The 55407-nt window shown below is 72.3% G+C and carries 52 protein-coding genes (1 of these 52 only partly in view); 40 read left to right on the forward strand and 12 right to left on the reverse strand.

What is annotated here, in order from left to right; genetic code table 11:
* On the reverse strand, positions 1–294 hold a 294-nt coding region (locus WDZ95_RS12840), incomplete at its 3' end, for a hypothetical protein (protein ID WP_425778979.1).
* Positions 295–427: 133 nt separating this feature from the next.
* Positions 428–1924, reverse strand: a complete 1497-nt coding sequence (gene dacB, locus WDZ95_RS12845) for a D-alanyl-D-alanine carboxypeptidase/D-alanyl-D-alanine endopeptidase (RefSeq protein ID WP_425779404.1) — start codon at positions 1922–1924, stop codon at positions 428–430.
* A gap of 35 nt (positions 1925–1959) precedes the next feature.
* Here dacB and tsaB point away from each other — a divergent pair, with 35 nt between their 5' ends.
* From tsaB to WDZ95_RS12860, 3 genes are read left to right on the forward strand one after another with little or no spacing between them, the layout of a single operon-like run.
* Positions 1960–2742, forward strand: a complete 783-nt coding sequence (tsaB, locus tag WDZ95_RS12850; protein ID WP_425778981.1) for a tRNA (adenosine(37)-N6)-threonylcarbamoyltransferase complex dimerization subunit type 1 TsaB — start codon at positions 1960–1962, stop codon at positions 2740–2742.
* Positions 2739–3302, forward strand: coding sequence for a ribosomal protein S18-alanine N-acetyltransferase (rimI, locus tag WDZ95_RS12855; protein ID WP_425778983.1), 564 nt, complete (start codon positions 2739–2741; stop codon positions 3300–3302). The genes tsaB and rimI overlap by 4 nt, the downstream gene beginning before the upstream one ends.
* Entirely contained in the window at positions 3299–4129 is an 831-nt protein-coding gene (locus WDZ95_RS12860) for a uracil-DNA glycosylase (protein WP_425778985.1), read from the forward strand. Before rimI ends, WDZ95_RS12860 begins: the two co-directional genes overlap by 4 nt.
* A gap of 3 nt (positions 4130–4132) precedes the next feature.
* Here the strand turns inward: WDZ95_RS12860 and WDZ95_RS12865 are convergent, their stop codons facing one another.
* Positions 4133–5026 (reverse strand): DMT family transporter, encoded by an 894-nt coding sequence (locus tag WDZ95_RS12865; RefSeq protein WP_166228196.1) that lies wholly within the window; start codon positions 5024–5026, stop codon positions 4133–4135.
* Between the two features lie 73 nt (positions 5027–5099).
* On the opposite strand from WDZ95_RS12865, the gene pyrF reads away from it, so the two are divergent.
* The 23 genes from pyrF to WDZ95_RS12980 all read left to right on the forward strand — a co-directional run bounded on the left by pyrF (position 5100) and on the right by WDZ95_RS12980 (position 29023).
* Positions 5100–5942: an orotidine-5'-phosphate decarboxylase gene (pyrF, locus tag WDZ95_RS12870; protein WP_166228198.1), complete on the forward strand. Its 843-nt coding sequence runs from the start codon at positions 5100–5102 to the stop codon at positions 5940–5942.
* Between the two features lie 149 nt (positions 5943–6091).
* The gene (locus tag WDZ95_RS12875) at positions 6092–7954 is read left to right on the forward strand and encodes a DUF1800 domain-containing protein (RefSeq protein WP_425778987.1); all 1863 of its coding nucleotides are present in this window, start codon (positions 6092–6094) and stop codon (positions 7952–7954) included.
* A 10-nt stretch (positions 7955–7964) separates the two neighbouring features.
* Complete coding sequence (locus WDZ95_RS12880; RefSeq protein WP_425778989.1) at positions 7965–9401, forward strand: DUF1501 domain-containing protein; 1437 nt, start codon at positions 7965–7967, stop codon at positions 9399–9401.
* 51 nt (positions 9402–9452) lie between these two features.
* A complete protein-coding gene (locus WDZ95_RS12885) occupies positions 9453–10169 on the forward strand; it encodes a glutathione S-transferase family protein (protein ID WP_166228204.1) in 717 nt (238 codons plus the stop codon).
* Positions 10166–10780 carry a glutathione S-transferase family protein gene (locus tag WDZ95_RS12890; RefSeq protein WP_166228206.1) on the forward strand — a complete coding sequence of 205 codons (615 nt, stop codon included), beginning with the start codon at positions 10166–10168 and terminating at the stop codon, positions 10778–10780. Before WDZ95_RS12885 ends, WDZ95_RS12890 begins: the two co-directional genes overlap by 4 nt.
* 132 nt (positions 10781–10912) lie before the next feature.
* Positions 10913–12628 carry an allophanate hydrolase gene (gene atzF / locus WDZ95_RS12895; protein WP_425778991.1) on the forward strand — a complete coding sequence of 572 codons (1716 nt, stop codon included), beginning with the start codon at positions 10913–10915 and terminating at the stop codon, positions 12626–12628.
* Between the two features lie 49 nt (positions 12629–12677).
* Positions 12678–13688: an ABC transporter substrate-binding protein gene (locus tag WDZ95_RS12900; RefSeq protein ID WP_425778993.1), complete on the forward strand. Its 1011-nt coding sequence runs from the start codon at positions 12678–12680 to the stop codon at positions 13686–13688.
* A 4-nt stretch (positions 13689–13692) separates the two neighbouring features.
* Positions 13693–14508: an ABC transporter permease gene (locus tag WDZ95_RS12905; RefSeq protein WP_425778995.1), complete on the forward strand. Its 816-nt coding sequence runs from the start codon at positions 13693–13695 to the stop codon at positions 14506–14508.
* Positions 14505–15326, forward strand: a complete 822-nt coding sequence (locus WDZ95_RS12910; RefSeq protein WP_425778997.1) for an ABC transporter ATP-binding protein — start codon at positions 14505–14507, stop codon at positions 15324–15326. Before WDZ95_RS12905 ends, WDZ95_RS12910 begins: the two co-directional genes overlap by 4 nt.
* Positions 15323–15538, forward strand: a complete 216-nt coding sequence (locus WDZ95_RS12915; RefSeq protein ID WP_425778999.1) for an AtzG-like protein — start codon at positions 15323–15325, stop codon at positions 15536–15538. The genes WDZ95_RS12910 and WDZ95_RS12915 overlap by 4 nt, the downstream gene beginning before the upstream one ends.
* A gap of 7 nt (positions 15539–15545) precedes the next feature.
* The gene (locus tag WDZ95_RS12920; protein ID WP_425779001.1) at positions 15546–16931 is read left to right on the forward strand and encodes an AtzE family amidohydrolase; all 1386 of its coding nucleotides are present in this window, start codon (positions 15546–15548) and stop codon (positions 16929–16931) included.
* Positions 16931–17305, forward strand: a complete 375-nt coding sequence (gene hpxZ / locus WDZ95_RS12925) for an oxalurate catabolism protein HpxZ (protein WP_425779406.1) — start codon at positions 16931–16933, stop codon at positions 17303–17305. The genes WDZ95_RS12920 and hpxZ overlap by 1 nt, the downstream gene beginning before the upstream one ends.
* 37 nt (positions 17306–17342) lie before the next feature.
* Positions 17343–18449, forward strand: a complete 1107-nt coding sequence (locus tag WDZ95_RS12930; RefSeq protein ID WP_166228222.1) for a BMP family ABC transporter substrate-binding protein — start codon at positions 17343–17345, stop codon at positions 18447–18449.
* 13 nt (positions 18450–18462) lie between these two features.
* The gene (locus WDZ95_RS12935) at positions 18463–19572 is read left to right on the forward strand and encodes an ABC transporter permease (RefSeq protein WP_425779004.1); all 1110 of its coding nucleotides are present in this window, start codon (positions 18463–18465) and stop codon (positions 19570–19572) included.
* The gene (locus WDZ95_RS12940; protein ID WP_425779006.1) at positions 19569–20489 is read left to right on the forward strand and encodes an ABC transporter permease; all 921 of its coding nucleotides are present in this window, start codon (positions 19569–19571) and stop codon (positions 20487–20489) included. Before WDZ95_RS12935 ends, WDZ95_RS12940 begins: the two co-directional genes overlap by 4 nt.
* Before the next feature lie 14 nt (positions 20490–20503).
* Positions 20504–21193 carry a cysteine hydrolase family protein gene (locus WDZ95_RS12945; RefSeq protein ID WP_425779008.1) on the forward strand — a complete coding sequence of 230 codons (690 nt, stop codon included), beginning with the start codon at positions 20504–20506 and terminating at the stop codon, positions 21191–21193.
* Positions 21190–22782 (forward strand): ABC transporter ATP-binding protein, encoded by a 1593-nt coding sequence (locus WDZ95_RS12950; RefSeq protein ID WP_425779010.1) that lies wholly within the window; start codon positions 21190–21192, stop codon positions 22780–22782. The genes WDZ95_RS12945 and WDZ95_RS12950 overlap by 4 nt, the downstream gene beginning before the upstream one ends.
* Positions 22782–23459 (forward strand): cysteine hydrolase family protein, encoded by a 678-nt coding sequence (locus WDZ95_RS12955; RefSeq protein ID WP_425779012.1) that lies wholly within the window; start codon positions 22782–22784, stop codon positions 23457–23459. Before WDZ95_RS12950 ends, WDZ95_RS12955 begins: the two co-directional genes overlap by 1 nt.
* Before the next feature lie 46 nt (positions 23460–23505).
* On the forward strand, positions 23506–24210 hold the full coding sequence (locus tag WDZ95_RS12960; protein WP_425779014.1) for a GntR family transcriptional regulator: 705 nt from the start codon (positions 23506–23508) through the stop codon (positions 24208–24210).
* Positions 24211–24326: 116 nt separating this feature from the next.
* Complete coding sequence (locus tag WDZ95_RS12965) at positions 24327–25481, forward strand: imelysin family protein (protein WP_425779016.1); 1155 nt, start codon at positions 24327–24329, stop codon at positions 25479–25481.
* 29 nt (positions 25482–25510) lie between these two features.
* Positions 25511–26908 carry a di-heme oxidoredictase family protein gene (locus WDZ95_RS12970; protein ID WP_425779408.1) on the forward strand — a complete coding sequence of 466 codons (1398 nt, stop codon included), beginning with the start codon at positions 25511–25513 and terminating at the stop codon, positions 26906–26908.
* Entirely contained in the window at positions 26908–27945 is a 1038-nt protein-coding gene (locus WDZ95_RS12975) for an imelysin family protein (protein WP_425779018.1), read from the forward strand. Before WDZ95_RS12970 ends, WDZ95_RS12975 begins: the two co-directional genes overlap by 1 nt.
* Position 27946: 1 nt before the next feature.
* Positions 27947–29023, forward strand: coding sequence for a DUF1513 domain-containing protein (locus tag WDZ95_RS12980; RefSeq protein WP_425779020.1), 1077 nt, complete (start codon positions 27947–27949; stop codon positions 29021–29023).
* Between the two features lie 34 nt (positions 29024–29057).
* On the opposite strand, the gene WDZ95_RS12985 is transcribed toward WDZ95_RS12980, so the two are convergent.
* On the reverse strand, positions 29058–30629 hold the full coding sequence (locus WDZ95_RS12985) for a CHAD domain-containing protein (protein ID WP_425779022.1): 1572 nt from the start codon (positions 30627–30629) through the stop codon (positions 29058–29060).
* A 91-nt stretch (positions 30630–30720) separates the two neighbouring features.
* Between WDZ95_RS12985 and WDZ95_RS12990 the strand changes: the two genes are divergently transcribed.
* Together WDZ95_RS12990 and WDZ95_RS12995 are read left to right on the forward strand one after the other, a co-directional pair.
* Entirely contained in the window at positions 30721–31917 is a 1197-nt protein-coding gene (locus tag WDZ95_RS12990) for a DUF4382 domain-containing protein (RefSeq protein ID WP_425779024.1), read from the forward strand.
* A 17-nt stretch (positions 31918–31934) separates the two neighbouring features.
* Complete coding sequence (locus WDZ95_RS12995) at positions 31935–32495, forward strand: hypothetical protein (protein WP_425779026.1); 561 nt, start codon at positions 31935–31937, stop codon at positions 32493–32495.
* Between the two features lie 25 nt (positions 32496–32520).
* On the opposite strand, the gene uvrA is transcribed toward WDZ95_RS12995, so the two are convergent.
* The gene (uvrA, locus tag WDZ95_RS13000; protein ID WP_425779028.1) at positions 32521–35616 is read right to left on the reverse strand and encodes an excinuclease ABC subunit UvrA; all 3096 of its coding nucleotides are present in this window, start codon (positions 35614–35616) and stop codon (positions 32521–32523) included.
* Positions 35617–35771: 155 nt separating this feature from the next.
* Here uvrA and WDZ95_RS13005 point away from each other — a divergent pair, with 155 nt between their 5' ends.
* Positions 35772–36950: an MFS transporter gene (locus WDZ95_RS13005; RefSeq protein WP_425779410.1), complete on the forward strand. Its 1179-nt coding sequence runs from the start codon at positions 35772–35774 to the stop codon at positions 36948–36950.
* Here the strand turns inward: WDZ95_RS13005 and WDZ95_RS13010 are convergent.
* The gene (locus WDZ95_RS13010) at positions 36936–38294 is read right to left on the reverse strand and encodes a chloride channel protein (protein ID WP_425779030.1); all 1359 of its coding nucleotides are present in this window, start codon (positions 38292–38294) and stop codon (positions 36936–36938) included. The two genes, WDZ95_RS13005 and WDZ95_RS13010, sit on opposite strands and share 15 nt — an antisense overlap.
* Positions 38295–38411: 117 nt before the next feature.
* Between WDZ95_RS13010 and ssb the strand changes: the two genes are divergently transcribed.
* The 5 genes from ssb to WDZ95_RS13035 all read left to right on the forward strand — a co-directional run bounded on the left by ssb (position 38412) and on the right by WDZ95_RS13035 (position 45204).
* Positions 38412–38930 (forward strand): single-stranded DNA-binding protein, encoded by a 519-nt coding sequence (gene ssb, locus WDZ95_RS13015; RefSeq protein WP_287467788.1) that lies wholly within the window; start codon positions 38412–38414, stop codon positions 38928–38930.
* Between the two features lie 194 nt (positions 38931–39124).
* Positions 39125–39784, forward strand: coding sequence for a response regulator (locus WDZ95_RS13020; RefSeq protein ID WP_166228251.1), 660 nt, complete (start codon positions 39125–39127; stop codon positions 39782–39784).
* Positions 39785–40023: 239 nt separating this feature from the next.
* Positions 40024–42258, forward strand: coding sequence for a PAS domain-containing hybrid sensor histidine kinase/response regulator (locus tag WDZ95_RS13025; protein WP_425779033.1), 2235 nt, complete (start codon positions 40024–40026; stop codon positions 42256–42258).
* A complete protein-coding gene (locus tag WDZ95_RS13030; RefSeq protein WP_425779035.1) occupies positions 42255–44498 on the forward strand; it encodes a PAS domain-containing hybrid sensor histidine kinase/response regulator in 2244 nt (747 codons plus the stop codon). Before WDZ95_RS13025 ends, WDZ95_RS13030 begins: the two co-directional genes overlap by 4 nt.
* A gap of 61 nt (positions 44499–44559) precedes the next feature.
* Positions 44560–45204, forward strand: a complete 645-nt coding sequence (locus WDZ95_RS13035) for a ProQ/FinO family protein (protein ID WP_425779037.1) — start codon at positions 44560–44562, stop codon at positions 45202–45204.
* A 19-nt stretch (positions 45205–45223) separates the two neighbouring features.
* On the opposite strand, the gene WDZ95_RS13040 is transcribed toward WDZ95_RS13035, so the two are convergent.
* From WDZ95_RS13040 to WDZ95_RS13050, 3 genes are read right to left on the reverse strand one after another with little or no spacing between them, the layout of a single operon-like run.
* The gene (locus WDZ95_RS13040; RefSeq protein ID WP_425779039.1) at positions 45224–46516 is read right to left on the reverse strand and encodes an FIST signal transduction protein; all 1293 of its coding nucleotides are present in this window, start codon (positions 46514–46516) and stop codon (positions 45224–45226) included.
* A gap of 4 nt (positions 46517–46520) precedes the next feature.
* The gene (locus WDZ95_RS13045) at positions 46521–47288 is read right to left on the reverse strand and encodes a PhaM family polyhydroxyalkanoate granule multifunctional regulatory protein (protein WP_425779041.1); all 768 of its coding nucleotides are present in this window, start codon (positions 47286–47288) and stop codon (positions 46521–46523) included.
* A 27-nt stretch (positions 47289–47315) separates the two neighbouring features.
* Positions 47316–48158 carry an enoyl-CoA hydratase/isomerase family protein gene (locus WDZ95_RS13050; RefSeq protein ID WP_205710655.1) on the reverse strand — a complete coding sequence of 281 codons (843 nt, stop codon included), beginning with the start codon at positions 48156–48158 and terminating at the stop codon, positions 47316–47318.
* Positions 48159–48263: 105 nt separating this feature from the next.
* Here WDZ95_RS13050 and WDZ95_RS13055 point away from each other — a divergent pair, with 105 nt between their 5' ends.
* The gene (locus tag WDZ95_RS13055) at positions 48264–48617 is read left to right on the forward strand and encodes a TraR/DksA family transcriptional regulator (protein ID WP_425779044.1); all 354 of its coding nucleotides are present in this window, start codon (positions 48264–48266) and stop codon (positions 48615–48617) included.
* A 13-nt stretch (positions 48618–48630) separates the two neighbouring features.
* Here the strand turns inward: WDZ95_RS13055 and WDZ95_RS13060 are convergent, their stop codons facing one another.
* The gene (locus WDZ95_RS13060) at positions 48631–49644 is read right to left on the reverse strand and encodes a fumarylacetoacetate hydrolase family protein (protein WP_166228263.1); all 1014 of its coding nucleotides are present in this window, start codon (positions 49642–49644) and stop codon (positions 48631–48633) included.
* A gap of 104 nt (positions 49645–49748) precedes the next feature.
* Between WDZ95_RS13060 and WDZ95_RS13065 the strand changes: the two genes are divergently transcribed.
* The 3 genes from WDZ95_RS13065 to WDZ95_RS13075 all read left to right on the forward strand — a co-directional run bounded on the left by WDZ95_RS13065 (position 49749) and on the right by WDZ95_RS13075 (position 51773).
* The gene (locus WDZ95_RS13065; RefSeq protein WP_425779046.1) at positions 49749–50645 is read left to right on the forward strand and encodes an IclR family transcriptional regulator; all 897 of its coding nucleotides are present in this window, start codon (positions 49749–49751) and stop codon (positions 50643–50645) included.
* Positions 50646–50650: 5 nt separating this feature from the next.
* Positions 50651–51367 carry a DUF3108 domain-containing protein gene (locus WDZ95_RS13070; RefSeq protein ID WP_425779048.1) on the forward strand — a complete coding sequence of 239 codons (717 nt, stop codon included), beginning with the start codon at positions 50651–50653 and terminating at the stop codon, positions 51365–51367.
* A 121-nt stretch (positions 51368–51488) separates the two neighbouring features.
* Positions 51489–51773: a BTH_I0359 family protein gene (locus WDZ95_RS13075; RefSeq protein ID WP_166228269.1), complete on the forward strand. Its 285-nt coding sequence runs from the start codon at positions 51489–51491 to the stop codon at positions 51771–51773.
* A 51-nt stretch (positions 51774–51824) separates the two neighbouring features.
* On the opposite strand, the gene WDZ95_RS13080 is transcribed toward WDZ95_RS13075, so the two are convergent.
* Positions 51825–52895, reverse strand: a complete 1071-nt coding sequence (locus tag WDZ95_RS13080; protein WP_425779412.1) for an AbrB family transcriptional regulator — start codon at positions 52893–52895, stop codon at positions 51825–51827.
* 67 nt (positions 52896–52962) lie between these two features.
* Between WDZ95_RS13080 and WDZ95_RS13085 the strand changes: the two genes are divergently transcribed.
* Positions 52963–53781: a ChaN family lipoprotein gene (locus WDZ95_RS13085; protein ID WP_425779050.1), complete on the forward strand. Its 819-nt coding sequence runs from the start codon at positions 52963–52965 to the stop codon at positions 53779–53781.
* Here WDZ95_RS13085 and WDZ95_RS13090 read toward each other — a convergent pair whose 3' ends face one another.
* Positions 53782–55125, reverse strand: coding sequence for an aminotransferase class III-fold pyridoxal phosphate-dependent enzyme (locus WDZ95_RS13090; protein WP_425779052.1), 1344 nt, complete (start codon positions 55123–55125; stop codon positions 53782–53784). It lies immediately after the preceding gene.
* 136 nt (positions 55126–55261) lie between these two features.
* Between WDZ95_RS13090 and purU the strand changes: the two genes are divergently transcribed.
* Positions 55262–55407: the beginning of a formyltetrahydrofolate deformylase gene (purU, locus tag WDZ95_RS13095; RefSeq protein WP_425779054.1), read on the forward strand. 703 nt of this gene lie beyond the right edge of the window; the window shows 146 of its 849 coding nt (coding positions 1–146); its start codon is at positions 55262–55264; the stop codon falls past the right edge of the window.

Below are 55407 nucleotides of genomic sequence, written 5' to 3' on the forward strand. Positions count from 1 at the left end.
GCCGGGCAGCGCGGCCATGTCGACCTCGCGCTGGTGCTTGTTGCCGCCGATGACGTGGATGGGGTTGCCCACGCCCTGGTCGGTGCCCGAGGTGTTGCCCAGCGTGGCCACGCCCGCGCCGCCGCAAGGGCTGCCCAGGCCCGCGCCGTCGCCGCCGGCGCAGCACATCTGGGTGGGGTCGCAGGCGATCGCTGCGGCCCCGGCGGGCGCGGCCACGGCCCACGCCACCGTGAGGGCCAGGAGAAAACCGCCACAACGCGAGCGCAAGCCCGCGCGGCGCAGGCGCTGGTCCATGTCTCACTCCCTGGGTGCCGGCGGGCCGGAAGGCCTCGACACAGCGGCGCGGATGCTAGTCAGGCCGGCCGCGTTCCAGGGCTTGCGGGCGCAAGCATCACGCCATCATCCGAACCACTGAACAGGCGTACGTTCAGTCGGGCAGGCGCGCGGTCCACTCCACCAGCGCGTCGAGCGCGGGCCGCGCCGCGCCCGCATTGGGGTGGTTCACGAAGGCCACGAGCACGTAGCGCGTGCCATTGGCCGCGTTGACATAGCCCGCGATGCCGGTCACGTCGCGCAGTGTGCCGGTCTTGAGCCACGCCCGGCCGTTGGCCGGGTTGCGCGGATCGCTCGCGTAGCGCTTGGCGGTGCCGCTGACACCGGCCACGGGCAGCGAGGCGACGAAGGCCTCGGCGCGCGGATGGCGCGCCGCGTGGCGCAGCAGCAGGGCCAGCGCCTCGGGCGTGATGCGCTCGTCGCGCGACAGGCCCGAGCCGTTCTCGAGCACGGGCGCGGGCACCGCGGGCCCGAAGGTGCGCTGCCACCAGCCGAGCAGCACCTGGCGCGCCTGCGCGAAGCCGCTGCGCGGCTGCGGCAGCGGCAAGGGCCCCGCGCCGGGCAGCGGCGTGGCCTGCGGCGCGAGCTGGCCCAGGGTGAGGAACACCTGCTGCGCCATCACGTTGTTGCTCCACTGGTTCACGTCGAGCAGGATCTCGGACAGCGGCAGCGAGGGCGCGTCGAGCAGCAGCGTGGCCCCGGCCGGCACCAGGCCTTCGCGCACGCGGCCCGTGAGCAGACCGCCCGAGCTGCGCCACAGGCCTTCGAGCGCGCGCGCCGCGTAGCTCGACGGCTCCTGGTAGGCCACGGGCCACTGGCCTTCGCCGCAGCGCGAGGGGTAGCGGCCTTCGAAGTAGATGCGTGCCGGGTCGTCGAAGCGCGCGCGCAGCGCACCGCGCCAGTCGCCACAGGCGGCGTTGGCCAGCGGCACGGTGGCGTCGATCTGCATGCCGGCCATGGGCGGCTCGCTGAGCACGCGCGCCACGCCGGCCGCGGGGTCGGGCACGAACTTGAGGATCACCGACTTGAAGTTGACCAGCAGCGCGTCGGGCGTGGCGTTGTAGGGCCGCAGGGCCTCGCCGTCGAAGGCGCCGGGGTCGCTCGGGGGCAGGTCGAAGGCGCTGTGGTCGAGCACCAGGTCGCCCAGGATCACGCGCGCGCCCTGGGCCTGCAGCGCCTCGAAAGCGGCCTGGATGCGTTCGAGCACGAACTTGGGATCGCCGCCGCCGCGGATGTAGAGGTTGCCGCGCAGCGCACCGCCATCGACCGCGCCGTCGGTGTAGAAGCGCGTGCGCCAGGTGTGCTCGGGGCCCAGCAGGTCGAGCGCGGCGTAGGTGGTGACGAGCTTCATCACCGAGGCCGGATTCACCGGCGCGGCCGACTGGTGCCGCAGCCGCGCCTCGGCCCCGCTCACCGGCGCCACCACGGCCGAGAACGCGCTCGGCGGCACCTGGGCGCGCTGCAGCGCGGCCAGCACCGGCGCGGGCAGTTCCTCGCGCGACGGGCCCTGGGCGTGGGCGGCGGGGCTCAGGACGGACACCAGGGCGGCACAGCACCCCAACGCGGCGGACAGCAGGCGGTGGCGGATCATCACGCCCGGGATTATCGGCCGGGGATAATCGCCCGATGCCCCCCGCCCTGCCCGACCCAGCGCCCGCAAGCCCCCGCTTCCTGGCCATCGAGACCAGCACCGACACCCTGTCGCTGGCGCTGGGCGAGGCACGGCCGGGCGGCGCGCTGCACCGCTTCAGCGGCGCCGGTGGCGCCCAGGCCTCCACCACGCTGCTGCCCCAGGTGCAGGCCCTGCTCGACGCCGCGGGCTGGCGGCTCGGCGAGCTCGATGCCATCGCCTTCGGCCGCGGGCCGGGCTCGTTCACCGGCCTGCGCACGGCCTGCGCCGTGGCCCAGGGCCTGGCCTACGGCACACGCAACGCGCGCCACCCGCAGGGGCTGCCGCTGCTGCCGGTGGACACGCTGCTCGCGCTGGCCGAGCAGGCGCGCGCCGATCACTCGGCCGACGGCCACCCCGCGCCGCGCCACACGGTCGCGCTGCTCGACGCGCGCATGGACGAGCTCTATGTGGCCGCCTACACACACACGCCGCAGGGCCTGGTCGAAGCCGCGCCGGCGCGCCTGTGCGCACCCGCCGCGCTCGCGGGCTGGCTCGCCGACCAGGGCCTGGACGGCCCCGACACCCTGCTCGCGGGCAACGCCTTCGGCGTGTACGGCGACGCGCTGGGCCCGCTGAACGGCCAGCGCCGCAGCGCCCTGCCCACGGCCGAGGCCCTGCTGCGCCTGGCGCCCGGCCTGCTGGCCGCGGGCCGCGCCGTGGCCGCGCGCGACGCGCTGCCGCTGTATGTGCGCGACAAGGTCGCGCGCACCACGGCCGAACGCGAGGGCAGCGCATGACCACCGCCTGTGCCGACCTTCCCCTGCCGGCCCAGGCCGCGGCGGGCGAACGCGCGGTGCGCTTCGCGCCCATGACCGAGGCCGACCTGGAGGCGGTGCACGCCATCGAGACCCGTGCCTACGGCCACCCCTGGACGCGCAAGCATTTCCGCGATTCGCTGCAGGCCGGCCACCGGGCGGTGCTGCTGCTGGGCCAGGTGCTGCCCGGCGAGCAGCCCTTCCCGGTGCGCGACGACGGCCTCTGCCTGCTGGGTTACCTCGTGGCCATGCGCGGCGTGGACGAGGTGCACCTGCTCAACATCACGGTGGCGCCCGCGCACCAGCGCCAGGGCTGGGCCCGCGTGCTGATGGACGCGCTCGCGCTGTGGGCGCGCGGCGAAGGCGCGCACACGCTGTGGCTCGAGGTGCGCCAGAGCAATGCGCCCGCGCGGCGCCTGTACGAGCGCTGCGGCTTCGAGGCCGTGGGCCTGCGCCGCGCCTACTACCCGCTCTCGGGCACGCAGCGCGAGGACGCGATCGTGATGAAGCTGCCACTGCACGGCGCGGAGCCGCAGGCATGACCGCCGACGAGCGCTGGGTGCGCGAACTCGATGCCCGCCAGCGCGCGATGCTGGCCGAGATGGGCGTGAAGCTGTGGCTGCCCAAGCCCCGGCCCGCGGCCGCGGCAGCCACCGCGGCCGAGCCCGAACCGCCGGCCGCCCTGGCGGTGGCCGAGCCGGCGCCGCCCGCTCCAGCGCCGGTCCGGGCGCCCGTCGCAGCGCCCGTCGCAGTGCCGGTCCCAGCCCCCGTGGCCGCCCCCGCTGCGGTCGCCATGCGCGCCGACATCGCCACCCTCGACTGGCCCGCGCTGCGCGAGGCCGTGGCCGGCTGCCGCGCCTGCGGCCTGTGCGAATCGCGCCGCAACACCGTGTTCGGCGTGGGCCACACGCAGGCCGACTGGATGATCGTGGGCGAGGCCCCGGGCGAGAACGAAGACCGCCAGGGCGAGCCCTTCGTGGGCGCGGCCGGCCAGTTGCTCGACGCCATGCTGCGCGCCTGCGGCCGCTCGCGCACCAGCGACGAGGCCGCGCGCAGCGTGTACATCGCCAACGTGCTCAAGTGCCGCCCGCCGGCCAACCGCAACCCCGCGCCCGAAGAGGTGCTGCGCTGCGAGCCCTACCTGGCGCGCCAGGTGGCGCTCGTGAAGCCGCGGCTCATCATCGCCATGGGGCGCTTCGCGGTGCAGTCGCTGCTCAAGACCACCGAGCCCATCGGCCGCCTGCGCGGCCGCGTGCACCACTACGAAGGCGTGCCGGTGATCGTCACCTACCACCCGGCCTACCTGCTGCGCACGCCGATCGACAAGGCCAAGGCCTGGGCCGATCTGTGCATGGCCATGGCGCAGTGAGGCTCAGCGCGCCCCGGCGGCGCGCGCGGGCCACAACACCGATGCGATGGCCACCATGATCAGCACCACGGCGGCCCAGTCCTGCCAGTGCAGCACCTCGCCCAGCCACCACGCGCCGGTGAACACGCCCAGCACCGGGATCATCATCACGCTCAGGGTCGACGCGATCGGCGGCAGGTCGCGCGCCAGGATCAGCCAGGCCACCTGCGCGAACGCGAACACGCCGAGCGCGTTGTAGACGATGGTGGCCCACACCGTGGGCGAGGGCAGCGCCGTCCACAGGTGGCGCTCGAGCAACCAGGCCATGAAGCTCATCCAGACCGTGGCCACCACCGTCATCCAGAAGCACAGCGTGAGCGTGGAATAGGGCAGCGTGGTGCGCCGCATCATCTGCGTGCCCACGGCCCACACGGCCGCGGCCACCAGCATCATGGCCACGCCCTGCGGCGCGCCCGACAGGCGCACGAACTCGTGCCAGAGCAGCAGCGTCACGCCCAGCGCAGCGGCCGCCACGCCGGCCCAGGCGCGCCAGGGCAGGCGCTGGCCGAACCACACCGCGCCCACGATGGCCGAGAACACCGGCATGGTGTAGCCCAGGATGGCCGCACGCCCGCTGGAGAGCGACTGCACCGCGAGCACCGCGAGCGTGTGCCACACCAGCATGTTGAACACGGTGAGCCACACCAGCGGACCCCAGTGCTCGCGCGCCACGCGAAACGGCACCTTGCGCCACACCAGCACCAGGCCCAGCACCGGCAGGCCGATCCACATGCTCAGCACGCGAAAGCTCAGCGGGTGGTAGCCCATGATGCCCACCTTCATGATGGGCCAGTTGACGCCCCAGATGAGCGTGAGCAGGACGAGCAGGACCAGGTGCTGGCGGGAGATCGAATGCATGGGCGCGGATGCTAGCGGCCCACCGGCGCCGGCCCGGTCGCGCCCGCTACAAGGCCCCACCTAAAATCGACCCATGACCTTCATCGACCAGTTGCAGGCCGCCACGCGCGCCAACACCAGTCTGCTGTGCGTGGGCCTCGACCCGGATCCGGCGAAGTTCCCCGGCCGCTTCCGCAACGACGCCTCGCGCATCCACGACTTCTGCGCCGCCATCGTCGACGCCACCGCCGACCTGGCCTGCGCCTTCAAGCCGCAGATCGCCTACTTCGCCGCGCACCGCGCCGAAGACCAGCTCGAACGCCTGATCGCCCACATCCACCGCAGCGCGCCGCAGGTGCCCGTGATCCTCGACGCCAAGCGCGGCGACATCGGCAGCACCGCCGAGCAGTACGCCATCGAGGCCTTCGAGCGCTACGGCGCCGATGCGGTCACGCTCTCGCCCTTCATGGGTTTCGATTCGGTGCAGCCCTACCTCAAGCACCACGGCAAGGGCGCGTTCCTGCTGTGCCGCACCTCCAACCCCGGCGGCGACGACCTGCAGGCCCAGCGCCTGGCCTCCATCGACGGCCAGCCCCTGGTCTACGAACACGTGGCGCGGCTCGCGCAAGGGCCCTGGAACCTCAACGGCCAGCTCGGCCTCGTGGTGGGCGCCACCTACCCCAACGAGATCGAGCGCGTGCGCGCGCTCGCGCCCACGCTGCCCCTGCTGATCCCCGGCGTGGGGGCGCAGGGCGGCGACGCCGCGGCCACGGTGCGCGCCGGCCTGCGCATGCAGGGCGACACCATCACCGGCCCGGTGGTGGTGAATTCCTCGCGCGCCATCCTCTACGCGTCGGCGGGCGACGACTTCGCCGCCGCCGCGCGCGCCGCGGCCGAGCGCACGCGTGCGGAATTGCACGCCGCGCGCAGCCTCTGAACGACAAGCGGCCTTGGCATACCCCCTAGTGGTATGCCGTCCAGCGGCTGGCGCGGCGCCGCGACAACCGTCTGTAACGACTCGCAACCTGCTCTCACGGCGCCATCACGCCTGCCTAGACTCGCGCCCCATCGATCAGGAGGTGGAGCATGGCAGCGAAGGAACAGGACGCCTGGACCGACGGATGCATCGCGGATGACGCGGCGGCGGCGCAGGCCGCGGCCGGGCCCGAGGCCGGCAGCGACCGCGCGCTGAAGGCCGCGGCGGGCGTGGCCGCGGCGGCGGCGCTGGCCGCGTGCGGCGGCGGCGGCTCGGGCGGCGGCTCGGCCGACGAAACGCCCTTCGTGCCGGTGGTGGATTTCTCCACCGCGGGCTACAGCAGCCTGGCCCCGGCCAGCGACGCCGAGGCCGCGCGATTCCTGCAGCAGGCCCAGTTCTCGTCCACGCGCGCCGAGATCGCCGCGCTGCGCGGCGAGGGCTACCCCATGTGGCTCGCGCGCCAGTTCCAGCAGCCGCTGCGCTCCAGCGGCTGGGACTGGCTCGAGGCGCGCGGCTACGGCGCCAACAACAGCAACAACTACTACTTCAACACCTACCCGGCCGATTTCATGATCTGGGCCCAGCTGCTCAGCGGCCCGGACATGATGCGCAAACGCTGCGCGCTCGCGCTCTCCGAGCTCTTCGTCACCTCGATGACCTCGGCCGAGTTCACCTGGCGCAGCCACGCGTACGCGGCCTGGTGGGACATGCTGGTGCGCAACGCCTTCGGCAACTTCCGCCAGCTGCTCGAAGACGTGACCCTGCACCCCGCGATGGGCTGGTTCCTCAACACCAAGGGCAACCAGAAGGAAAACCCCGCCACCGGCCGCGTGCCCGACGAGAACTACGCGCGCGAGGTGATGCAGCTCTTCACCATCGGCCTGCTCGAACTCAACATCGACGGCACGCCGCGCCTGAGCGGCGGCCGGCCCATCGAGACCTACACCCAGGACGACGTGACCAACCTCGCGCGCGTGTTCACGGGCTGGGACTTCGACACCTCCGACGGCGTGCGCATCACACCGCCGGGCCAGAGCTACACAGTGGAATCGAGCGCCTTCGCGCGCAAGCCCATGAGCCTGCGCGAGAACCGCCATTCCACGCTCGAGGCGCGCTTTCTCGGTGCGGTGGTGCCCGCGGGCACGCCGGGCCGCGCGGCGCTGCAGACCGCGCTCGACACGCTGTTCAACCACCCCAACGTGGGCCCGTTCTTCGCGCGCCAGATGATCCAGCGCCTGGTCACGAGCGACCCGAGCCCGGGCTACGTCGAGCGCGTGGCGCGCAAGTTCAACGACAACGGCAAGGGCGTGCGCGGCGATCTCAAGGCCGTGTGGCTGGCCATCCTGCTCGACGACGAGGCGCGCGGCGCGGCCTCGCTCGCCAGCCCCACGCACGGCCGGCTGCGCGAGCCCATGCTGCGCTTCATCCAGTGGGCGCGCACCTTCTCGGTCACCTCGGCCGTGGGCAGCTGGAAGATCTTCGAGCTGAGCAACGCCGGCACGCAACTGGGCCAGAGCCCGCTGCGCGCGCCCTCGGTGTTCAACTTCTTCCGCCCCGGCTACGTGCCGCCCGGCACCGCCATGGCCAACGCCAACGCCACCGCGCCCGAGTTCCAGCTCGTCAACGAAACCAGCGTGGGCGGCTACCTCAACTTCATGCAGGGCGTGATCGAGCGCGGCATCAACTGCCCCAACCCGACCGTGCCCGAGGCCTCGTGGACCAACTACGTCTACGACGTCAAGGCCAACTACGCGACCGAGCTCGCGCTGGCGCTCGACGCCACCGCGCTGGTCAACCACCTCGATCTCGTGCTCACCGCCGGCCAGCTCAGCAGCGCCACGCGCAGCGTGATCGTCAATGCCCTGCAGGCCACGCCGCTCACCGCGTCGAGCAGCGCCGACGCGCGCAACCGCCGCGTCTGGGCCGCGATCCTGCTGGTCATGGGCTGTCCCGAATACCTGGTTCAGAAGTGAGGGCCCCGCCATGTACCTGATCGACCCCGCCAAGCACACGCGCCGCGCCTTCCTGCGCCGCGCCGGCCAGCTCGCCTTCACCGGCACCGCCCTGCCCGCCGCGCTCAACCTCGCGGCCATCGGCGAGGCCGCCGCCTTCGACGCCACCGACTACAAGGCCCTGGTCTGCGTGTTCCTGTTCGGCGGCAACGACTACGCCAACACCGTCATCAACTACGACACCACGAGCCACAGCCAGTACGCCACCATCCGCGGCGGCATCGCCATCCCGCGCGCCGACCTCGCGGCCACGGTGCTCAACCCCACCACGCCGCTGCCCGACGGCAAGCAGTACGCGCTGCACCCCGCCATGACCGGCCTGGCCGGCCTGTTCAACGGCGGCGTGGCCGCGGTGCAGCTCAACGTGGGGCCGCTGGTGGTGCCGCTCACGCGCCAGCAGTACAACAGCAGCAACAACGTGCTGTACCCCAAGCCGCCCAAGCTGTTCTCGCACAACGACCAGCAATCGGTGTGGATGACCTCGGCCCCCGAAGGCACCACCACCGGCTGGGGCGGCCAGACGGGCGACCTCGCGCGCTCGTCGAACACCAACAGCGTGCTCACCTGCATCTCGGTCGCGGGCAACACCGTGTTCCTCTCGGGCGACCAGGCGCTGAGCTACCAGGTGAGCAGCAACGGCGCGGTGCGCATCAACAGCCTCAACAACAACGTGTACGGCTCGGCCCAGGTGCGTGCGGCCATGACCACGCTCGCGCTGCAGTCGCGCAGCCACGTGCTCGAGAACGAATACAACCTGGTCACGGCGCGCGCCTACAGCACCGAGGGCGCGCTCACCAACGCCCTCAACCAGTTCCCCGCCGCCAACGCGCCGTTCAACGCCTTCCCCGCCAACAACGGCCTGGCCAACCAGCTGCGCCTGGTGGCGCGCCTGATCGCGGCGCGCAACGTGCTGGGCACCAAGCGCCAGGTGTTCTTCGTGTCCATGGGCGGCTTCGACCTGCACGACAACCTCATCAGCGGCCAGGCCAACCTCATGGGCCAGTTGAGCGGTGCCCTGAGCGCTTTCTACGACGCCACGGTGCAGCTCGGCGTGGCCAACAGCGTCACGGCCTTCACCGCCTCGGACTTCGGCCGCACGCTCACCTCCAACGGCGACGGCTCGGACCACGGCTGGGGCTCGCACCACTTCGTGGTGGGCGGCGCGGTGCAGGGCGCGCGCTTCGTGGGCAAGGCGCCGCCCGTGAGCGTCACCAACAGCACCAGCGACGCCTTCGACCAGTGGCACGTGGGCCAGGGCCGGCTGCTGCCCAGCACCTCGGTCGACCAGTACGCGGCCACGCTGGCGCGCTGGTTCGGGGTGAGCAACGCCGAGCTGGGCCAGATCCTGCCGCACATCGGCAACTTCGGCGGCACCGACTACCCGGTGGACCTGGGCTTCATGGCCTGAGCGGTCGCGCAGCCGACACCGCCGGCGCGGTGTCGCGCCTAGCATGCGGCCATGATCGACCTCTACACCGCCGCCACCCCCAATGGCCACAAGGCCTCGATTGCGCTCGAGGAACTGGGCCTGCCCTACGAACTGCACGTGCTCGACCTCACGAAGGGCGAGCAGAAGACGCCGGCCTTCCTGGCCATCAACCCCAACGGCCGCATCCCCGCCATCGTCGACCGCGAGGCCGGCGGCTTCGCGGTGTTCGAGTCGGGCGCGGTGCTGGTCTACCTGGCCGAGAAGACCGGCCGCCTCATGCCCGCCGATGCGAAGGGCCGCTCGCGCGTGATGCAGTGGCTGATGTTCCAGATGGGCGGCATCGGGCCCATGATGGGCCAGGCCAATGTGTTCTTCCGCTACTTCCCCGAGAAGATCCCCGCGGTGATCGAGCGCTACCAGGGCGAGAGCAAGCGCCTGTTCCGCGTGCTCGACGGCCACCTGCGCGAGCACGAGTACCTCGCGGGCGACTATTCCATCGCCGACATCGCCAACTGGGCCTGGGTGCGCACGCACCGCTGGTCCGGCGTGGACATCGACGACCTGCCGCACCTCAAGCGCTGGCGCGACGCGATCCGCGCGCGGCCCGCGGTGCAGCGCGGCATCGAGCGCCCGGCCCCGGCGGTCGATCTCTCGCGCGACGGCGAGGCCGCCGCGCAGCGCTTCGCCGAAGACGCGCGCAAGCTCATGGAGACCGGCCAGAGCCTCAAACCCGGGGGCGCGGCATGAAGCTCTACGTGTCCGAGCGCGCCCCCAACCCGCGCCGCGTGCAGATGTTCATCGCCGAGAAGGGCATCACCGGCATCGAGCAGGTGTTGGTCGACATCAACGCGCACGAGCACCGCGCGCACCCGCTGCTCTCGCGCGGCCCGATGGCGCGCATCCCCGTGCTCGAACTCGGCGACGGCCGCGTGCTGAGCGAGTCGCGCGCGATCTGCACCTACCTCGAAGGCCTGCACCCCGAGCCCGACCTCATGGGCCGCAACGCCGAGGAGCGCGCCTTCATCGAGATGGCCGACCGCCAGGTGGAGTGGTCCATCACGCTGCCGCTGGCCCAGGCGATCCGCCACCAGCACCCGGGGCTCGCGGTGCTCGAACAGCCGCAGTTCCCCGACTTCGGCGCCTCGCAGCAGGCCAAGGCGCTCGAGACCCTGCGCTGGCTCGACGCGCAACTGCAGCGCCAGCCCTGGGTCGCGGGCGAGCGCTTCACCATCGCCGACATCACGGCCTTCTGCACCATCGAGTTCGCGCGCCTGCTCAAGTGGAAGCCGGCCGAGCTGGGCCTGCCCGCGCTGGCGGCCTGGCGCGACCGGATGGCCGCCCGCCCCTCGGCGGCCTGATCCCTCCCGCCGCCCCTGCCCCTCGCCCCGCGGCCCGGGCCGGCCTGCCGGCTGGCGGCTGGCCACCGTGCCGCGCCACGGGTTGGCATTGGTCTTGCCTCACATCTTGTATCCAAGATGGGATGACCCAAGATGGTGCCAACCGATTCCACCCCCCGTGCCCCGGCCGCGGCCTGGCAGACCGCCTGGCTGCACCAACCGCCCCAGCCCCTGAGCGGCGCGGCCAGCGGCCCGCTCGCGGGCCTGCGCTTCGCGGTCAAGGACAACATCGACGTGGCCGGCTGGCCCACCACCGCCGCCTGCCCCGCTTTCGCGCACACGCCCACCGCTCACGCCACCGTGGTGCAGCGCCTGCTCGACGCCGGGGCCACGCTGGCCGGCAAGACCAACCTCGACCAGTTCGCCTGCGGTCTCAACGGCACGCGCTCGCCGTACGGGGCCGTGCCCAACAGCTTCGACCCGGCGCTGGTCTCGGGCGGCTCCAGTTCCGGCTCGGCCGTGGTGGTGGCGCGCGGCGAGGTCGATTTCTCGCTCGGCACCGACACCGCCGGCTCGGGCCGCGTGCCCGCGGGCCTGAACAACATCGTGGGCCTGAAGCCCTCGCGCGGCCTGGTGAGCGCCCGGGGCGTGGTGCCCGCCGCGCAGAGCATCGACTGCGTGTCGGTGTTCGCGCGCACCGTGGCCACCGCCGCGCGCGTGCTGACCCAGATCGCGGCCCCCGATGCACAAGACCCGTACTCGCGCGAGCTCGCGCTGGTGCGCCAGCCCTGGGGCCGCCGCTTCCGCTTCGGCGTGCCCGACGATCTCTCGGCCTGCGACGCGCCCAGCCGCGCCGCCTTCGAGCAGGCCATCGCGCAGCTGCAGGCCCTGGGCGGCGAGCCCGTGCGTTTCACCTACCGCCCCTTCGCCGAAGCCGCCGACCTGCTTTATGAAAGCGCGCTGGTGGCCGAGCGCTACGCCGCCATCCGCGCCTTCTTCGACGCCCACGAGGACCAGGTGATCGAACCCGTGCGCAGCATCGTGGCCAAGGGCCGCGGCTACTCGGCGGCCGACTGGTGCGAGGCGCAGGTCAAGTTGCAGGCGCTGTCGCAACAGACGCGCCAGGCCTGGCGGGCCTTCGACGTGATGGTGGTGCCGACCACACCGCGCCACGTGGCCATCGCCGACATGCAGGCCGACCCGGTGGCGCTCAACCGCGCGCTCGGGGCGTACACCAACTTCGTCAACCTGCTCGACCACGCGGCGCTCGCGGTGCCCGCCAGCCTGCGGCCCGACGGCCTGCCCTTCGGCGTGACGCTGATCGCGCCCGCAGGCATGGACTGGCCGCTGCTCGAACTGGGCCAGCGCCTGCACCACGCCAGCGGCCTCACCCAGGGCGCCACCGGCGAACCGCTGCCCGCGCCCGAAACCCTGCCACTCGATGCCCCCGAGCCGCGCGTGAAGCTCGCGGTGGTGGGCGCGCACCTGAGCGGCATGCCGCTCAACACCCAGCTCACCGAACGCGACGCGCGCCTGATCACCAGCACCTTCACCAGCGCCGACTACCGCTTCTACGCCCTGCCCGGCACCACGCCGCCCAAACCCGGTCTGGTGCGCGTGGCACCGGGCCAGGGCGCGCCGATCGCGGTCGAGGTCTGGGACATGCCGCTGCGCCACTACGGCAGCTTCGTCGCCCTGATCCCCGCGCCGCTGGGCATCGGCACGCTGGACCTCGTCAACGGCGAGCGCGTGCAGGGCTTCGTCTGCGAACAGCAGGCCACGCTGGGCGCACTCGACATCACCGGCCACGGCGGCTGGCGCAACTACCTCGCGCAGGCCGCGCGCAGCGCACCGGCCGCCACCGCCTGATCCCCCTCTTTCTTTTCCATTGCCTTCACCGACCTTGCAGGAGTTGTCCATGAAACACCACGCCGCCCCCGCCACCGTTTCTTCCCGCCGCCGCCAGTTGATCCAGCTCGGCGCCGGCGCCACCGTGCTCGGCGCCCTGGGTGCGCCGCAGGTGCATGCGCAGGCCGCGCCCAAGGTGCGCATCGGCTACTGGCCGATCGCGGCCGGCCTGCCGTTCTACGCGGCCATCGAACTCGGTTACTTCAAGGAGGCCGGGCTCGACGTGGAGCCGCTGAAGTTCGCGGGCGCGCAGCAGGTGATGGAGGCCGTGCTGTCCAACCGCGCCGACGGCACGGCCAACGGCACCGGCTCGGCCAACATCGCCATCGGGGAGATCGCCCAGCCCGGCACCTTCAAGATCTTCTGCTCCAACCCGAGCAACGTGAAGAACGTGCTCGACGAGGTGATCGTGCCGGTGGCCAGCCCGGCCAAGGCCATGGCCGACCTCAAGGGCAAGCGCGTCGCCTCGGGCCCGGGCATCCAGAACGTCACCCTGGCCAAGACCATCCTCGAGCGCGGCGGCGCCACCGGCGCCACCGTGGTCGAACTGCCGATCGGCCAGCACGTGGCCGCGCTCGCGGCGGGCCAGGTCGACGGCGCCTACACGCTCGAACCCACGGGCACCATCGGCCGCCTCAACGGCACCACGCGCGTGCTCGAGGCCGGCGTGATCGCGCGCTACGTGCTCGGCGACCCCATGGCGCCGTGGTTCGGCGGCTCGGCCTCGCTGTCGTCGGACTTCATCAAGAAGAACCCCGAGGCCGCGAAGAAGTTCGTGGCCGCCTACGGCAAGGGCGTGACCTACGTGCGCACCAAGGCCACCGAAGCGCGCCAGTACCTCAAGGGCTACACCCCGATCGAGGGCGCGCTCACCGGCGAGGTGCCGCTGGCCGCGTACACCCTGTACAACGAGTTCACGCCGGCCGACGTGGCGCACTTCCAGAAGTTCTTCGACCTGTTCAGCGAAAAGGGCATCTTCAGCTCGCGCCTGATGGTCGAGACCATGCTCTACAAGGGCTGAGGCGATGGAAGCGGCCAAGCCCTGGAGCCCGCCCGCCTCGAGCGGCGCGCCCGCGCTCCCCAAGAAGACCGACTGGAGCCGCGCCCTGCCCTTCGTGGGCCCGCTGGTGCTGTTCATCGTGTGGGACCTGGTGGTGCGGCTGGGCTTCATCAAGCCCATCCTGCTGCCGCCGCCCATGGCCGCGCTGGGCGCGCTGTTCGGCGGCCTCGCGGGCGGCCCGCTGCTGGGCGACTTCCTCGTCACCGTGTGGCGCACGGTGCAGGCCTTCCTGATCGCGGCGGTGGTCGGCATGCCGCTGGGCATCGTGCTCGGCAGCACCGAGAAGGCCTACCGCAGCGTGGAGTTCCTGATCGACTTCTTCCGCTCCACGCCCTCCTCGGCGCTGATCCCGCTGTTCCTCATGATCTTCGGCGTGTCCGACATCAACAAGGTCGCCATCGCGGCCTTCGGCGCGCTGCTCATCGTGGTGTTCAACAGCGCCTACGGCGTGATCAACGCGCGCAAGCAGCGCGTGATGGCCGCCAAGGTCATGGGCGCCAGCCGCTGGCAGGTGTTCAGGGACGTGCTGGTCTGGGAAAGCCTGCAACCGAGCTTCGTGGGCCTGCGCTCGGCGGTGTCCATGGCGCTGGTGATCGTGATCGTGGCCGAGATGTTCATCGGCGCCGACAGCGGGCTGGGCAACCGCATCATCAACGCGCAGCAGGTGATGAACGTGAAGGACATGTACGCGTCCATCCTCGCCGCGGGCGCCTTGGGCTACGCGCTCAACGTGCTGTTCCTGCTCATCGAACGCAAGATCGTGCACTGGAGCGGCCGATGAACACCCTGATCAACGCCCCCGTGTTCGCCGACGTGCCGGCGCCGCGCTTCCAGCCCGGCCCGGCGGGCACGCACATCACCATCCGCGGCCTCACCAAGTACTTCGCGGGCTGGCCGCTGTACGAGAACTTCGATCTCGACATCCCCAAGCACAAGATCGTCTCGGTGTTCGGGCCCAACGGCTGCGGCAAGAGCACGCTGATCAACATGATCGCGGGCCTGATCCCGATCGACAGCGGCGAGATCCTGTTCGACGGCAAGTCGCTCAAGGACACCAAGATCGGCTACGTGTTCCAGAACTACCGCGAAGCGATGTTCCCGTGGATGCGCACCATCGACAACATCGCCTACCCGCTCAAGCTCGAGGGCCGCAGCAAGGCCGAGGTCGACCGCCGCATGGAAGAGCTCGTGGCCTCGTTCGACGTCAAGTTCGACCTCAAGCGCTACCCCTACGAGCTCTCGGGCGGCCAGCAGCAGACCGCATCCATCATGCGCGCGCTCGCGCCCAAGCCCGAGGTGCTGTTCCTCGACGAACCCTTCTCGGCGCTCGACTTCGAGATGACGCTGTTCATCCGCGAGAAGCTGCAGGAGGTGTTCATGCAGACCGGCACCACCATGGTGCTGGTCTCGCACGATCTCGAAGAAGCGGTGTACCTGGCCGACCAGGTGCTGCTGCTCACCAAGCGGCCCACCAAGGTCGCCGAGATCCTGCCCTACGACGACCCGCGCCCGCGCACCACGGCCACGCTCTCCGAGGCCAGCTTCGTGGCCGCCAAGAAGCGCAGCCTGGAGATCTTCCAGCGCGAGGTGCGGCGGTGAACGGGGCCGCCACGCTCGCCTACGTGCAAGCCGCGGCCGCGCTGCTCGAACTGCCGCTGGACGCCGAGCGCGCCGCGCGCGTGGCCGGCCACCTGGCGCGCACCGCCGCCCTCGCTGCGCGGCTGCAGGCCTTCGCGCTCGACGACGAGACCGAGCCGGTGGCGCTCTACTGCCCCGCGCCGTTTCCATCGGCCCCGGCAACGCCGCGCTGAGGTGCCCATGCCCACGCTCAGCCAGACCGCCCACGCCGTTGCCACCCGCCGCACCCGCGCCAGCGAGGTGCTGCAGGCCTGCATCGCGCGCATCGAGGCCACCGAGCCGCGCCTCAACGCCTTCACCGGCACCCGCTTCGAGGCCGCGCTCGCACAGGCCGCGCAGATCGATGCGCGGCTGTCGCGCGGCGAGGCCGTGGGCCCGCTCGCGGGGGTGCCCTTCGCGGTCAAGAACCTGTTCGACATCGCGGGCGAGGTCACGCTCGCGGGCTCCAAGGTGAACCGCGCGAACCCGCCCGCGCCGGCCGACGCGGTGCTGGTGCAGCGACTGCAGGCCGCGGGCGCAGTGCTCGTGGGCGCGCTCAACATGGACGAGTACGCCTACGGCTTCACCACCGAGAACAGCCACGAGGGCCCCACGCACAACCCGCACCGACCGGGCCACAGCGCGGGCGGCTCCTCGGGCGGCTGCGGCGCCGCGGTGGGCGGCGGCCAGGTGCCGCTGGCCCTGGGCTCGGACACCAACGGCTCGATCCGCGTGCCCGCGTCGTTCTGCGGCGTGTGGGGGCTCAAGCCCACCTTCGGCCGGCTCTCGCGCCGCGGCAGCTTTCCCTTCGTGGCCAGCATCGACCACCTCGGCCCTTTCGCCGACGACGCGGCCGGCCTGGCGCTGGCCTACGACGCGCTGCAAGGCCCCGACCCGCTCGACCCCGGCTGCTTCGCCACCCGGGTGCAGCCCACGCACCGCGCGCTCGACCAGGGCGTGCAGGGCCTGCGCATCGGCGTGCTCGGCGGCTACTTCGCCGAGCACGCGAACGCGCCCGCGCGCGAGGCGGTGGCGCAGGCCGCTGCCGCGCTCGGGGCGCGCGAGACCGTGCTCTGGCCTTTCGCGGCCGAGGCCCGCGCGGCCGCCTTCATCACCAGCGCGAGCGAGGGCGGCGCGCTGCACCTGCAGCGCCTGCGCGAGCGCATGGGCGATTTCGAACCGCTCTCGGTCGACCGCTTCATCGCCGGCGCGCTGCAGCCCGCCGCCTGGTACGTGCGCGCGCAGCGCTTTCGCCGCGTCTACCGCGACCAGGTCAATGCCCTGTTCCGCGACTGGGACCTGCTGATCGCGCCGGCCACCCCCGTGCCCGCACCCGCGCTGGGCAGCGAGTGGATCGAGATCAACGGCCAGCGCCTGCCCTGCCGGCCCTCCATCGGCCTGCTCACCCAGCCGGTGTCCTACGCGGGCTGCCCGGTGGTGGCCGCGCCGATGTGGCCCTCGGGCACCGACGGCCTGCCCCTCGGCGTGCAACTGATCGCCGCGCCCTGGCGCGAAGACCTGGCCCTGCGCGCGGGCCGGGTGCTGGAACAGGCGGGCGCGGCCCGCGTGAAGGAAGCCCTGCCGTGATGCCCATCAACGACCCCGCGGTGCTGGCCGAGGTGACAGCGGCCTTCGAGCGCTACGAGATCGCGCTCGTGACCAACGACGTGGCCGTGCTCGACGAGCTGTTCTGGAACAGCCCGCACACGCTGCGCTACGGCGCCACCGAAAACCTCTATGGCTACGCGCAGATCCAGGCCTTTCGCGCCGCGCGGCCCGCGGCCGGCCTGGCGCGCACGCTGGGTCGCACCGTCATCACCACCTACGGCCGCGACTTCGCCACCGCGAACACCGAGTTCCACCGCAGCGGCAGCGACCGCGTGGGCCGCCAGAGCCAGACCTGGCTGCGCACGCCCGAGGGCTGGCGCGTGGTGGCCGCCCACGTGAGCCTGCTGGCCTGATCCCCCCGCCCCACCCACCCCCACCGGAGCCTTCGCCATGAGCCTTCTCCTGCCCAACCGCCGCGATTCGATCAAGACCCTGGCTGCGCTCGGCGCGGCCGCCGCCTCGCCCCTGGCTTTCGCGCAGAAGCCGATCACGGTCGGCGTGATCTACGTCGGCCCGCGCGACGACTACGGCTACAACCAGGCCCAGGCCGAGGCCGCGGCCCAGCTCAAGAAGATGCCCGGCGTGAAGGTGGTGGAAGAAGAGAACGTGCCCGAGACCGCCGCGGTCCAGCGCACCATGACCGGCATGATCGCGCAGGACGGCGCGAGCCTGATCTTCCCGACCTCGTTCGGTTACTTCGACCCTCACATGCTGGCCGTGGCCGCCAAGTACCCCGACGTGCGCTTCGCCCACTGCGGCGGCATGTGGACCGAGGGCAAGCACCCCAAGAACACCGCGAGCTTCTTCGGCTACATCGACGAGTGCCAGTACCTCAACGGCGTGATCGCCGCGCACATGAGCAAGAGCGGCAAGCTCGGCTTCATCGCGGCCAAGCCGATCCCGCAGGTGCTGCGCAACATCAACGCCTTCACCATGGGCGCGCGCTCGGTCAAGCCCGGCATCACCACCAGCGTGATCTTCACCGGCGACTGGTCGATGCCGGTGAAAGAGGCCGAGGCCACGAACAGCCTGGCCGACCAGGGCGTGGACGTGTTCACCATGCACGTGGACGGCCCCAAGGTGATCGTGGAAACCGCGGCCAAGCGCGGCAAGATGGTCTGCGGCTACCACGCCAGCCAGGCCAAGCTCGCGCCGCAGGCCTACCTGACCGGCGCCGAGTGGAACTGGCTGACCGCGTACACCACCTTCATCGAGGCCGCGCGCAGCGGCAAGCCGCACCCCAACTTCGTGCGCGGCGGGCTCAAGGAAGGCTTCGTCAAACCCTCGGCCTACGGCCCCGCCGTGACCGACGCCGCGAAGAAGCAGGCCGACGGCATCAAGGCGCAGATGGTCGCCGGCAGCTTCGACATCTTCAAGGGCCCGCTCAAGGACAACAAGGGCGCGACCGCGATCCCCGCGGGCAAGGCCTTCAAGCAGACCGACCTCGAGCTCGAGAAGATGAACTACCTGGTCGAAGGCGTCATCGGCAGCGTCTGAGCAGGCCCACGCCATGCGCGACGCCCTCGCCGCCATCGCCCTGCCCACCGGCGCCATCGTGGCCGCGCTCGGCGTGTTCGGCCTCATCGTGTCCTTCGCGGGCGTGGACCCGGTGGCGGTGTGGGTGCTGCTGTTCAAGGGCGCGTTCGGCGACGCGTTCTCGTGGCAGAACACGCTGCAGCGCGCCGCGCCGCTGATGCTCACCGCGCTCTGCGTGGCCCTGCCCGCGCGCGCCGGTCTCACGGTGATCGGCGGCGAAGGCGCGCTGGTGCTGGGCGGCCTGGCCTGCGCGGCGCTCGCGCACGCGCTGCCGCTGCCCGCCAACGCCGTGGGCACCGTGCTGGTGTGCGCCGCGGGCGCGCTCGCGGGCGGCCTGTGGATCGCGCTCGCAGGCTGGCTGCGCCAGGTCCGCGGCATCAACGAGACCATCAGCAGCCTGCTGCTGGCCTACGTCGCCATCGGCCTGTTCAAGCACCTGGTGGAGGGGCCGCTGCGCGATCCCGCGAGCCTGAACAAGCCATCCACGCCCGCGCTGGGCGACGGCCTGCTGATCGGCACCATCGCGGGTTCCGACGTGCACTGGGGCCTGGTGGTGGGCACCGTGGCCTGCCTGCTCGCGGGCCTGTGGCTGCGCTTCACGCCCTCGGGCTTCTCGGTGTGCGTGGTGGGCGGCAACCCGCGCGCGGCCCAGCTCGTGGGCCTGCCGGCCACGCGCCTGATCGTGCTGGCCTGTGCGCTCGGCGGCGCGGCCGCGGGCGTGGCGGGCGCGATCGAGGTGGCCGCGGTGCACACCAACGCCAACGCCTCGCTGATCGCGGGCTACGGCTACGCGGGCATCCTGGTGGCGTTCATCGCGCGGCACCAGCCGCTGGCCATCATCCCGGTGGCCATCCTGTTCGGCGGCTTCGGCGCCGCGGGCAGCCTGCTGCAACGCCGGCTCGGCCTGCCCGACGCGTCGGTGCTGCTGCTGCAGGGCATCGCCTTCGTGCTGATCCTCGCCAGCGAGGCGCTGCGCGAGCGCGACTGGAAACCGCTGCTCGCCGCGCTCGGGCGCTTCGGCCCGTCCGATCCCGTGCCCGTGGTGCTTGGCACGCCCGAGGCCCCGAAAGGAGAACCGCGATGAGCGCCGAACAATGGCTGATCCTGGTCAGCGGCATCGTGGGCGGGGCCCTGCGCGTGGGCGTGCCCTTCCTGTTCGTGAGCCTGGGCGAGTGCCTCACCGAAAAGGGCGGGCGCATCAACCTGGGCCTGGAGGGCGTGCTGGTGCTGTCGGCCATGGCGGCCTTCGGCGCCTCGTACCTCAGCGGCTCGCCCTGGGTCGGCGTGCTCGCGGCCGCGGCCGTGGGCGCGCTGCTGGCCACGCTGCACGGCCTGCTGTGCGCGCTGCCGCGCGTGAACGACATCGCCACCGGCATCGCGCTCATGCTGCTGGGCATGGGGCTGGCGTTCTACCTCGGCAAGCCGCTGATCCAGCCGCAAGCGGCGCAGCTGCCCGCGATCCCGCTGGGCTTCTGGAGCGACGCGCCCGCGGTGCGCTCGGCGCTGCAGCTCAACCCGCTGCTGCCGCTGGGCGTGCTGCTGGCGCTGGCCATGGCCTGGGGCTTCACCCACACGCGCGCCGGCCTGCTGGTGCGGCTGGCGGGCGACTCGGCCCACGCGGCGCGCGCGCTCGGTTATTCGGTGCCGGGCATCCGGCTCGCGGCCACGGCCGCGGGCGGCTGCATCGCCGGCCTGGGCGGGGCCTCGCTCACGCTGTTCTACCCCGGCAGCTGGAACGAGGGCATCTCCAGCGGCCAGGGCCTGATCGCCGTGGCGCTGGTGATCTTCGCGCGCTGGAACCCGCTGCGCTGCGTGGGCGCGGCGTTGCTGTTCGGCGGCGCGGGCGCGATCGGCCCGGCGCTGCAATCGGTGGGCATCGGCTGGGGCTATCACCTCTTCAACACCCTGCCCTACGCGCTCACGCTGCTCATCCTGGTGCTCAGTTGCCGGCCCGGCCAGATCGTGCCGGGCAGCCCGACCGAGCTCTCGTCCAACCGCTGAACGCCCCCGCCGCCATGGAACGATTCGTCGACGCCCACCCCTACGCATGGCCCTGGAACGGCGACCTGCGCCCCGACAACACCGCGCTCATCGCGATCGACATGCAGACCGACTTCTGCGGTATCGGCGGTTACGTGGACCAGATGGGCTACGACATCTCGCTCACCCGCGCGCCCATCGAACCCCTGCGGGCGACCATGGCCGCGATGCGCCGCGCGGGCTGCGCGGTGATGCACACCCGCGAAGGCCACCGGCCCGACCTGTCGGACCTGCCCGCCAACAAGCGCTGGCGCTCGCGCCAGATCGGCACCGGCGGCGTGGGCATCGGCGACGACGGGCCCTGCGGCCGCATCCTGGTGCGCGGCGAGCCGGGCTGGGAGATCATTCCCGAGCTCGCGCCGCTGCCCGGCGAGGTGGTGATCGACAAGCCCGGCAAGGGCTCGTTCTGCGCCACCGACCTCGAGCTCATCCTGCGCACGCGCGGCATCCAGAACCTGGTGCTTGCCGGCATCACCACCGACGTGTGCGTGCACACCACCATGCGCGAGGCCAACGACCGCGGCTTCGAATGCCTGCTGCTGTCGGACTGCACCGCCGCGACCGACCGCGGCAACCACGAGGCCGCGCTGAAGATGATCACCATGCAGGGCGGCGTGTTCGGCGCCCATACCCCCTCGGCCGCCCTGCTGGCGGCGCTGGCATGAGCGCCAACATGAACATCGACGGCCCCGCCGCGCCCATCGGCGGCCTGCCCCCGGGCCAGGGCGCGATGGCGCTCGAGACCTACGGCCTGGGCATGCGCTTCGGCCGTTTCGATGCGCTGCAGGGCGTGGGCCTGAAGGTGGCGCCGGGCACGGTGCACGCGCTGCTGGGTGAGAACGGCGCCGGCAAGAGCACGCTGGTGAAGTGCGTGGCGGGCTTCCAGCGGCCCACCAGCGGCAGCATCCTGATCGATGGCCGCGAACAGGCCGTGGCCAACCCGGTGGTGGCGCGTGGCCTGGGCATCGGCATGGTCTACCAGCACTTCACGCTGGCGCCGGGCATGACGGTGGCCGAGAACCTGCTGCTCGCGGGCGGCCAGTTGGGCGCCGCCATCGACTGGCGCCGCGAGCGCGCGAAGCTCGAGGCCTTCCTGCAGACGGTGCCGTTCCGGCTCGACCTCGACGCGCGCCCGCAGGCCCTGGCCGCGGGCGAGAAGCAGAAGCTCGAGCTGCTCAAGCAGCTCTACCTGCGGCCGCGCCTGCTGATCCTGGACGAGCCGACCTCGGTGCTCACGCCGCAGGAGGCCGACGAGGTGCTGGGCCACGTGCGCGGCTTTGCGCTCAGCGGCCTGTGCACCGTGCTCATCATCACCCACAAGTTCCGCGAGGTCATGGCCTATGCCGACGACGTGACCGTGCTGCGCCGGGGCCGCGCGGTGCACCACGGCGCGGTGCGCGACACCGACCCGGCGCGCCTGGCCGAGGCCATGGTGGGCGACGCCGCGGCCTCCGCTTCGCCGATCCCGGGGGCCTCCCGCGCGGCGCCCGCCGCCGGCGCGCCCGAGGCCCCGCCCGCGCTCGAGGTGCGCGCCCTGCGCGTGCTGGGCGACCGCGGCACGCTCGCGGTGCACGACCTCAGCCTGCGCGTGGCGCCCGGCGAAATCCTGGGCGTGGCGGGCGTGTCGGGCAACGGCCAGCGCGAGCTGGTGGAGGCGCTGGTGGGCCAGCGCCCGCGCGCCGGCGGCGAGGTGCGCGTGCAGGGCGAAACCTATGCCGCCAGCCGCACCGAGAACCACCGCCTGAAGGTGCGCAGCCTGCCCGAGGAGCCGCTGCGCAACGCCTGCGTGGGTGAACTCTCGGTGGCGCAGAACATGGCGCTGCGCGACTTCGATCGCGCGCCGCTGTGCCGCGGGGGCCGGCTGCGTTTTGCCGAATGGCGCCGCCGCGCGCGCGACTGGATCGCCGAGTACGGCGTGAAGACGCAGGGCGAGAACGCGCCCATCCGCAGCCTCTCGGGCGGCAACGTGCAGCGCGCGGTGCTCGCGCGCGAGCTGCACGGCGAGATCAGCGTGCTGATCGCGGCCAACCCGGTGTTCGGGCTCGACTTCGCCGCGGTGCGCGAGATCCACGGCCGGCTGCGCGGCGTGCGCCAGCAGGGCGGCGCCGTGCTGCTGATCAGCGAAGACCTCGACGAACTGCTGGCGCTGGCCGACCGCATCGTGGTGATGAGCGAGGGCCGCGTGTCGTTCGAAACCCCGGCCGCACAGGCCGACCGCAAGACCCTGGGGGCCCACATGGGCGGAGGCCACTGATGCCGATCGACGCACTACCCTTTGCCTTCGGGCTCGACTTCCCGCACGCGGCGCTGGTCATCATCGACATGCAGCGCGATTTCGTGGAGCCCGGCGGCTTCGGCGAAACGCTGGGCAACGACGTGTCGCTGCTGCAGGCCATCGTGCCGGCGTGCACCGCGGTGCTGCGGGCCTGGCGCGCCGCGGGCGGCGTGGTGGTGCACACGCGCGAGGCGCACCGGCCCGACCTGTCGGATTGCCCGCCCGCCAAGCGCCTGCGCGGCAACCCCAGCCTGCGCATCGGCGACGTGGGGCCCATGGGCCGCATCCTGATCGCGGGCGAGCCGGGCAACCAGATCATCGACGCGCTCGCGCCGGCGCCGGGCGAGCTGGTGATCGACAAGCCCGGCAAGGGCGCCTTCTACGCCACCGGCCTGCACGAGCGCCTGCAGGCGCTGGGCGTGACGCAACTGGTGTTCATGGGCGTGACCACCGAGGTCTGTGTGCAGACCTCGATGCGCGAGGCCAACGACCGCGGCTACGACGCGCTGCTGCTCGAGGACTGCACCGAGAGCTACTTTGCGCACTTCAAGGCGGCGGCCATCGAGATGATCCGCGCGCAGGGCGCGATCGTGGGCTGGACCGCGCCGAGCCAGGCCCTGCTGGCCGCGCTGCCCCAGGCCGCGGTGCGCGCCTGAGGCGCAGAATCGCAGGCCACCGCCCCCTCCACCGACACGCGTCCCCGTGCCCGCCCCCCGAACACGCCGCCCCGCCACACCGCCGTCGCGCGCCGACGGCGTGTACGAGCAGCTCAAGCGCGACATCGCCGACTTCCACCTGCTGCCGGGTGACCGCTTCACCGAGAACGAGTTGTGCGAGCGCCTGGGCGTGTCGCGCACGCCGGTGCGGCAGGCGCTGATCCGGCTGCAGCAGGAGGGCTTCGTGGAGGTGATGTTCCGCGCGGGCTGGCGCGTGCTGCCCTTCGACTTCAACCGCTTCGACCAGCTCTACGAATTGCGCCTGTTGCTCGAGACCGCGGCGGTGCAGCGCCTGTGCCAGCAGGACGGCCCGCCCGGCGCCCTGCTGCAGGGCCTGAAGGAGCAATGGATGGTGGCAGCGGCCGATCGCGAGACCGACCCGGCGCGGGTGGCCGCGATGGACGAGGCCTTCCACCAGGCGCTGGTGCGGGCCGCCGGCAACGACGAGCTGTCGCGGGTGCACCAGGACGTGACCGAGCGCATCCGCATCATCCGGCGGCTGGACTTCCTCAAGCCGGTGCGCATCGATGCCACCTACGACGAGCACGCCAAGATCCTGCGCGCGGTGCTGGCGCACAACGCCGACCGCGCGGCGCTGCTGCTGCGCACGCACATCCAGACCAGCCAGGTGGAGGTGCGCAAGATCACCCTGCACCAGGTGTTTCTGGCGCGGCAAACGCCGGGCGGGTGAGTCGCGGCGCGGGCAGCCGTGCCGGCGCCCTGAAGAAACCCCGCCGCGCGATCTTAAGTTAATGCTAAGAATTATTCGCATTTAGAATCCGGCGCATGTCCACCCGGGAGACCCCCATGCGCCTGAAGACCACCGCCGCCGCCGCCCTGCTCTCGCTCGCCCTCGCCGCCCCCGTGTTCGCCCAGACCGCGGCCACCCCGGCCAGCGTCGCCGCGCACTACGCCACCCTGGTTCACGCCAACTACGAGGACACTCTCAACGCCGCCAAGGCCCTGCAGGACGCCGTCAAGGCCCTGACCGCCGCGCCTTCGCAGCAAACCCTGGACGCCGCCCGCAAGGCCTGGCTGGCCGCGCGCGAGTTCTACGGCCAGACCGAGGCCTTCCGCTTTTACGGCGGCCCGATCGACAACGACAACGGCCCCGAAGGCCGCCTCAACGCCTGGCCCATGGACGAGTCCTACGTCGACGCCGTGCAGGGCAAGGCCAACGCGGGCATCGTCAACAACCGCAAGCAGGCCATCACCAAGAAGGCGCTGTCGGCCCTCAACGAAAAAGGCGGCGAGGAAAACATCGCCACCGGCTGGCACGCCATCGAGTTCATGCTCTGGGGGCAGGACCTGTCCGAGACCGGCCCCGGCAACCGCAGCTTCGAGGACTTCGTCGACGGCAAGGCCCCCAACGCCGACCGCCGCCGCCAGTACCTGAACGTGGTCACCGAGCTGCTGGTCGACGACCTCGGCACCCTCGTGAAAGCCTGGGCCCCGAACGCGAAGAACAACTACCGCGCGCGCTTCGAAAAAGGCGGCAACGAGTCGCTGCGCAAGATGTTCGTCTCGCTGGGCTCGCTCTCGCGCGGCGAACTCGCGGGCGAACGCCTGGAAGTGGCGCTCGCCAGCCAGGACCAGGAGGACGAGCACAGCTGCTTCTCCGACAACACCCACCGCGACGCGGTGGCCAACGCCAAGGGCATCGAGAACGTGTGGCTGGGCCGCTACGTGCGCGCCGATGGCAGCACCCTGCAGGGCCCGAGCCTGCGCGACCTGGTGAACGCCAGGGACGCCGCGGTCGCCAGCAAGACCAGCCAGCAGATCCGCACCTCGGTGGAATCGGCCGAGGCCATTCCCGCGCCCTTCGACCGCGCGATCGTGATGGGCTCGGCGGGCCGGCCGAAGATCGAGGCCACCATCAAGAGCCTGACCGCGCAGTCCAACGACATCGTGTCGGCGGCGGCCGCGATCGGCATCCAGAAACTCACGCTGGTGCAGCCGTGAAGCGCGCGGCGGCGGTGCTGGGCCTGGCCATGGCGGTGGCCACCACGGTCGCGGCGGTGTCCGCGCCCGACGACGCCGCCACCGATGCGCTGGGCGAAAAGCCCGGCGGCGACACCACCGTGTGGGCCACGGGGCAGAACGCGTTTTCGTTTCCCGCGGCCAACCTCAGCGATCCCGAGCGCACGCGCTTCGTGATCGGCAACTCCTTCTTCAAGCGCAACTGGGTCGAAGCGCCCGCCAGCACCAAGGCGCGCGACGGCCTGGGCCCCAACTTCATCGCGCGCTCCTGCGGCGCCTGCCATGCCATGGACGGCCGCGGCGAGCCGCCGTCGTGGCGGCGCGGCCTGTCCGACGAGAGCCCGCTCGCGCTGCTGATCCGCCTCTCGGTGCCGGGCACCGACGAACACGGCGGCCCGCGCCACGACCCGGTGTACGGCGACCAGCTCAACACCTCGGCGGTGCAGGGCGTCAAGCCCGAGGGCCGCGTGCGCCTGCGCTGGAGCGCGGTGCACGGGCGCTTCGCCGACGGCACGCGCTACACGCTGCAAAAGCCCGAGTACGTGATCGACCGCCTGGCCTACGGGCCGTTCGCGCCCGGCATCATGACCAGCCCGCGCGTCGCGCCACAGATGATCGGCGTGGGCCTGCTCGAGGCCATTCCCGAACAGGCCATCCTGGACAACGCGCGCGCGCAGGCCGAAGCGGGCGGCCCGATCAAGGGCCAGCCCAACCGCGTGTGGGACGTGTTCGCACAGCGCGAGATGCTGGGCCGCTTCGGCTGGAAGGCCAACGTGGCCACGCTTGCGCACCAGACCGCGGGCGCCTTCCATGGCGACATCGGCATCACCTCGGCGCAATTCCCGCACGAAACCTGCACGCCCGCGCAGACCGACTGCCTGGCCGCGCCCACCGGCGCGCGCAACGGCCAGCCCGAGATCGACGCCAAGACCCTCGACGACGTGGTGTTCTACCAGGCCACGCTCGCGCCGCCCGCGCGCCGCAATGCCCGCGATCCGCAGGTGCTGCGCGGCCAGCAGCTGTTCGCGCAGGCGCAGTGCGCGGTCTGCCACCGGCCCTCGTACACCACCGCCGAAGGCCCGTTCCCGCGGCTCACCAGCCCGGCGCTCCAGGGCCAGACCATCTGGCCCTACACCGACCTGCTGCTGCACGACATGGGCGAGGCGCTGGCCGACGGCCGCCCCGACTTCCTCGCCAACGGCCGCCAGTGGAAGACGCCGCCGCTGTGGGGCATCGGCCTGTTCAAGGACGTGAACGGCCACACGAAACTGCTGCACGACGGGCGCGCCAACGGCGTGCTCGAAGCGGTGCTGTGGCACGGCGGCGAGGCCGAGGCGAGCAAGCAGCAGGTGCTCGGGTTCAGCGAGGCCGACCGCCGCGCGCTGGTGAAATTCGTGGAGAGCCTGTGATGCGCATCCGCCCCCTGATCGCCGCCCTGTGCTGCGCCCCCACGCTGCTGTGGGCGCAGATCGCCGTGCCCTACTACCACTCGGAAGACGCGCTCGCGGGCCTGTACGCGGGCCACAGCGCGCCGCGCGCGCGCGCCTTCGCCGAGCGCGCGCCCGAGCTCGTGGCCGCGCTGCAGGCCCATTGCAGCGGCCCGGGCGCGCTCGCGCCCGCGCGCCAGGCCTGGACGCAGACCATGCTCGCCTGGGAACGCCTGGCCGCGGTGGCCGTGGGGCCGCTGGTCGAGCGCCGCTCGCTGCGCGAGATCGACTTCCAGCCGCTGCGCCCCGAGCTGCTCAAACGCATGCTCGCGCGCGAGCCGAAAACGCCCGAGGACTTCGAGCGCGTGGGCACGCCGGCCAAGGGCCTGCCCGCGATCGAGCACCTGCTGTGGACCGCGCCCGCGGCGCCGCGCACGCCCGCCTGCGGCTACGCGGTGCTGGCCGCGCAGGCGGTGCAGCGCGAGGCCGAGGCCCTGCGCAGCGCCTTCGACGCGCTGGCCGCCACGCCGCCCGAAGAAGAAGACGCGGTCGCCCCCTTCGTGGAGTTCGTGAACCAGTGGCTGGGCGGGCTGGAACGCCTGCGCTGGGCCAGCCTGGAAAAACCGCTGCGCGAGGCCGGCACGCGCGGCGGCACGCCCGCCTTCACGCGCGAGGCCAGCGGCCAGACCGCCGCGGCCTGGGCCGCCGACTGGGCCGAGCTGCGCGCGCTCGCGCGCCAGCCCGACGCGGGCGCCCCGCCCATCGCCACCGCACCGGGCACGCAGGCGCCGATCAGCATCGAGTCCTACCTGCGCGGGCGCGGGCACCTCGCGCTGGCCGACCGCTGGCACAACGCCGTCGACGCGGCCGACCGCGCGATGCAGGGCCTGAACCCCGCGCGCCCCGCGACGGTCGAGGCCACGGCGCGTGCGCTCAAGGGCCTGACCGCGCTGATGCAGGCCGAGGTGGCCGCGGGCATGGAAGTGAGCCTGGGGTTTTCCAGTGCCGACGGCGATTGACATGCCCGCGGGTCTGACACGGCGCGCGCTGCTGGCCTGGCTGGGCGCGGCGGCCTGCGCGCCGGCATTCGCACAGGACGGCGGCACCCTGCTCGCCGCGAGCTGGCTCGAAGGCGACCGCCACCTCGCGGGCCTGCTGCGCCTGGACGGCACGGGCCTGCAGGTGCAGGCCGCGCTGGCGCTGCCCACGCGCGCGCACGGCCTCGCGATGGAGACCGGCAGCGGCGCGCCCAGCGTGCTGGTGGCCGCGCGCCGCCCGGGCGACTGGCTGCTGCGCTGGCAGCCCGCGAGCGGCCACACCACCTGGCACTGGGTCGACGACGACCGCGTGCTCAACGGCCACGTGCGCCGCTCGCCCGACGGCCGCGCGGTGTGGACCACCGAGACCGACCAGGCCGATGCGAGCGGCCTGATCGGCGTTCGCGACGCCGCCACGCTGCGCAAGACCGGCGAATGGCGCACGCACGGCATGGACCCGCACGCGATGCTGGTGCTGCCCGAGGCCCTGGGCGGGCTGCCCGCGGGCACGCTGGTCGTGGCCAACGGCGGCATTCCCACGCAGAGCGAAACCGGCCGCAGCCACCGCGATCTCTCGCGCATGGACCCGTCGCTGGTGGCGCTGCACCCGGGCACGGGCGCGCTGCTTGGCCAGTGGCGGCTGGGCGACCCGCGCCTGAGCATCCGCCACCTGGCCTTCGACCCCGTGGGCCGGCGCGTGGGCATTGCGCTGCAGGCCGAGCACGACGACGAGGCGCGGCGCCGCGACGCCCCGCTGCTGGCCACCTGGGACGGCCGCGCGCTCACGGCGGCGCCGCCCATGGCGGGCGCGCTCGGCTACGGCGGCGACATCTGCGCGCGCGCGGGCGGCGGCTTCTGGCTCAGCGCCACGCGCGCCAACCAGCTGCTTGGCCTCTCGCCGCAGGGCGAGCTGGTGGACCGCATCGCGCTGCCCGCGGCGGGCCCGCTCGCGGCGCGCGAGGGCCACGCCTGGGCCGGCGGCGACGCCGCGCTGTGGCGCGACACCGGCAGCGCGCCGGCCACCGCGCTGCGCTTCGACAACCACTGGGCGCTCGCCTGAGCCGTGGCGTGCCGCAGCGACGGCGGCCGGGCGCTCACCAGGGCAGCGGCGTGCGTTCGAGCGAACGTTCGAGCGTGGGCAGCGCGAGCAGGCCGGCGTCGAGCTGGGCCTGCAGACCGGTCTGCAGCGCGGCCACGAGCGCGGGCGCAAGGCCGGCCGGCGCCTGCTGGAGCAAGGCCTGGGCGGTGCTCAGGTCGTTGAGCTCGCCGAGCAGGGCCTGGGCCTCGGCCAGGCCGGCGGTGCTGCGCGCGGCGCGGCGCGGCGCAAGCACACCGCTCAGGAATTCCTGCGTGTAGCGCAGCCGCTTGAGCGCCAGCCGCAGCTCGTGGCGGCCCTCGGGCCCGAGGCGGCGCGCCTCGCGCGCCTGTTCGCGCAGCCGCGCGTGGCCGTCGTGCAGGTGGGCGCGGGCCCAGGCCGACAGCCCGCCCGCGGGCGCGCGGCCCGCCACCGGCAGGGCCAGCAGCGAGCGCGTGAAGGCCAGTACCGCGAGGGCGTGGTCGGGCGCGGCCAGCGCCGCCACCGCCGCGCGCTGGGCCGCCTGGCGCTGCGCGCGCACCCAGGCGCGCAACGCCGCGGCGTCCGCGCGCGCGTCCGGCTCGGGCAGCAGCGTGGGCAGGGCCTCGGTGTCGAAGACGTCCCAGTTGCGCGCGGCGCCGAGCAGGTGCGCCAGGTCTTTCCAGTGGGCCGACCAGTACCGCACCCAATCGGCCGGCAGCTGTGCGCGGAACAGGCGCAGGCCGGTGCGCAGGCGGCGCAGGGCCACGCGCGCCTGGTGCACGAATTCGGGGTCGGGCGGCTGGCGTGCCTCGCGGACGGCGTCGAGCAGGCCCTCTTCATTGGCCTGCAGGTGCTGCAGGGCCGCGAGGCAGGCGAGCCGGCAGGCCTCGCGCACGGGCATGGCGTCGTGCAGCGCGATCGGCGCCGCCTTGTGCGGCGCCGGGCGCTCGCCCTGGAACAGCGCGTAGCCGCGCTCGGCCTTGCTGCGCTGCGCGGGGCGCAGCCGCAGCGCGCGGTCGTGGTGGCCGTCGGGGCCGAGCACCAGGGTGTGCGCGAGGTCGAGCAGCGCGTCCACCGGGCCGTCGAGCAGTTCGAGCTCGAGCTCGAGCAGGGGCGCGCGCCGCACCGCCGAGCCGCTGCCCGAGCGCAGCTCGCCCTGGTCGAGCGCGATCTCGATGCGCGCGCCGGCGTGCGACACGAGCCAGGTGCAGCGCGTGAAATCGGTGTGGAACACGGGCACCAGCGCGCCGGCCCAGGCGTCGAGCTGCCGCGCGAGCGCGGCGTCGTCGACGAAGCGCGCGAAGCGCAAGGCCCCGCGCGGCCGCGGCACCTCCCACTCGCCGCGGCGCGACAGGCCGCCCACCGAGCTGCCCGCGGTCTTCACGGTGAGCAGGGTGCGCGCGCCCACGCGGCGCTCGCGCACGGCCATGCGCGCGGCGCGCAGTTCGAGCGCAGGCGTGTCGAAGTAGGTGTTGAGCAGCCGCTGGCCGGGCCGTGCGCCCGAGCGCAACAGCGGGTGCGCGAGCAGGCGCGGCAGGTCCTGCGGGTGCAGGCTGAGCTTGAGTTCGGTTTCCTGGGCCATGGGTTCGCGCGCTGGGGGCACGACCATAACCTACAACTTGTAACGCGGCGATGTCCGGCTCGGCCAACAATCGCCTGCCCCGCGGCCGCGTGCGCGGCCTGCGACAGGAGACATGCCCATGAACATCCCGAACCCGAAGACCGGCCTCAAGGCCCTCCTCCTGGTCGGCCTGGCGGCGCTGCTGGTGGCCTGCGGCGGCGGCGGAGGCGGCGGCGCGGCCGGCAGCGGCACGCTGCGCGTGGCGCTCACCGACAACCCCGCCTGCGGCTACGACGAGGTGGTGGTGACGGTGCGCGAGGTGCGCGTGAACCAGAACGCCGCGGCCGACAACGACCCGGGCTGGCAATCGATCCCGGTGAGCCCGCCGCTCACCGTGGACCTGCTGGACTACACCAACGGCGCACTGCTCGAGCTCGGCCAGACCCGCCTGCCCGCGGGCCGCTACACCCAGCTGCGCCTGGTGCTCGACGCCAACACCGGCGTGCTCGCCGACCGCAACTGGATCGTGCTCTCGGGCAACCCGGGCGTGCGGGTGCCGCTGAAGACGCCGAGCGGCCAGCCCTCGGGCCTGAAGATCAACACCAGCCTGGACGTGCAGCCCAATGGCCTGACCGACGTGGTGCTGGACTTCGACGCCTGCAAGTCGGTGGTGGTGGCGGGCGGCTCGGGCCAGTACCTGCTCAAGCCGGTGCTGCGCACGCTGCCGCGCGTGGACACCGGCGTGACGGGCGAGGTCTCGCTGGCCGCGGCGGCGGCCGGCGCCACGGTGTCGCTGCAGCAGAACGGCGAGGTGCGCCGCGCCACCTTGCCCGACGCCAATGGCGCCTTCAAGCTGCAGCCGGTGGAGCCCGGCGAGTACACCCTGGTGGTGGCCACGCCCGGGCGCGCCACCGCCGCGGTGCGCAATTTGCTGGTCTTCAGCGGCCAGCTCGCGCGCGTGGCGCCCGCGGGCGAACGCATCGACCCGCCCGCCTCGGCCAGCGCGGCCTTCACCGGCACCGTCACCATCACCCCCACGCCCACCGAGATCGAGGCCGACGTCGCGCTGCGCCAGTCCCTCACCAGCGGCGACGTGGTCACGCTGGTGGACCGCCGCGTCAACGCCGTCACGGGTGCCTATGCCTATGGCGGCGTTGCCGTGGAGGCCCCGCGTGTGGCCCAGCACGCGGCCGGCGCCAGCCTGAGTTTCAACGCCGACAACGCGGCCGCGGGCCGCTTCGAGCTGCGCGCCACCACGGGCAGCAGCGCCAAGACCGCCGGTCCCCTGAGCGCGGGCGCGGGCGCCACCGTGAACCAGGATTTCGCCTTCCCTTGACACCCGGAGTTTTCGACATGACCCGACACACCCCCCACGCCCTGCTGAACACCCTGGCGCTGGGCCTGGCACTGGCGCTGGGCGCCGCGCCGGCCCTGGCCGAAAAGCCCGAGCACGCCGGCGGCGGCAAGCACAAGGAACACAAGCACAAGCCCGAGCGCGAGGGCCGCGGCGAACGCGAGTTCCGCGGCGAGCGCGACGACGGGCCGCGCCGCACCGTCTCGGGCGGCGACCGCACCAACGTGTCGGTCAACATCCAGATCGGCAGCTATTTCACCGCGCCGCAGCGGCGCGCCGTGGTCGAGTACTACGAGCCGCAGTTCCGCGCCGGCCATTGCCCGCCGGGTCTGGCCAAGAAGCGCAACGGCTGCATGCCGCCGGGCCAGGCCAAGAAGTGGCGCACCGGCTACCCGCTGCCGCGCGACGTCGTCTACTACCCGGTGCCCGCCGACATCGCGATCCGCCTGGGCACGCCGCCGGCCGGCCACAAGTTCGTGCGCGTGGCCACCGACATCCTGCTGATCGCCGTGGGCACGGGCCTGGTGATCGACGCCATCGACGACCTGGGCCGGCTCTGAGGCCGGCCGCCGCACCGCGCGCCGCTCAGAGCAGCCGCGCGAGGTAGCGGCCGGTGTGGCTGTCGGGGCAGGCCGCGACCTGCTCGGGCGTGCCCTGCGCCACCACCGTGCCGCCGCCCGAGCCCCCTTCGGGCCCCATGTCGATCACCCAGTCGGCGGTCTTGATGACGTCGAGGTTGTGCTCGATCACGACGATGGTGTTGCCCGCGTCGCGCAATTGGTGCAGCACCTTGAGCAGCAGCTCGATGTCGGCAAAGTGCAGGCCGGTGGTGGGCTCGTCGAGGATGTAGAGCGTGCGGCCGGTGTCGCGCTTGCTGAGTTCGAGCGCGAGCTTCACGCGCTGCGCCTCGCCACCCGACAGCGTGGTGGCGGCCTGGCCGAGCTGGATGTAGCTCAGGCCCACGTCGAGCAGGGTCTGCAGCTTGCGCCGCAGCGTGGGCACGGCGCTGAAGAAGTCGTGTGCCTGCTCCACCGTCATGGCCAGGATCTGCGCGATGTTGCGGCCCTTGTAGAGCACCTCGAGCGTTTCGCGGTTGTAGCGCTGGCCGTGGCAGACCTCGCAGGGCACGTAGACGTCGGGCAGGAAGTGCATCTCGACCTTGACCACGCCGTCGCCCTGGCAGGCCTCGCAGCGGCCGCCCGCCACGTTGAACGAGAAGCGGCCCGGGCCGTAACCGCGTTCGCGCGCGGTGGGCACCTCGACCATGAGCTCGCGGATGCCGGTGAACAGGCCGGTGTAGGTGGCCGGGTTGCTGCGCGGCGTGCGGCCGATGGGCGACTGGTCGACGTTGATGACCTTGTCGAAGCCTTCGATGCCCTCGATCGCGTCGTGCGGCGCGGGCTCGTCGTGCGAGCGGTAGAGCGTGCGCGCCACCGCGGCGTACAGCGTGTCGTTGACCAGCGTGGACTTGCCCGAGCCCGACACGCCCGTGACGCAGGTGAAGAGGCCGACCGGGATGTCGACGCTCACGTTGCGCAGGTTGTTGCCCCGCGCACCCACCACGCGCAGCGCGGCGCCGCCCGTGGCCGCGGCCGGCGCGGGCGCCGCGGCGCGCGGGCCGGCCGGAAACCGCGGCCGCCGTGCGGCGGGCTCTTCGGCGCGCGCGGCGGACGCGGCGGAGGCGGGCGGCTGCCACGCGGTGCGCTGCGCGGGCACCTCGATGCGGCGCGCGCCGCTCAGGTACTGGCCGGTGAGCGATTCGGGGCTGGCCAGCACCTCGGCGTAGCTGCCCTGGGCCATCACGCGGCCGCCGTGCACGCCCGCGCCCGGGCCCATGTCGACGATGTGGTCGGCGGCGCGGATCATGTCCTCGTCGTGCTCGACCACGATGACCGAATTGCCGAGGTCGCGCAGGTGCTGCAGCGTGGCGATGAGGCGGTCGTTGTCGCGCTGGTGCAGGCCGATGCTGGGCTCGTCGAGCACGTACATCACGCCCGTGAGCCCGCTGCCGATCTGGCTCGCGAGCCGGATGCGCTGCGCCTCGCCGCCCGAGAGCGTGTCGGCGCTGCGTTCGAGGCTCAGGTAGTTCAGACCCACGTTGTTGAGGAACTTCAGGCGCTGGCGGATTTCCTGGATCACGCGCGCCGCGATCTCGCCCTTGGCGCCGGGCATGACGAGCTCGGCGAACCACTGCTGCGCCTCGCCGAGCGTGACGTGGCCGATCTGGTGGATGGCGCGGCGCTGCGCGCCTTCGCCCACGAACACGTGGCGCGCCTCGCGGCGCAGCCGCGCGCCGCCGCAGTCGGGGCAGGGCTGGCTCGCGCGGTAGCGCGCGAGCTCTTCGCGCACGGTGATGCTGTCGGTCTCGCGCCAGCGGCGCTCGAAGTTGTGCACCACGCCTTCGAAGGGGTGCTTCTTGTTGACTTTCTTGCCGCCACGCTCGCCGCCGTCGAGCGCGTAGCTGAAGCGCACGGCCTCGTCGCCCGAGCCGTGCAGCACCACCTGGCGCACCGCCTCGGGCAGGTCTTCCCAGGGCGCTTCGGGATCGAAGCCGTAGTGCGCGGCGAGGCTTTCGATGAGCGCGTAGTAGTGGCCGTTGCGACGGTCCCAGCCCTTGATGGCGCCACTGGCCAGGCTCAGCGAGGGGAAGGCGACGATGCGCGCGGGATCGAAGAACTCGGTGTGGCCCAGGCCGTCGCAGGTGACGCAGGCGCCGATGGGCGAGTTGAAAGAGAACAGCCGCGGCTCGAGCTCGCTCACGGTGTAGGCGCACAGCGGGCAGGCGAAGCGCGCCGAGAAGGCGTGCTCGGCGCCGCTGTCGGTGTCGAGCGCGATGGCGCGGCCGTCGGCCAGGCGCAGGGCGGCCTCGAAGCTCTCGGCCAGGCGCTGGCGCTGCGGGTGCGCGGCGTCGTCTTCGCCCGCGGCGCGCACCTTCAGGCGGTCGATCACGACGTCGATGTCGTGCTTATCGTTCTTGCGCAGCGCGGGCAGCTGGTCGGCCTCGATCACCTGGCCGTCAACGCGGAAACGCACGTAGCCCTGGGTCTGCATGTCGGCGAACAGCTCGGTGAACTCGCCCTTTCGGGCGCGTGCCACGGGGGCCAGGATCATGAGCCGCGTGCCCTCGGGCAGCGCGAGCGTGCTGTCGACCATCTGGGCCACGCTCTGCGCGGCCAGCGGCAGGTCGTGGTCGGGGCAGTGCGGCGTGCCGGCACGCGCGTACAGCAGGCGCAGGTAGTCGTGGATCTCGGTCACCGTGCCCACGGTGGAGCGCGGGTTGTGGCTGGTGGCCTTCTGCTCGATCGCGATCGCCGGCGCCAGGCCTTCGATCAGATCGACGTCGGGCTTGTCCATGAGCTGCAGGAACTGCCGCGCATAGGCCGAGAGGCTTTCCACGTAGCGGCGCTGGCCCTCGGCGTAGAGGGTGTCGAAGGCCAGGCTGGACTTGCCCGAGCCCGACAGGCCGGTGATCACGACCAGCCGGTGCTTGGGCAGGTCGAGATCGATGTTCTTGAGGTTGTGCGTGCGCGCGCCGCGCACCGAGAGCACGGCGCTGCGCTGGCGCAGCGCTTCACCGAGGTAGCGTGCATCGGCCTCATGGACGGTGGGAGCGTCGGCGGGCCGGTCGGTGGGCGGGTAGGAATTCAAGATGTCCGGGGGGCGTCGGAGACAACCCGGCATGATAAGCCGCGGCCGTCGGCCGGGCCGGCCACCCCGGACGGCCCGCCGCCTTGATCGACAATACGCGGCTGACCTCCCGCCGCCGCCCCGTTCCCTTGAGCTCCTCGCGCACCGCTTCCCCCGACACCGCCTCCGCGGGCCCCACGCCGCAGCGCATGACCCCGGCCGAGCGCCGCAGCAGCGCCGCGCTGGCCGGCGTGTACGCGCTGCGCATGCTGGGCCTGTTCATCGTGCTGCCGGTGTTCGCGCTGCAGGCGCGGCACTACCCGGGCGGCGACGACCCGGCGCTGGTGGGCCTAGCCATGGGCATCTACGGCCTCACGCAGGCGCTGCTGCAGGTGCCGCTGGGCATGGCTTCGGACCGGCTGGGCCGCAAGCCGGTGATCCTGGCCGGGCTCGCGCTGTTCGTGCTGGGCAGCGTGGTGGCGGCCTGGGCGCCCACCATGGCCTGGCTGGTGGCGGGCCGGGCGCTGCAGGGCGCGGGCGCGGTGTCGGCCGCGGTCACGGCGCTGCTAGCCGACCTCACGCGCGACGCGGTGCGCACCAAGGCCATGGCGCTGGTGGGCATCAGCATCGCGCTCATGTTCGCGCTGTCGCTGGTGGCGGCGCCGCTGCTGGTGAGCTGGGTGGGCCTGTCGGGCCTGTTCGCGGTCACGGCCGGCCTGTCGCTCACCGCCATGGCGGTGGTGGCCTGGGTGGTGCCGCCCGAGCCGGTGCACGCTGCGGGCGCGCCGCGTGCGCGCCTGGCCGAGGTGCTGCGCAACACCGAGCTGCTGCGCGTGGACCTGGGCGTGTTCGTGCTGCACGCCGCGCAGATCATGACCTGGCTCTCGGTGCCGGAGCTGCTGGTGCAGGCCGGGCTGCCCACCGCGCAACACTGGCAGGTCTACCTGCCGGCCGTGCTGGCCTCGCTGCTGATCGTCGGCGGCCTGCTGTTCCGACTCGAGCGCAAGGGGCTGTTCCGCGCCGTGTACCTGGGCGCGATCGCACTGATCGGCCTGGTGCAGCTCGGCTTCATCGGCCAGTTGCACGCGCCCAGCCTGGCGGTGCTGGGCGTGCTGCTGTGCTTGTACTTCGTGGGCTTCAACACCCAGGAGGCGGGCCAGCCCAGCCTGGTCTCGCGCCTGGCGCCCGCGCAGCAGCGCGGCACCGCGCTGGGCATCTACAACACGCTGATGTCGCTGGGCATTTTTGCCGGTGGCGCGGTGGGCGGCGTGGTGGCACGGGCCTGGGGGCCGGTGGGCATCTTCGCGCTGAGCACCGCGCTGGTGGGGCTGTGGCTCATCGCCGCCTGGCCCATGAAGCCCATGGCGCTCGACTCAGCGCGGCGCTGACGCGCCTTCGTCGGCGGGCTCGCGCAGCGGGCGCATCATGAGCTGCGCCATGGTGCTGTAGAGCGGCCGGCTGATCATGCGCGAGACCAGGCTCGCGAGCAGCGCGCAGGCGATCAGGCTCAGCACCATGCTGTGGCCTTCGGTCATCTCCATCACGATGATCATGGCCGTGATCGGGGCCTGCGTGACCGCGGCGAGCAGCGCACACATGCCGAGCGCGATCAGCGCCGTGCCGTGGGGCGAGCCCAGCAGCCAGGCCACATCGGCCGCCACGCCCGCGCCCAGCGACAGGCTGGGGCCGAACACCCCGCCTGGCACGCCCGCCCAGGCCGACAGCCACGAGGCGGTGAACTTCAGGAAGGTGAACACCAGCGGCTGGTGGGCCGCCGTGGCGTCGCCGCCGGCGTCCAGCAAGGCCCGGGTGTGTTCGTGGCCCACGCCCACCGCGCTGCCGCCGCTGACCACCGCGATCACGCCCACGACCAGGCCGCACAGCGCCGCGAACGCCACCGGGCGCTTGCGGCGGTAGGCGCAGAAGCGGTCGGGTGTGCCGCGGAACGAGGCCAGCATCAGCCGCGAGAGCAGGCCGCCGATGAGGCCGCAGGCGATGGCCACCAACAGCCCCGGGCCGAGCAGCGCCCACCACGACACGCCGGCCGTGCTCACGCGGCCGAAGGTCGAGAGGTTGCCGAAGGCCGACACCGCCACCAGGCCGGCGATCACGATGGCGGTGAGCATCAGGCCGCTGCTGCGCTCGGTGATGCGGCGCGACAGCTCTTCGATGGCGAACACGATGCCGCCCAGCGGCGTGTTGAAGGCCGCGGCGATGCCGGCCGCGCCGCCGGCCACGAGCAGCTCGCGGTCGCTGATGCCCGATCCCGGCGAGAGCCAGCGCCGCGCGTGCAGCATCACGCCCGCGGCCACCTGCACCGACGGCCCCTGCCGCCCCACCGACAGCCCGGCCAGTTGCGCGCCCGACACCGCCAGCACCTTGGCGATGCTCACCTTGAGCGAGACGAAGCGCGAGCGCGCCGCGATCGGTGTGGCGGGGTCGAGCGCCACCAGCACCTGCGGCACGCCCGAGCCGCCCGCGCCCGGCGCCCAGCGCCGCACCGCCCACACGACGGAGGCCGTGACCGCCGGCGTCCAGACCAGCGGCGCCCACCACGCGAGCTGTCGCAGCCCGTTGTAGAAGGCGGTGGCGGCATCGGCGAGCACGGTGAGCGCCACCACGGCCAGGCCCGCGAGCACCGCGTAGACCAGCACGGTCACGCGGTCCAGCCAGTGCCGGCCGCTGCCAATCTCGGCGCGCAGGTTCTGGAGAAAGTCGGGTTCGCCCTTCATGAGCCGGACAGTGTAGAAGCCCCGCGCGCGGCCCCCTGGCGCGCGACCGGCTTGCGGCACAATGGCCGACCGGTTTTCCCGCGCGACCGCGCGCACGCACCCTCAGGACTTCCCGCCATGGCATCCGTCAACAAAGTCATCCTCGTCGGCAACTGCGGCCGCGACCCCGAGATCCGCTACCTGCCCTCGGGCCAGGCCGTGGCCAACGTGAGCGTGGCCACCTCCAGCCGCCGCAAGGACCGCAACAGCGGCGAGACGGTGGAAGACACGCAATGGCACCGCGTCACCTTCTACGACCGCCTCGCCGAGATCGCGGGCGAGTACGTCAAGAAGGGCCGCCCGATCTATGTCGAAGGCCGCCTCAAGTACGGCAAGTACACCGACCAGTCCGGCGTCGAGCGCAACACGGTGGACATCATCGCCACCGAACTGCAATTGCTCGGTGGCCGCGAAGGCATGGGCGGTGGCCAGGACGAAGGCGGTGGCGGTGGTGGCGGCTACGCCCGCAACACGGGCGGTGGCGGCGGTGGCCGCCCGGCCGCGGCCGCCCCGCGCCAGGCCCCGGCCGCCCCCGCGCCCGCACCGGCCCGTCAGTCGAGTGGCTTCGACGATATGGACGATGACATCCCTTTCTGATTCCCCGCAAAGCGCGTAATCTGGCCCATCGCTGAAACGCGATGGGCTTTTTTGTGGGTTTTTCCCCGATCTTCCCCCATCCGTCCAGCGATACGAATTCATACCAAGGTACTATCGGCCAAGGGAGTCCATCACCACAAGGTGAATGCATGCGTTGTACTGACGCGTGCGCATTCCTGCTGATGAGGTCAACCATGATTCGAGTGGTCGTTGCCGAAGATCACGCCTTGGTGCGTCAAGGCATTTCCATGCTGCTGCAGGCCGCGGGCGGTTTCCAACTGGTCGCCGAAACCGCCAAGGGCAGCGACGTCGAACTGCTGGTGCAGTTCCACAAACCCGACCTGCTGCTGCTGGACCTCGCGCTCAGCGACAGCTCGGGCATCGAGGTGGCGCGCCGGGTGCGGCGGGTCGCACCGGCCGTGCGCATCCTCGTGGTCACGGGCAACGTGTACCCGGGCTCGGTGGCCAATGCCTTCAGTGCCGGGGCCAACGGCTTCGTGCTCAAGCACGAACAGGGCTCGGAGCTGCTGGACGCGATCCAGACCGTGATGACAGGCCGCCAGTACGTGAGCGCCCAGGTGGCGCGTGGCCTGGACAGCTCGGCCAGCAAGCGCCCGAACGCCACCGGCCTGCCGCAGACGCTCACGCGGCGCGAGCAGCAGATCGTGCGGCTCATCGCGCGCGGCAGCACCAACCAGGAAATCGCCGACAGCCTGCACATCAGCGTGCTCACCGCGCGCAAGCACCGGCAGAACGTGATGCTCAAGCTCGGCCTGCACAACGGCGCCGAGATCGCCGCTTATGCGATGCAGTCGGGCCTCATGGAGGCGCCCGACATCGAGTCCAACCTCTGAGGCGCGCGGCCCCGCCGACACCCATGGATTCGAAATACTGCTGCCGCGTTATAGGGACGCGCCCAGCGCGTCGGGATACTGCCGCCCACGCTGAACGTTCGTTCAGTGCCCCCCGGTTCGTCCAACCGCCAACAAGGCACCCCATGTGAGCGGCGACCTCCGGCAGCGTGACGGACCGCCCGGGCAGCCGGCCGCCACGGTGCCGCGGTGGCCGGGCCGTGGAGCCCTGGAGCCGATCGATGCCGCTGCATGACGCCCGCCTCCTGCTGTGGTCCCTGCTGCCCGGCCGGGCCGCGCTGCTCTCGCGCACGGCGGCGGTGCTGGTCTGCTCCCGGGGCTGGGAGCGGCAGTGGCCGCGCACCGACGGCGACTGGCGCCAGCACCTGAGCGACGACAGCCGCTGCCGCCTGCTCGACGCCCTCTCCCGCCCGCAAGACATGGACATCGCGCTGGAGATCGCGGGTGCGCAGCACCGGTTCGGTCATTGGCGCTGCGTGGGTGCCTGGGACCCCGCGATGCAGGCCCATGCCTGCCACGTGGTGGACGTGACGGCGCAGGAACAGCAGCGGCTCGACGCGCACCTGATGAGCGAACGCATCCACCTGCTGTTCGACCAGTTGCCCATGCAGGTGGCCTACTTCGGCCCGCCGCCCGCGGCCCGCTGCCTGTTCGCCAACGACAGCTTCGCGCGCTGGATGGGCTTCGAGCGGCACGAGATCGTGGGCAAGACGGCACAGGAGATCCTGCAGGAGGAGGACCGGCGCTGGCTTGAAAGCGTGATCCCCGCGTACGGCGCGGGCGGCGAGAACCTCATGCTCGCCTACAGCCGCCGCGGGCCGCAGGGCCGGCTGCGCCACTTCGAGGTGTCGATCGCGGGCGACCAGGACGCCCAGGGCCGCACCTGCGGCTTCGTCGTCGCGATGGCCGACGTGACCGAGCGCCGCCTCGCCGAAGACTCGCTGCGCCGCTCGCAGGAACGCCTGGCGCGCTTCCTCGAAATCAGCGCCGAGGGCGTGTTCTTCCACCGCGACGGGGTGATCACCGACGCCAACCCCGCCGCGTGCCGTCTCCTGTCGCTCACGCACGCGGAGCTGATCGGGCGCTCTGCGCTGTCGCTGCCGCAGGACGCCAACCGGCGCTGGTCGCACCTGCGCATCCACAGCGGCGCCGAGACCACCATCGAAACGCAGATGCTCGACGGCCACGGCCAGGCGGTGCCGGTCGAGCTCATCGGCCGCTCCATGACGCACCAGGACGAGCGCCAGCGCATGACCGTGTTGCGCGACATGCGCGACCGCCAGGCGGCGCAGGCGCGCATCCACACGCTGATCGAGGACCTGCGCTCGCAGAAAGACCGCGCCGAGGCCGCCGACCGCGGCAAGTCCGTCTTCCTCGCCGCCGCCAGCCACGACCTGCGCCAGCCCATCCACGCCATGGGCCTGTTCCTCTCCGCCCTGCGCGCCATGGCACAGGCCCCCGCCGTGCGCCAGGGCGAGCTCGCCGAGATCTGCCGCCGCATGCAGTCCTCCCTGGACAGCCTCGGCCAGCTCCTGAACATGCTGCTCGACGTCTCCCGCCTGGACGCCAACGCCGTGCAGGTCCAGCTCGAACCCACCCCGCTCGAGCCCCTCTTCGCCGAGCTCGAGCAGGAGTTCACCGACCTCGCCCGCGAAAAAGGCCTGCGCCTGCACGCCGCCCCCTGCACCGCCTGGGTCCGCACCGACGCCACCGTGCTGCGCCGCATCCTCTCCAACCTCGTGGCCAACGCCGTGCGCTACACCCAGCACGGCCGCATCCTGCTCGGCGCGCGACGCCGCCCCGGCCACATCGAGATCCAGGTCTTCGACAGCGGCATCGGCATCGCCCCCGAGCAGCTCGACGCCATCTTCGAAGAGTTCTACCAGGTCGGCCAGTCCCGCGCCGCGCGCGACGAGGCCCACGGCCTGGGCCTGGGCCTGTCCATCGTGCAGCGCTCGGCCCGGCTGCTCGACGCCCCCCTCACGGTGCGCTCCACCCTGGGCCGCGGCTCGGCCTTCTCCATCACCCTGCCCGCCTGCGACCCCGCACCCCTGCGCCCGGGCGCCGAGGCCCCCGCCGCCCCCCAGCCCGGCCAGCGCAACGTGCTCGTCATCGACGACGACGAGCAGGTCCTCATGGGCATGCAGCAGCTCCTGCAGGTCTGGGGCCACCGCGTCTGGTGCGCCCCCAGCGCCGATCAGGCCGTGCTGCTGGCCATCGAACACGCCGCCGACATCGACCTGCTCCTGAGCGACTACCGCCTGGGCGGCAACACCACCGCCGTGCAGGCCATCGCCGCCGTGCACGCCTGCCTGGGCCGCACCGTCCCCACCTTCATCCTCACCGGCGACACCTCCCCCCAGCGCATCCAGGAAGCCTCCGAACTCGGCTTCCCCCTCCTGCACAAACCCGTCGACGCCAATGCGCTGCTCGGCACCCTGGCGCAGCGCGCATGAACAGCGACGCCCTGCCGACCGACCATGACTTCTGGCGCTCGCTGCCCGGCATGGTGCTGCTGTTCGACCACAGCGGCCGGCTGATCTGCGAAAGCGACCCCTGCCGCGAGCAGCTCGGCCTGACGCGCCACGGCAGCGACTGGCTCGAACACGTCGACCCCGCTGACGCCGGCCGGGTGCGCGACTTCATGGACAACGAAGACGAATTCGAGACCGACATCACCTGCTTCACGCCGGCGGCCCAGGGCCACGCCTCGCGGCGGCAGTTGCGCCTGTGTGCGCGCCACGAGCCCGCGCTGCAGGCCTGGCTGGCCTGGCTGGTCGACCTCTCGGGCCACCACCGCCGCTGCGTCGAAGCGCGCGAGGAGCAGGTCTTCCTGCGCAACTTCTGCGACGCCGTGCCCGTGATGATGTCGTTCTACGACCGCAACCTCGTGCTGCAGTACGCGAACCGTGCCTATGCGCAGCAGGACGCGCAGGTCGACCGGCTGCAACAGGGCCTGCACGTGTCCGACGTGCTGGGCATCACCGGCAACCTCGGCGCGCAGCTGCAGCACAAGGTGGCCACCGAGAACGTCGCGGTGGATTGCCGGCGCAGCATCCGCCGGCCCGATGGCGCGCCCCGGTGGGTCGACGTGTCCCTGGTGCCCATCAACAGCAGCACCGGCCAGTTCCTGGGCACGGCCGCGCTGGCCCTGGACGTGACGCGCCAGCACGAGACCCAGACCGCGCTGCTGGAGTCCGAGGCGCGGCTCAACCAGTTCTTCGGCGCGAACGCCGAGGGCCTGGTGTTCCACGAGAACGGCATCGTCCTCGATGCCAACCCTGCGGCCTGCAAGCTTCTGGGTCAGAGCGTGTCGGCGCTGCTGGGCACCTCGCTGGTGGAGCGCTTCGACGCCGTGGACCGCCCCGCCGTGCGGCAACTGATGCTCGCCACCGACGACCGCCTGCTCGACGCCTTCCTCAACAGCGAACGGCAGGGCACGATCCCGGTCGAACTCATGGCGCGTTCGTTGTGGCGCGATGGCGAGCGCCTGCACGCGGTGGTCATCCGCGACATGCGCGACCGCCAGGCGGCGCAGGCGCGCATCCACACGCTGATCGAGGACCTGCGCTCGCAGAAGGACCGCGCCGAGGCCGCCGACCGCGGCAAGTCCGTCTTCCTCGCCGCCGCCAGCCACGACCTGCGCCAGCCCATCCACGCCATGGGCCTGTTCCTCTCCGCCCTGCGCGCCATGGCACAGGCCCCCGCCGTGCGCCAGGGCGAGCTCGCCGAGATCTGCCGCCGCATGCAGTCCTCCCTGGACAGCCTCGGCCAGCTCCTGAACATGCTGCTCGACGTCTCCCGCCTGGACGCCAACGCCGTGCAGGTCCAGCTCGAACCCACCCCGCTCGAGCCCCTCTTCGCCGAGCTCGAGCAGGAGTTCACCGACCTCGCCCGCGAAAAAGGCCTGCGCCTGCACGCCGCCCCCTGCACCGCCTGGGTCCGCACCGACGCCACCGTGCTGCGCCGCATCCTCTCCAACCTCGTGGCCAACGCCGTGCGCTACACCCAGCACGGCCGCATCCTGCTCGGCGCGCGCCGCCGCCCCGGCCACATCGAGATCCAGGTCTTCGACAGCGGCATCGGCATCGCACCCGAGCAGCTCGACGCCATCTTCGAAGAGTTCTACCAGGTCGGCCAGTCCCGCGCCGCGCGCGACGAGGCCCACGGCCTGGGCCTGGGCCTGTCCATCGTGCAGCGCTCGGCCCGGCTGCTCGACGCCCCCCTCACGGTGCGCTCCACCCTGGGCCGCGGCTCGGCCTTCTCCATCACCCTGCCCGCCTGCGACCCCGCACCCCTGCGCCCCGGCGCCGAGGCCCCCGCCGCCCCCCAGCCCGGCCAGCGCAACGTGCTCGTCATCGACGACGACGAGCAGGTCCTCATGGGCATGCAGCAGCTCCTGCAGGTCTGGGGCCACCGCGTCTGGTGCGCCCCCAGCGCCGATCAGGCCGTGCTGCTGGCCATCGAACACGCCGCCGACATCGACCTGCTCCTGAGCGACTACCGCCTGGGCGGCAACACCACCGCCGTGCAGGCCATCGCCGCCGTGCACGCCTGCCTGGGCCGCACCGTCCCCACCTTCATCCTCACCGGCGACACCTCCCCCCAGCGCATCCAGGAAGCCTCCGAACTCGGCTTCCCCCTCCTGCACAAACCCGTCGACGCCAATGCGCTGCGGGGCGCGCTCGCGGCCTGACCGCGGCCGGATCGCGCCGCGCTGGCATGATCGCGCCTTCGCGCTCGACGCCCTTGCCCCCATGACCCAGACCTCCCGCCCCGCGCGCCGATCGCGCCCCGCCAAGCCTCAGACACCCGCCGCCCCGCGCCACCCGCTGCTCGAGCAGCTCGCGGCATGGCACCCCGCGCTGTTCGGCGAGGAACCCCGCCCGCTCAAGCGCGGCATCTATGAAGACCTGCTGGCCGCGCACGGCGACGCCGTGAAGGCCGAAGACCTCAAGGCCGCGCTCGCGCTGCACACGCGCAGCACGCGTTACCTCAATGCCGTGGGCTCGGGCCAGCCACGCCGAGGGCTCGACGGCCAGGTGGTCGAGGCGGTGGCGCCCGACCAGCGCCACCACGCGCTGCTCGAAGTGCACCGGCGCCGCCAGCAGCGCAGCAGCGAAGACCTGCGCCCGCAGCTGCAGCAGCGCATCGCGCGCGCGTTCGAACAATCGGGGCTCGGCCGCGAGGCCTACGCGGTGCTGGTGCGCGGCCGCGACGAAGCGCTGAACGCGGTCACCGAGGCCGCGCTCGACGAGGCCAGTGCGCGCATCGCGCGCGAGGCCGCGCTGCTGCGCGCCTTCGAGGCCAGCGGACAAGACCTGGCCGCATTCGCCAGCGGCTACGGCCTGGCCGAAGACGAGGCCCGCCGCATGCTGGAGCGCGCGCGGCAACGGCGGTGAGCCGCTGATCGCCCCGGCCTCAGGCCGGCCGCGTGAACACCGTGAGCACGCCGGTGTAGCCGTAGAGCCGGTGGTGGGCGATCTCGCCGCCGGCAAAAAAGCCCACCAGCGGCACGTCGCCCAGCGCGTGGCGCACCACCTGGAGCTCGGCGCTCGGCCCGCCGAAATGCGGACCGCCGCGGCCCGCGCAGCTCACGTACACCGCGCCCGCGATGCTGCGCGCCGGCCGCGGCGACAGCTCGAGCTCGGCCTCGCCGCTGCCGATCAGCACCTCTTCGGGTTCGAGCTCCTCGCGCAGTTCGGCGCACACGCGCACCAGGTCGGCACGGGCCGCCCGCACGTGGCGCTCGCAGAACGCCAGCCGCGTCCCCACGGGCGCGAGATCGGCCACCGCCACGCCGCGGCGCGCCGGATCGAGGCCGATCAGGTGCCGCACCAGCACCTCCTGCCCGAAGGCGCCGCGCAGGCGCGCGGCTTCGCTGTCGCCCACTTCCACGCCATCGGGTTCGGAGCGCGTGAGCCCCACCAGCGTGTTGCGCAGGCGCGGCATGGCGTGCTCGGGGTGGTCAAGCGAGATGCGCAGCTCGCGCAGCAGCACGTCGAGCGCGGGCTCGCCGTCCAGCCGCAGCACCAGGTTGCCTTCGGCCTCGGTGACCCGGTGCTCGGGCGCGACGGGCTGCGCCCCTTGGGTCACACGCGACACGATGTCCACTCCGCGCGCGAAGGCCACGCCGCTCAGGCCACCGTGGAACACGCCGCTGGCCGCGCCCTGGCCGCTGAGATTGCCGGTGCTGCCGAGTGCGAACTGCACCGTGGCGCTGCGGCTGCCGGCCAGGCCGCCGAACAGGTAGCCGCTGCCGGTGCGCTCGGCCATCTCGTGGATCAGCTCGGCCAGCTCGGGCGTGCCGCCGTCGGCGTGCACCAGTGCCGTGTGGGCCGAAAAGCCGTCGCCCGCGTCGGCGCGGCCGCTGACCGAGAGCGGCGCGACACCGCTGAACACGCGGTACTGGTCGGGGCTCAGGTCGCACAGCATCAGCGCCATCGCGGGCTCGTCGAAGTACTCGACGTTGTTGGCCGACACGCCCACGCCCACGGTGCCGGCCCAGTCGGTCACCTCGGGCAGTTCGGCGCTCAGGCATTCGAGGATGGCCTGGGCCTCGGTGGCGTAGTGGTCGGTGATGTAGAGCAGGCCCAGCGAGGGCTGGCTCGCGTGATCGGGCAGGGCCATCTGGCCGCGCAACTGCGCCACCACCATGGCCGCGGCCATGCGCCACTGCGGGTGCGTGGCGTGCGCGTGGGGAAATCGTTTCATCGGTTCAGCGGGAGGCGCGGGCCTTGCGGGCCGGCGGGGCTTTCTTCGCGGGCGTGGGTGAGAGCGCACGCGCGGCCTTGCGCGCGGCCTGGCCGGCCAGGCCGGTGGCGGTCTTCACCGCGGCGCCGCCGAGGCCGCTGGCAACCTGGCGCGTGGTGTCGAGCGCGGTCTGCTTGGCCACGTCCTTCAGGGCGTTGCTGGCGATCTGCTGGAATTGTTGCGACAGCGCGCCCCACCACTGCACCGGGTCGACCACGCCGGCCGGCGGGGCCGGTGCGGCCGCCGCCGCGGCCTTCTTGGCCGCGGGCTTGCGGGCCTTGCGCGCGGGCTTCGCGGGGGCGTCGGTCGCGCTGTTGTGGCGCGGCGCCACCTCGAGGCCGGCGAACTTGCTGGCGGGGGCGGCTGCAGCGGTGAAGCCGGCCACGGTGTCGGCGGCCTTGAGCTTGAGCGCATTGGCCACGTCGCCCATGCTGAAGTTCATCGACTTCAGGGTGGACAGCGTCATCTTCTGCACTTCGAGCGCCTGGATGGTTGCGCCCAGGGCCTTGGCGTTCTGGTCGAGCCAGAAGTGCACGGCCTTGAGCTCTTCGATGCGCTTCTCGAGTTCCTCGACGTTGAAGGTGGGCGCAACCCAGTGGCTCAGGTTGGGCATCTGCGGCAGGTTCTGCCCGATGCCCTGAGCCAGCCCGCCGGCGGCCTGCGTGGCCAGGTTCTGCAGGAAATCGAAACCCGGCACGAACTTGCCGAAGCCAGGGGCCGACGCATCGCTCATCGGAGTCTCCTCGAGGTGTACCGGGGATCAGCCGTCGACGCCGTAGCGCGGCGCGCGGCGCTCGCGCAAGGATGCCACACCTTCGCGCACGTCGGGCCCGGCAAAACCCATGAATTCCAGCGCGAGCGAGGTGTCGAAGCTCGGGCCCGCCTGGCGCAGCCAGTTGTTGAGCGAGTACTTGGTCCAGCGGATCGCGCTCGCGCTGCCGCCGGCGAGGCGGTCGGCCACCTCGTAGGCCTTGTCCAGCAGCTGGTCGTCGTCGACCACCAGCGACACCAGGCCGATGCGCTCGGCCTCTTCGCCGCTCACCGCGTCGCACAGCATCAGGTAGTACTTGGCCTTGGCCATGCCGCACAGCAGCGGCCACACGATGGCCGCATGGTCGCCCGCGGCCACGCCCAGGCGCGTGTGGCCGTCGACGATCTTCGCGCTGCGCGCGGCAATGGAGATGTCGGCCAGCAGGCCGGCCACCAGACCCGCGCCCACGGCCGGGCCATGCATGGCGCTCACGATGGGCTTGTCGCAATTGATCACGTTGTAGACCAGGTCGCGCGCTTCCTTCCACACGCGCGAGCGCACCTCGAAGTCGGTCGCCATGTCCTGCACCAGGGCCAGGTCGCCGCCGCCCGAGAAGCCCATGCCGCTGCCGCGCAGCACGGCCGCGCGCACCGTGTCGTCGCGCCCCACGTCGCGCCAGATCTCGCTGAGCTCCCAGTGGCCCTCGTGGCCGGCCGTGGGCAGCTTGCCGTTGCCGCCGGGGCCATCGGCGCGCATGCGGATGTCGAGCACGCTGGGCGTGCCGTTGACCAGCGGTCCGCGGCGGGTGATCTCAAGCGTCTGGTAGCGGCCGTAGTCCACGGTCTGGCTCATGCGGGGTCTCCTCGGGTGTTGGTTCGGAACGCGGGCCATTGTGCTTGACCTGCGTCAAGCCGCGCCGCGCGCCGCGGCCTCACCATGCGCGCTCAGGAGGCCTCCATGAGCAAACCCGTTTCCGACACCTTCCGCCTGCAGCTGATCACGCGCCGCGACGAGTTGCTCGCGCGCCTGCAAGGCCAGCGCGGCGGCGCGCGCAGCCGGGCCGAAGCGGCCTCGGACAAGCGCGAACGCGCCGACGATCGCGGCCTGGTGCGCAACGACGCCTTCGACCTCGGCGCCGAGCTGGGCGAACGCGAGACGGCCGAGCTGCAGGCCATCGAACGCGCACTGGAGCGCGTGCACGACGGCAGCTACGGCCTGTGCCTGCAATGCGGCGCGCCCATCCCGGCGGCCCGGCTGCACGCCCAACCCACGGCCGAGCGCTGCGTGGCCTGCCAGGCGCAGGCCGAGTGAGGCGCCCGGGGCCTCAGGCCTTGGCGAGCGGGGCGATCTTCTGGTCGATCGCGCCGAACACGCTCTGGCCATCCTTGCCCTTCATCTCGATGCGGATGGTGTCGCCGAACTTCATGAAGGCGGTCGAGGGCTTGCCGTCGAGGATGGTCTCGATCGCGCGTTTCTCGGCAATGCAGCTGTAGCCCTTGGGCCATTCCTGGCGGCCGTCGACCGTGACCGCCTTGTTGCTCACCGTGCCGCTGCCCACGATGGAGCCGGCGCGCACGTTGCGCGTCTTGCAGATGTGGGCGATGAGCTGGCCGAAGTGGAAGGTCATCTCGGGGCCGGCTTCGCACATGCCCACCTTGCGGCCGTTCCAGGTGCTCTGCAGCGTGAGGTGCACGCGACCGCCCTGCCAGGCATCGCCGAGCTCGTCGGGCGTGACCGCCACCGGACTGAAGGCCGTGGCCGGCTTGCTCTGGAAGAAGCCAAAGCCCTTGGCGAGTTCGGCCGGGATCAGGTTGCGCAGCGACACGTCGTTGGCCAGCATGATCAGGCGCACGCCTTCCAGGGCCTGCTCGGGCGTGGCCGTCATGGGCACGTCGCCCGTGATCACCGCGATCTCGGCCTCGAAGTCGATACCGTAGTCCTCGCTCGGGCACACCACGTCGTCCTGCGGGCCGATGAAGTCGTCGCTGCCGCCCTGGTACATCAGCGGGTCTTCGTAGAAGCTGTGCGGCACCTCGGAGTTGCGCGCGGCACGCACCAGCTCGACGTGGTTGATGTAGGCCGAACCGTCGGCCCACTGGTAGGCGCGCGGCAGCGGCGCCATGCACATGGCCGGATCGAAAGGGAAGGCATGGCGCGCCTTGCCCTGGTTGAGCGTGACGTACAGGTCCTGCAGCTGCGGGGCGATGAAGTTCCAGTCGTCGAGCGCGCGCTGCAGGGTGTTCGCGATGCCGGTCGCATAATGGGCCGTGCTCAGGTCGCGCGAGACCACCACCAGTTGTCCGTCGCGCGAGCCGTCCTTGTAGGTGGCGAGTTTCATGCCGTTCTCCTGCTGCCGTTGGGGGTGAAGTGTGCTGGGTGAAGCGCCGCCCCACCGAACCGGGGCTTCGTCACATAATTACGAATAGTGAAATTCGTTCACCTATGCGTAAGCGCGAGATTCTAGACCAAACCCCTGCCGACGACACCGACACCCCCGACGACACGGAGCCGCAGCGCGCGGGCATCCAGTCGGTCGAAGTGGGATTCGAGCTGCTCGAGGCCATGTCGCAGGCCCATGGTCCGCTGATGCTGCGCGACCTCGCGGCCGCCGCGAGCATGAGCGCGGCCAAGGCCCACCGCTACCTCGTGAGCTTCCAGCGCCTTGGCCTGGTGGTGCAGGACCCGGTGAGCAACCGCTACGACCTGGGCCCGGCCGCGCTGCGCCTGGGCCTGGCCAGCCTGGCGCGCCTGGACGCCGTGAAGCTCGCGCGTGAGCGCGTCGACGGCCTGCTGCAGGACGTGGGCCACACGGTGGCGATCGCGGTCTGGGGCAACCAGGGCCCGACCATGGTGCACTGGGCCGAGGCCCCGCAGGTGATGCCGGTGACGCTGCGCCTGGGCGACGTGATGCCGCTGCTGAGTTCGGCCACGGGCCGCTGCTTCGCGGCCTTCATGGGCCGCGAAGGCCGCGACGCCGAGCGCCTGGCCGCCATGACCCGCGACGAACTCGCGCGGCTGAAAAAGCTGCCGCGCGGCGACGGCCTCACCGCCGAAGACCTGCCGCAGTCGCCCGCCGAGGTGCAAGCCCTGCTCGACGAGGTGCGCCGCCGCGGCGTGGCGCGTGTGGTGCACAGCCTGCTGCCCGGGGTGGGCGGCTTCTGCGCGCCGGTGTTCGACGCGCAGGGCCGGCTCGCGCTGGGCATGGTGGTGCTGGGCTGGGTGGCCACGCTCGACACCGCCTGGGACGGCGCGCCCGCGACCGCCCTGCTCAGAACCACCCGTCGGCTCAGCGCCGATCTCGGGCACCCGGGCAGCGGCCCGCGGTCCCACGCCACATGAGCCCCATGCGATCCGCCCGCCTGTTCCTCGCCGGCCTGGCCAGCGCGCTGCTGGCCAGCGCCGTGCTCGCCGCCCCGCCACAACCGCCGCGCAGCAACCCACCACCCAGCACCCAGTTGCAGTATGACGTGCTCGGCCGCGCCAGCGGCTTCGACTACAGCGCCAAGGGCGTTCTCGACTGGCGCCTGGGCCCCCAGGGCTACGAGGCGCGCATGGAAATCAGCATGCCGCTGCTGGGCAGCCGCGTGCAGACCAGCAAGGGCAGCACCGGCCCCGAAGGCCTGCGGCCCGAACGCTTCGCCGATCAGCGCAAGAACAAGGAAAAGGCCGCGCAGTTCGAGCGCGAGGCACAGCGCATCCGCTTCAGCAACAACGCGCCCGAGGCCGAGCTCATGCCTGGCGCCCAGGACCGCCTGAGCCTGTTCATGCAGCTCGCGGGCCTGATGCGCGCCCAGCCGCGCCAGGAGGGCGACGTCATCGACTTCCAGGTCGCGGGCACGGGCGACGCCGAGCCCTGGCGCTTCGAGGTCGGCCCGCTCGAAACCCTGGCGCTGCCGGCCGGCAGCATCGAGGCCCGGCGCCTGCTGCGCGCGCCGCGCAAAGACCAGGACACCAAGGTCGAGGTCTGGCTCGCGCCGTCCCTGGGCCACCTGCCCGTGCGCTTGCGCGTCACCCAGCCCGATGGCGACATGGCCGACCAGAGGCTGGCGCGGCGGCCCTGAAGGCGCGGCCCTTGAAATAAGTCCCCATGGGGACCACATGCATCACGAAGCGGCTGCAACAACGGCCCCATTTGCCGATATAACGGCACACAGCGGCTTCTCGTGAAAGGAACAACACCCCATGAACATGCTCTACGACTCGGATGCTTTTGCGGTGGTCCACATCCAGGCCGACGCGCCCGCCAAGGGCGAGGTGGCCGTGGCCGACGGCCCGCAGATCCCGCGCCACGGTTTCGAGATCGTGGACAAGCGCTCGGGCAAGGAGGTCTACCTCGACGGGTCGTGGGCCGAACTGTTCCAGCAGCAGATCACCGAATGGCAGCGCAACAGCCCCTCGCAGGAAGAGGTGGAAACCACGCTCGAAGGCTACGCCAGCCTGGCGCAGAACCCCGTGGTCATGCACTGACCACCCCCTGCACCCCGCCCCAAAGCCCGGCCCGCGCCGGGCTTTTGCGTTTCAGGCGCGCGCGAAGCGCCAGCGGTACACCGGCTCGGCGAGCACCAGCACCGCCACCAGCCGGCACACCTGGAAGGCCGTGACCACCGGCACCCCGAGCTGCAGCACCTTGGCCGTGATGGCCATTTCGGCGATGCCCCCGGGCGCGGCGCCCAGCAGCATGGTCACCGGGTGCAGGCCGGTGAGCTGCGCCACGAGCCAGCCGAAGCCCGCGCACAGGCCCATCATCACGAAGGTCGCCAGCGCCACCGAGCCCAGCCAGCGCGGCGCGGTGTGCGCAAAAGCGGGCGTGAAGCGCACCCCCAGGCTCACGCCGATGAACAGCTGCGACAGCTCGGTGAGCGTGGGCGGCAGCGCCGACAGCTGCACGCCGCAGAGCGTGATCGCCATGGTCACCACGAGCGCGCCCATGAACCAGGGGTTGGCGCGGCCCAGGCGCTGCATCAGCAGCGCCCCCGCCAGCGTCAACAGGCCCAGCAGCGCCAGCCCGCCCGGTTGCACCACGCGGATCGCGGGCGGCAACGCGTCGAGCCCGCGCACGCCCGCGGCCTGCAGGGCGAAAGGGATGGTCACGGTGACCAGCAGCACGCGCAGCGAATGGGCCGCGGCCACGAGGTCGGTGCGCGCGCCGTGGCGCTCGGCCAGCAGGGTCATCTCCGACGCACCGCCGATGGCGCCCGCGAAATAGGTGGTGCTGAGCAACTGCTGCGGCGGCAGCCGCAACCGCGCCGCGTGCACCCGGCGCAGCCAGGCCGCCAGGCCCAGCCCCAGCATCAGGGCCCAGGCCACGCCCAGCACAATGGCCCACCACAGGCTGGCCACCAGCGCGCCCACCTCGGGCGTGAAGTACAGGCCCAGCGCCGCGCCGATCACCCATTGGCCGAGATTGCGCAAGGGCGCCCAGCTCTCGGTGCGGGCGCCGAACACCGACACCAGCCCCGTGCACAGCAGGGGGCCGATCATCCAGGGGATGGGGGTGCCGAGCCAGACGCACAGGCGGGCGGCGGCATAGGCGAGCAACAGGGTGAGGGCCGTGCGCGTCCAGGACGCCGGCCCGCGCAACAGAAACAGGGAGGGCACGCGGGGGATATCTCGGGGCGGCGCCGATGGCCGCGGAACAGGGCCGTAGTATCGGCGCATGCCCATCCCCTCACCGCGCCTGCCCTTGCTCGCGGCGCTGGCCCTGCTCGCGGCCTGCGCGCACCGGCCACCGGCCGCGCCCTCGCTGGACGCGCTGCTTGCACGCACGCAGCCCACGCCGCTGCTGCTGGTGGGCGAACAGCATGACGCGCCCGAGCACCAGGCGCTGCAGCGCGATCTGGTGCAGGCCCTGGCCTCGCGCAACCAGCTCGCGGCCGTGGTGATGGAAATGGCCGAGGCCGGCCGCGACACGCGCGGCCTGGCGCGCGACGCCAGCGAGGCCGCGGTGCGCACCGCCCTGGGCTGGGACGAACAGCAGGGCTGGCCCTGGCCCACCTACGGACCGGTGGTGATGGCCGCGGTGCGCGCGGGCGTGCCGGTGGTGGGCGGCAACCTCCCGCGAAGCGGCATGCGCGCGGCCATGGGCGATGCCGCGCTCGACCGCAGCGTGAGCGCCGCAGTGCTCGAACGCCAGCGCGAGGCCATCCGCAGCGGCCACTGCGACCTGCTGCCCGCCAGCCAGCTCGGGCCGATGGCGCGCATCCAGCTCGCGCGCGACCGCTCGATGGCACAGGCGGCCACGGCGCGGCTGGCGCCGGGCCGCACGGTGCTGCTGATCGCGGGCAACGGCCACGTGCGCAGCGACCTGGGCGTGCCGCTGCACCTGCCGCCGGGGCAGGCGCACCGCGTGGTGGTGGCACGTGCCGGCGGCGCGAGCGGCGCCGAGCCGGGGGCCACAGCCGACGCCTACTGGGACACACCCGCGCTGCCCGAGCGCGACCACTGCGCCGAGCTGCGCGAGCGCTTCAAGCGCTGATCAGGCGGGCAAGCGCTTGATCGCGTCGGCCAGCACCGAGACCATGGTCTCGATGTGCTCGCGCTCGACGATGTAGGGCGGCGCGAACACCAGGTTGTCGCCCGCGTTGCGCACCAGCACGCCGCGGTGGAAGCAGTCGAGGAAGACGTCGAAGGCGCGCTTGCCCGGCAGGCCGGCCTGCGGCGCCAACTCGACCGCGCAGGCCAGGCCCAGGCTGCGGATGCCGACCACGTGCGGCAGGCCCTTGATGGCGCTGAACATGGCATCGCTGAGCACCTGGCCCATCTCGCCGGCGCGCGCGAACAGGTTCTCCTGCTGGAACAGCTCCAGCGTGGCGATGGCCGCCGCGCAGGCCACGGGGTGGCCCGAGTAGGTGTAGCCGTGGAAGAACTCGATCGCGTGGTCGGGCGCGCTGCCGTGCGCGCCCATCATGGCGTCGTAGATGCGCTGGCTGCAGACCACGCCGCCCAGCGGAATCACGCCGTTGGTGACGCACTTGGCGAAGTTGAGCATGTCGGGCTGCACGCCGTACCAGTCGGCGCCGAAGGCCGTGCCCAGGCGGCCGAAGCCGGTGATGACCTCGTCGAAGATCAGCAGGATGCCGTGCTTGTCGCAGATCTCGCGCAGGCGCTTGAGGTAGCCCTTGGGCGGCACGTACCAGCCCGCGCTGCCCGCCACCGGCTCGACGATCACCGCGGCCACGTTGCTCGGGTCGTGCAGCGGCAGGATGCGGTTTTCCAGCTCGAGCAGGATGTCTTCTTCCCACACCGGCTCCTGGTGCTGCACGAAGGCGTGCTTGACCGGGTCGTGGATGAAGCGCAGGTGGTCCACGCGCGGCAGCAGGCTGGTGCCGTACACCTTGCGGTTGGCCGGAATGCCGCCCACCGACATGCCGCCGAAGCCCACGCCGTGGTAGCCGCGCTCGCGGCCGATGAACAGGTTGCGCTGGCCTTCGCCGCGCGCGCGGTGGTAGGCCAGGGCCACTTTCATCGAGGTGTCCGCGGCTTCCGAGCCCGAGTTGCAGAACAGCACCTTGTTGAGGTCGCCCGGGGCCATGGCCGCGATCATTTCGGCGGCGCGGAAGGCCTTGTCGTTGCTCACGCTGAACGCGGTCGCGTAGTCCAGGGTGTCGAGCTGGCGCTTGATCGCTTCGTTGATCGGCTGGCGGTTGTGGCCCGCGCCCACGCACCAGAGGCTGGAGATGCCGTCGATGACCTGGCGGCCGTCGTGCGTGGTGAAGTGCATGCCGTCGGCCGCCACGAAGATGCGCGGGTCCTTGGCAAAGCTGCGGTTGGGCGTGAAGGGCAACCACTGGTTGTCCATCTTGAAGTCGTTGTAGGCCATGGCGGCACCTCCTCGGCAAGGTCAGCAAAACGGCCATTCTGGCACCGGCGCCGCGCGCACGAAGGCGCCACTGCGGCCGCGAGCGTGAGGCCCACCACGGACGCCGCCTGGACAAGGCTGCGACAATCGCGCCGCCATGGAAAACACCTACGTCCTCACCCTCTCCTGTCCCGACCGCCCCGGCATCGTGCACGCCGTCTCCGGCTTCCTGTTCGAGCGCGGCGGCAACATCGAGGAAGCGGCCCAGTACAACGACCATGCCACCGGCCTGTTCTTCATGCG

The organism is Hydrogenophaga sp. T2 (assembly GCF_049843535.1).
Lineage (GTDB): Bacteria > Pseudomonadota > Gammaproteobacteria > Burkholderiales > Burkholderiaceae_C > Hydrogenophaga > Hydrogenophaga crocea.

Excerpts from the sequence above, each read along its gene's own strand:
- dacB (WP_425779404.1), bottom strand. The coding sequence starts at position 1,924 with ATGATCCGCCACCGCCTGCTGTCCGCCGCGTTGGGGTGCTGTGCCGCC.
- tsaB (WP_425778981.1), top strand. The coding sequence starts at position 1,960 with ATGCCCCCCGCCCTGCCCGACCCAGCGCCCGCAAGCCCCCGCTTCCTG.
- rimI (WP_425778983.1), top strand. The coding sequence starts at position 2,739 with ATGACCACCGCCTGTGCCGACCTTCCCCTGCCGGCCCAGGCCGCGGCG.
- WDZ95_RS12860 (WP_425778985.1), top strand. The coding sequence starts at position 3,299 with ATGACCGCCGACGAGCGCTGGGTGCGCGAACTCGATGCCCGCCAGCGC.
- WDZ95_RS12865 (WP_166228196.1), bottom strand. The coding sequence starts at position 5,026 with ATGCATTCGATCTCCCGCCAGCACCTGGTCCTGCTCGTCCTGCTCACG.
- pyrF (WP_166228198.1), top strand. The coding sequence starts at position 5,100 with ATGACCTTCATCGACCAGTTGCAGGCCGCCACGCGCGCCAACACCAGT.
- WDZ95_RS12875 (WP_425778987.1), top strand. The coding sequence starts at position 6,092 with ATGGCAGCGAAGGAACAGGACGCCTGGACCGACGGATGCATCGCGGAT.
- WDZ95_RS12880 (WP_425778989.1), top strand. The coding sequence starts at position 7,965 with ATGTACCTGATCGACCCCGCCAAGCACACGCGCCGCGCCTTCCTGCGC.
- WDZ95_RS12885 (WP_166228204.1), top strand. The coding sequence starts at position 9,453 with ATGATCGACCTCTACACCGCCGCCACCCCCAATGGCCACAAGGCCTCG.
- WDZ95_RS12890 (WP_166228206.1), top strand. The coding sequence starts at position 10,166 with ATGAAGCTCTACGTGTCCGAGCGCGCCCCCAACCCGCGCCGCGTGCAG.
- atzF (WP_425778991.1), top strand. The coding sequence starts at position 10,913 with ATGGTGCCAACCGATTCCACCCCCCGTGCCCCGGCCGCGGCCTGGCAG.
- WDZ95_RS12900 (WP_425778993.1), top strand. The coding sequence starts at position 12,678 with ATGAAACACCACGCCGCCCCCGCCACCGTTTCTTCCCGCCGCCGCCAG.
- WDZ95_RS12905 (WP_425778995.1), top strand. The coding sequence starts at position 13,693 with ATGGAAGCGGCCAAGCCCTGGAGCCCGCCCGCCTCGAGCGGCGCGCCC.
- WDZ95_RS12910 (WP_425778997.1), top strand. The coding sequence starts at position 14,505 with ATGAACACCCTGATCAACGCCCCCGTGTTCGCCGACGTGCCGGCGCCG.
- WDZ95_RS12920 (WP_425779001.1), top strand. The coding sequence starts at position 15,546 with ATGCCCACGCTCAGCCAGACCGCCCACGCCGTTGCCACCCGCCGCACC.
- hpxZ (WP_425779406.1), top strand. The coding sequence starts at position 16,931 with ATGCCCATCAACGACCCCGCGGTGCTGGCCGAGGTGACAGCGGCCTTC.
- WDZ95_RS12930 (WP_166228222.1), top strand. The coding sequence starts at position 17,343 with ATGAGCCTTCTCCTGCCCAACCGCCGCGATTCGATCAAGACCCTGGCT.
- WDZ95_RS12935 (WP_425779004.1), top strand. The coding sequence starts at position 18,463 with ATGCGCGACGCCCTCGCCGCCATCGCCCTGCCCACCGGCGCCATCGTG.
- WDZ95_RS12940 (WP_425779006.1), top strand. The coding sequence starts at position 19,569 with ATGAGCGCCGAACAATGGCTGATCCTGGTCAGCGGCATCGTGGGCGGG.
- WDZ95_RS12945 (WP_425779008.1), top strand. The coding sequence starts at position 20,504 with ATGGAACGATTCGTCGACGCCCACCCCTACGCATGGCCCTGGAACGGC.
- WDZ95_RS12950 (WP_425779010.1), top strand. The coding sequence starts at position 21,190 with ATGAGCGCCAACATGAACATCGACGGCCCCGCCGCGCCCATCGGCGGC.
- WDZ95_RS12955 (WP_425779012.1), top strand. The coding sequence starts at position 22,782 with ATGCCGATCGACGCACTACCCTTTGCCTTCGGGCTCGACTTCCCGCAC.
- WDZ95_RS12965 (WP_425779016.1), top strand. The coding sequence starts at position 24,327 with ATGCGCCTGAAGACCACCGCCGCCGCCGCCCTGCTCTCGCTCGCCCTC.
- WDZ95_RS12970 (WP_425779408.1), top strand. The coding sequence starts at position 25,511 with ATGGCGGTGGCCACCACGGTCGCGGCGGTGTCCGCGCCCGACGACGCC.
- WDZ95_RS12975 (WP_425779018.1), top strand. The coding sequence starts at position 26,908 with ATGCGCATCCGCCCCCTGATCGCCGCCCTGTGCTGCGCCCCCACGCTG.
- WDZ95_RS12980 (WP_425779020.1), top strand. The coding sequence starts at position 27,947 with ATGCCCGCGGGTCTGACACGGCGCGCGCTGCTGGCCTGGCTGGGCGCG.
- WDZ95_RS12985 (WP_425779022.1), bottom strand. The coding sequence starts at position 30,629 with ATGGTCGTGCCCCCAGCGCGCGAACCCATGGCCCAGGAAACCGAACTC.
- WDZ95_RS12990 (WP_425779024.1), top strand. The coding sequence starts at position 30,721 with ATGAACATCCCGAACCCGAAGACCGGCCTCAAGGCCCTCCTCCTGGTC.
- WDZ95_RS12995 (WP_425779026.1), top strand. The coding sequence starts at position 31,935 with ATGACCCGACACACCCCCCACGCCCTGCTGAACACCCTGGCGCTGGGC.
- uvrA (WP_425779028.1), bottom strand. The coding sequence starts at position 35,616 with ATGCCGGGTTGTCTCCGACGCCCCCCGGACATCTTGAATTCCTACCCG.
- WDZ95_RS13005 (WP_425779410.1), top strand. The coding sequence starts at position 35,772 with ATGACCCCGGCCGAGCGCCGCAGCAGCGCCGCGCTGGCCGGCGTGTAC.
- WDZ95_RS13010 (WP_425779030.1), bottom strand. The coding sequence starts at position 38,294 with ATGAAGGGCGAACCCGACTTTCTCCAGAACCTGCGCGCCGAGATTGGC.
- ssb (WP_287467788.1), top strand. The coding sequence starts at position 38,412 with ATGGCATCCGTCAACAAAGTCATCCTCGTCGGCAACTGCGGCCGCGAC.
- WDZ95_RS13020 (WP_166228251.1), top strand. The coding sequence starts at position 39,125 with ATGATTCGAGTGGTCGTTGCCGAAGATCACGCCTTGGTGCGTCAAGGC.
- WDZ95_RS13025 (WP_425779033.1), top strand. The coding sequence starts at position 40,024 with ATGCCGCTGCATGACGCCCGCCTCCTGCTGTGGTCCCTGCTGCCCGGC.
- WDZ95_RS13030 (WP_425779035.1), top strand. The coding sequence starts at position 42,255 with ATGAACAGCGACGCCCTGCCGACCGACCATGACTTCTGGCGCTCGCTG.
- WDZ95_RS13035 (WP_425779037.1), top strand. The coding sequence starts at position 44,560 with ATGACCCAGACCTCCCGCCCCGCGCGCCGATCGCGCCCCGCCAAGCCT.
- WDZ95_RS13040 (WP_425779039.1), bottom strand. The coding sequence starts at position 46,516 with ATGAAACGATTTCCCCACGCGCACGCCACGCACCCGCAGTGGCGCATG.
- WDZ95_RS13045 (WP_425779041.1), bottom strand. The coding sequence starts at position 47,288 with ATGAGCGATGCGTCGGCCCCTGGCTTCGGCAAGTTCGTGCCGGGTTTC.
- WDZ95_RS13050 (WP_205710655.1), bottom strand. The coding sequence starts at position 48,158 with ATGAGCCAGACCGTGGACTACGGCCGCTACCAGACGCTTGAGATCACC.
- WDZ95_RS13055 (WP_425779044.1), top strand. The coding sequence starts at position 48,264 with ATGAGCAAACCCGTTTCCGACACCTTCCGCCTGCAGCTGATCACGCGC.
- WDZ95_RS13060 (WP_166228263.1), bottom strand. The coding sequence starts at position 49,644 with ATGAAACTCGCCACCTACAAGGACGGCTCGCGCGACGGACAACTGGTG.
- WDZ95_RS13065 (WP_425779046.1), top strand. The coding sequence starts at position 49,749 with ATGCGTAAGCGCGAGATTCTAGACCAAACCCCTGCCGACGACACCGAC.
- WDZ95_RS13070 (WP_425779048.1), top strand. The coding sequence starts at position 50,651 with ATGCGATCCGCCCGCCTGTTCCTCGCCGGCCTGGCCAGCGCGCTGCTG.
- WDZ95_RS13075 (WP_166228269.1), top strand. The coding sequence starts at position 51,489 with ATGAACATGCTCTACGACTCGGATGCTTTTGCGGTGGTCCACATCCAG.
- WDZ95_RS13085 (WP_425779050.1), top strand. The coding sequence starts at position 52,963 with ATGCCCATCCCCTCACCGCGCCTGCCCTTGCTCGCGGCGCTGGCCCTG.
- WDZ95_RS13090 (WP_425779052.1), bottom strand. The coding sequence starts at position 55,125 with ATGGCCTACAACGACTTCAAGATGGACAACCAGTGGTTGCCCTTCACG.